Source organism: Duganella sp. 3397, from assembly GCF_031456625.1.
In the GTDB taxonomy this organism is placed as follows: domain Bacteria; phylum Pseudomonadota; class Gammaproteobacteria; order Burkholderiales; family Burkholderiaceae_D; genus Rugamonas; species Rugamonas phyllosphaerae.
On record NZ_JAVDVB010000011.1, the window covers coordinates 56,149 to 113,292 of the forward strand.

General features: G+C 64.4%; 49 protein-coding genes (2 of these 49 cut by a window edge). 15 read left to right on the forward strand and 34 right to left on the reverse strand.

Going from position 1 to position 57,144, the window contains the following annotated elements; translation table 11 throughout:
* The 3 genes in view from J2X54_RS24710 to J2X54_RS24720 are tightly spaced (at most 22 nt apart) and all read left to right on the forward strand, a layout consistent with a single transcriptional unit that may run on beyond the window.
* Positions 1-1,231, forward strand: partial view of a TonB-dependent siderophore receptor gene (locus J2X54_RS24710; RefSeq protein WP_310184423.1) — the 3' portion only. Its footprint begins 1,205 nt before the window's first position; only the last 1,231 of its 2,436 coding nucleotides appear in the window; its start codon lies off the left edge, out of view; it ends in the stop codon at positions 1,229-1,231.
* Between the two features lie 22 nt (positions 1,232-1,253).
* Complete coding sequence (locus J2X54_RS24715; protein WP_310184424.1) at positions 1,254-2,822, forward strand: PepSY-associated TM helix domain-containing protein; 1,569 nt, start codon at positions 1,254-1,256, stop codon at positions 2,820-2,822.
* Complete coding sequence (locus tag J2X54_RS24720; RefSeq protein WP_070249239.1) at positions 2,819-3,121, forward strand: DUF3649 domain-containing protein; 303 nt, start codon at positions 2,819-2,821, stop codon at positions 3,119-3,121. Before J2X54_RS24715 ends, J2X54_RS24720 begins: the two co-directional genes overlap by 4 nt.
* Positions 3,122-3,130: 9 nt before the next feature.
* Here J2X54_RS24720 and J2X54_RS24725 read toward each other — a convergent pair whose 3' ends face one another.
* From J2X54_RS24725 to J2X54_RS24760, 8 genes are all read right to left on the reverse strand, one after another.
* Positions 3,131-4,144, reverse strand: coding sequence for a succinylglutamate desuccinylase (locus J2X54_RS24725; protein WP_310184425.1), 1,014 nt, complete (start codon positions 4,142-4,144; stop codon positions 3,131-3,133).
* A 4-nt stretch (positions 4,145-4,148) separates the two neighbouring features.
* On the reverse strand, positions 4,149-8,882 hold the full coding sequence (locus J2X54_RS24730; RefSeq protein WP_310184426.1) for an NAD-glutamate dehydrogenase domain-containing protein: 4,734 nt from the start codon (positions 8,880-8,882) through the stop codon (positions 4,149-4,151).
* A 161-nt stretch (positions 8,883-9,043) separates the two neighbouring features.
* The gene (gene astB, locus J2X54_RS24735) at positions 9,044-10,384 is read right to left on the reverse strand and encodes an N-succinylarginine dihydrolase (protein ID WP_310184427.1); all 1,341 of its coding nucleotides are present in this window, start codon (positions 10,382-10,384) and stop codon (positions 9,044-9,046) included.
* A 12-nt stretch (positions 10,385-10,396) separates the two neighbouring features.
* Positions 10,397-11,893 (reverse strand): succinylglutamate-semialdehyde dehydrogenase, encoded by a 1,497-nt coding sequence (astD, locus tag J2X54_RS24740; RefSeq protein ID WP_310184428.1) that lies wholly within the window; start codon positions 11,891-11,893, stop codon positions 10,397-10,399.
* Positions 11,886-12,941, reverse strand: coding sequence for an arginine N-succinyltransferase (astA, locus tag J2X54_RS24745; RefSeq protein WP_310184429.1), 1,056 nt, complete (start codon positions 12,939-12,941; stop codon positions 11,886-11,888). The genes astD and astA overlap by 8 nt, the downstream gene beginning before the upstream one ends.
* Positions 12,942-12,954: 13 nt before the next feature.
* Positions 12,955-13,992 carry an arginine N-succinyltransferase gene (locus J2X54_RS24750; protein WP_070249245.1) on the reverse strand — a complete coding sequence of 346 codons (1,038 nt, stop codon included), beginning with the start codon at positions 13,990-13,992 and terminating at the stop codon, positions 12,955-12,957.
* A 182-nt stretch (positions 13,993-14,174) separates the two neighbouring features.
* Positions 14,175-15,407 carry an acetylornithine/succinylornithine family transaminase gene (gene astC, locus J2X54_RS24755; RefSeq protein ID WP_310184430.1) on the reverse strand — a complete coding sequence of 411 codons (1,233 nt, stop codon included), beginning with the start codon at positions 15,405-15,407 and terminating at the stop codon, positions 14,175-14,177.
* Between the two features lie 148 nt (positions 15,408-15,555).
* A complete protein-coding gene (locus J2X54_RS24760; protein WP_310184431.1) occupies positions 15,556-16,494 on the reverse strand; it encodes a helix-turn-helix domain-containing protein in 939 nt (312 codons plus the stop codon).
* An 80-nt stretch (positions 16,495-16,574) separates the two neighbouring features.
* Here J2X54_RS24760 and J2X54_RS24765 point away from each other — a divergent pair, with 80 nt between their 5' ends.
* The 3 genes from J2X54_RS24765 to J2X54_RS24775 are packed head-to-tail and all read left to right on the forward strand — an operon-like array spanning position 16,575 to position 18,211.
* The gene (locus tag J2X54_RS24765) at positions 16,575-17,048 is read left to right on the forward strand and encodes a MarR family transcriptional regulator (protein ID WP_310184432.1); all 474 of its coding nucleotides are present in this window, start codon (positions 16,575-16,577) and stop codon (positions 17,046-17,048) included.
* Complete coding sequence (locus J2X54_RS24770) at positions 17,045-17,323, forward strand: hypothetical protein (RefSeq protein ID WP_070249249.1); 279 nt, start codon at positions 17,045-17,047, stop codon at positions 17,321-17,323. Before J2X54_RS24765 ends, J2X54_RS24770 begins: the two co-directional genes overlap by 4 nt.
* Before the next feature lie 51 nt (positions 17,324-17,374).
* Positions 17,375-18,211 carry an HDOD domain-containing protein gene (locus J2X54_RS24775; RefSeq protein ID WP_310184433.1) on the forward strand — a complete coding sequence of 279 codons (837 nt, stop codon included), beginning with the start codon at positions 17,375-17,377 and terminating at the stop codon, positions 18,209-18,211.
* Positions 18,212-18,318: 107 nt separating this feature from the next.
* On the opposite strand, the gene J2X54_RS24780 is transcribed toward J2X54_RS24775, so the two are convergent.
* The 6 genes from J2X54_RS24780 to eat form a co-directional block, all read right to left on the reverse strand.
* Positions 18,319-18,966 (reverse strand): glutathione S-transferase family protein, encoded by a 648-nt coding sequence (locus tag J2X54_RS24780; RefSeq protein ID WP_310184434.1) that lies wholly within the window; start codon positions 18,964-18,966, stop codon positions 18,319-18,321.
* A 61-nt stretch (positions 18,967-19,027) separates the two neighbouring features.
* Positions 19,028-19,723, reverse strand: a complete 696-nt coding sequence (locus J2X54_RS24785) for a YafY family protein (RefSeq protein ID WP_310184435.1) — start codon at positions 19,721-19,723, stop codon at positions 19,028-19,030.
* Positions 19,724-19,732: 9 nt separating this feature from the next.
* Positions 19,733-20,572, reverse strand: coding sequence for an ethanolamine ammonia-lyase subunit EutC (eutC, locus tag J2X54_RS24790; protein WP_310184436.1), 840 nt, complete (start codon positions 20,570-20,572; stop codon positions 19,733-19,735).
* A gap of 7 nt (positions 20,573-20,579) precedes the next feature.
* Positions 20,580-21,971: an ethanolamine ammonia-lyase subunit EutB gene (locus tag J2X54_RS24795; protein ID WP_310184437.1), complete on the reverse strand. Its 1,392-nt coding sequence runs from the start codon at positions 21,969-21,971 to the stop codon at positions 20,580-20,582.
* Positions 21,972-22,004: 33 nt separating this feature from the next.
* Positions 22,005-22,826 (reverse strand): TorF family putative porin, encoded by an 822-nt coding sequence (locus J2X54_RS24800; RefSeq protein ID WP_310184438.1) that lies wholly within the window; start codon positions 22,824-22,826, stop codon positions 22,005-22,007.
* Entirely contained in the window at positions 22,827-24,221 is a 1,395-nt protein-coding gene (gene eat, locus J2X54_RS24805; RefSeq protein ID WP_310184439.1) for an ethanolamine permease, read from the reverse strand. It lies immediately after the preceding gene.
* 193 nt (positions 24,222-24,414) lie between these two features.
* Here eat and J2X54_RS24810 point away from each other — a divergent pair, with 193 nt between their 5' ends.
* Positions 24,415-25,392 (forward strand): helix-turn-helix domain-containing protein, encoded by a 978-nt coding sequence (locus J2X54_RS24810; RefSeq protein WP_310184440.1) that lies wholly within the window; start codon positions 24,415-24,417, stop codon positions 25,390-25,392.
* 2 nt (positions 25,393-25,394) lie between these two features.
* Here J2X54_RS24810 and J2X54_RS24815 read toward each other — a convergent pair whose 3' ends face one another.
* From J2X54_RS24815 to queA, 8 genes are all read right to left on the reverse strand, one after another.
* Positions 25,395-26,780, reverse strand: coding sequence for a cytochrome c (locus J2X54_RS24815; protein WP_310184441.1), 1,386 nt, complete (start codon positions 26,778-26,780; stop codon positions 25,395-25,397).
* An 8-nt stretch (positions 26,781-26,788) separates the two neighbouring features.
* Positions 26,789-28,567, reverse strand: a complete 1,779-nt coding sequence (locus tag J2X54_RS24820) for a GMC family oxidoreductase (protein ID WP_310184442.1) — start codon at positions 28,565-28,567, stop codon at positions 26,789-26,791.
* 9 nt (positions 28,568-28,576) lie between these two features.
* Positions 28,577-29,281: a gluconate 2-dehydrogenase subunit 3 family protein gene (locus J2X54_RS24825; protein ID WP_310184443.1), complete on the reverse strand. Its 705-nt coding sequence runs from the start codon at positions 29,279-29,281 to the stop codon at positions 28,577-28,579.
* A gap of 195 nt (positions 29,282-29,476) precedes the next feature.
* Complete coding sequence (gene secF / locus J2X54_RS24830) at positions 29,477-30,499, reverse strand: protein translocase subunit SecF (RefSeq protein WP_310184444.1); 1,023 nt, start codon at positions 30,497-30,499, stop codon at positions 29,477-29,479.
* 15 nt (positions 30,500-30,514) lie between these two features.
* Positions 30,515-32,377: a protein translocase subunit SecD gene (secD, locus tag J2X54_RS24835; protein WP_070249261.1), complete on the reverse strand. Its 1,863-nt coding sequence runs from the start codon at positions 32,375-32,377 to the stop codon at positions 30,515-30,517.
* Between the two features lie 82 nt (positions 32,378-32,459).
* The gene (gene yajC / locus J2X54_RS24840) at positions 32,460-32,795 is read right to left on the reverse strand and encodes a preprotein translocase subunit YajC (protein ID WP_070249262.1); all 336 of its coding nucleotides are present in this window, start codon (positions 32,793-32,795) and stop codon (positions 32,460-32,462) included.
* 109 nt (positions 32,796-32,904) lie between these two features.
* Complete coding sequence (tgt, locus tag J2X54_RS24845) at positions 32,905-34,044, reverse strand: tRNA guanosine(34) transglycosylase Tgt (RefSeq protein WP_310184445.1); 1,140 nt, start codon at positions 34,042-34,044, stop codon at positions 32,905-32,907.
* A 14-nt stretch (positions 34,045-34,058) separates the two neighbouring features.
* Positions 34,059-35,084 carry a tRNA preQ1(34) S-adenosylmethionine ribosyltransferase-isomerase QueA gene (gene queA / locus J2X54_RS24850; RefSeq protein WP_310184446.1) on the reverse strand — a complete coding sequence of 342 codons (1,026 nt, stop codon included), beginning with the start codon at positions 35,082-35,084 and terminating at the stop codon, positions 34,059-34,061.
* A gap of 134 nt (positions 35,085-35,218) precedes the next feature.
* On the opposite strand from queA, the gene recG reads away from it, so the two are divergent.
* A complete protein-coding gene (recG, locus tag J2X54_RS24855; RefSeq protein WP_070246205.1) occupies positions 35,219-37,285 on the forward strand; it encodes an ATP-dependent DNA helicase RecG in 2,067 nt (688 codons plus the stop codon).
* Between the two features lie 274 nt (positions 37,286-37,559).
* Here recG and J2X54_RS24860 read toward each other — a convergent pair whose 3' ends face one another.
* Entirely contained in the window at positions 37,560-38,777 is a 1,218-nt protein-coding gene (locus J2X54_RS24860) for an MFS transporter (protein ID WP_310184447.1), read from the reverse strand.
* Between the two features lie 69 nt (positions 38,778-38,846).
* Complete coding sequence (locus J2X54_RS24865) at positions 38,847-39,842, reverse strand: Gfo/Idh/MocA family oxidoreductase (protein ID WP_310184448.1); 996 nt, start codon at positions 39,840-39,842, stop codon at positions 38,847-38,849.
* Positions 39,843-39,998: 156 nt separating this feature from the next.
* Here J2X54_RS24865 and J2X54_RS24870 point away from each other — a divergent pair, with 156 nt between their 5' ends.
* On the forward strand, positions 39,999-40,877 hold the full coding sequence (locus tag J2X54_RS24870; protein ID WP_310184449.1) for a hypothetical protein: 879 nt from the start codon (positions 39,999-40,001) through the stop codon (positions 40,875-40,877).
* Between the two features lie 79 nt (positions 40,878-40,956).
* Here J2X54_RS24870 and J2X54_RS24875 read toward each other — a convergent pair whose 3' ends face one another.
* The gene (locus tag J2X54_RS24875; protein ID WP_310184475.1) at positions 40,957-41,748 is read right to left on the reverse strand and encodes a DUF3025 domain-containing protein; all 792 of its coding nucleotides are present in this window, start codon (positions 41,746-41,748) and stop codon (positions 40,957-40,959) included.
* A gap of 12 nt (positions 41,749-41,760) precedes the next feature.
* Positions 41,761-42,813, reverse strand: a complete 1,053-nt coding sequence (gene pyrC, locus J2X54_RS24880; RefSeq protein WP_310184450.1) for a dihydroorotase — start codon at positions 42,811-42,813, stop codon at positions 41,761-41,763.
* 157 nt (positions 42,814-42,970) lie between these two features.
* Between pyrC and J2X54_RS24885 the strand changes: the two genes are divergently transcribed.
* Genes J2X54_RS24885 through J2X54_RS25780 form a run of 3 tightly spaced genes read left to right on the forward strand, consistent with a single transcriptional unit; the run spans position 42,971 to position 43,678 of the window.
* Positions 42,971-43,234, forward strand: coding sequence for an AbrB/MazE/SpoVT family DNA-binding domain-containing protein (locus tag J2X54_RS24885; RefSeq protein WP_310184451.1), 264 nt, complete (start codon positions 42,971-42,973; stop codon positions 43,232-43,234).
* The gene (locus tag J2X54_RS24890; protein WP_310184452.1) at positions 43,222-43,476 is read left to right on the forward strand and encodes a type II toxin-antitoxin system VapC family toxin; all 255 of its coding nucleotides are present in this window, start codon (positions 43,222-43,224) and stop codon (positions 43,474-43,476) included. The genes J2X54_RS24885 and J2X54_RS24890 overlap by 13 nt, the downstream gene beginning before the upstream one ends.
* Positions 43,477-43,528: 52 nt before the next feature.
* Positions 43,529-43,678, forward strand: a complete 150-nt coding sequence (locus J2X54_RS25780) for a hypothetical protein (protein ID WP_404990958.1) — start codon at positions 43,529-43,531, stop codon at positions 43,676-43,678.
* Between the two features lie 9 nt (positions 43,679-43,687).
* Here J2X54_RS25780 and J2X54_RS24895 read toward each other — a convergent pair whose 3' ends face one another.
* The 5 genes from J2X54_RS24895 to J2X54_RS24915 all read right to left on the reverse strand — a co-directional run bounded on the left by J2X54_RS24895 (position 43,688) and on the right by J2X54_RS24915 (position 48,136).
* On the reverse strand, positions 43,688-45,133 hold the full coding sequence (locus J2X54_RS24895) for an amidohydrolase family protein (protein ID WP_310184453.1): 1,446 nt from the start codon (positions 45,131-45,133) through the stop codon (positions 43,688-43,690).
* Between the two features lie 95 nt (positions 45,134-45,228).
* A complete protein-coding gene (locus J2X54_RS24900; RefSeq protein ID WP_070251553.1) occupies positions 45,229-45,930 on the reverse strand; it encodes an amino acid ABC transporter permease in 702 nt (233 codons plus the stop codon).
* Complete coding sequence (locus J2X54_RS24905) at positions 45,930-46,661, reverse strand: amino acid ABC transporter permease (protein WP_310184454.1); 732 nt, start codon at positions 46,659-46,661, stop codon at positions 45,930-45,932. The genes J2X54_RS24900 and J2X54_RS24905 overlap by 1 nt, the downstream gene beginning before the upstream one ends.
* Positions 46,662-46,686: 25 nt before the next feature.
* Entirely contained in the window at positions 46,687-47,394 is a 708-nt protein-coding gene (locus J2X54_RS24910) for a transporter substrate-binding domain-containing protein (RefSeq protein ID WP_310184455.1), read from the reverse strand.
* Between the two features lie 16 nt (positions 47,395-47,410).
* Positions 47,411-48,136, reverse strand: coding sequence for an amino acid ABC transporter ATP-binding protein (locus J2X54_RS24915; RefSeq protein ID WP_310184456.1), 726 nt, complete (start codon positions 48,134-48,136; stop codon positions 47,411-47,413).
* 260 nt (positions 48,137-48,396) lie between these two features.
* On the opposite strand from J2X54_RS24915, the gene J2X54_RS24920 reads away from it, so the two are divergent.
* On the forward strand, positions 48,397-49,653 hold the full coding sequence (locus J2X54_RS24920) for a dicarboxylate/amino acid:cation symporter (RefSeq protein ID WP_310184457.1): 1,257 nt from the start codon (positions 48,397-48,399) through the stop codon (positions 49,651-49,653).
* Positions 49,654-49,709: 56 nt separating this feature from the next.
* Here the strand turns inward: J2X54_RS24920 and J2X54_RS24925 are convergent, their stop codons facing one another.
* Positions 49,710-51,539 (reverse strand): ABC transporter ATP-binding protein/permease, encoded by a 1,830-nt coding sequence (locus J2X54_RS24925; RefSeq protein WP_310184459.1) that lies wholly within the window; start codon positions 51,537-51,539, stop codon positions 49,710-49,712.
* A gap of 83 nt (positions 51,540-51,622) precedes the next feature.
* Here J2X54_RS24925 and J2X54_RS24930 point away from each other — a divergent pair, with 83 nt between their 5' ends.
* Entirely contained in the window at positions 51,623-52,087 is a 465-nt protein-coding gene (locus tag J2X54_RS24930; protein ID WP_070251558.1) for an acyl-CoA thioesterase, read from the forward strand.
* 70 nt (positions 52,088-52,157) lie between these two features.
* The gene (locus J2X54_RS24935; protein WP_310184461.1) at positions 52,158-53,780 is read left to right on the forward strand and encodes an alkaline phosphatase D family protein; all 1,623 of its coding nucleotides are present in this window, start codon (positions 52,158-52,160) and stop codon (positions 53,778-53,780) included.
* 110 nt (positions 53,781-53,890) lie between these two features.
* Here J2X54_RS24935 and J2X54_RS24940 read toward each other — a convergent pair whose 3' ends face one another.
* Both J2X54_RS24940 and J2X54_RS24945 read right to left on the reverse strand, forming a co-directional pair.
* On the reverse strand, positions 53,891-55,561 hold the full coding sequence (locus J2X54_RS24940) for a long-chain-fatty-acid--CoA ligase (RefSeq protein ID WP_310184463.1): 1,671 nt from the start codon (positions 55,559-55,561) through the stop codon (positions 53,891-53,893).
* A 2-nt stretch (positions 55,562-55,563) separates the two neighbouring features.
* A protein-coding gene (locus tag J2X54_RS24945; RefSeq protein ID WP_310184465.1) for a long-chain-fatty-acid--CoA ligase crosses the window boundary here: on the reverse strand, positions 55,564-57,144 show its 3' portion. 123 nt of this gene lie beyond the right edge of the window; only the last 1,581 of its 1,704 coding nucleotides appear in the window; its start codon lies beyond the right edge, outside the window; it ends in the stop codon at positions 55,564-55,566.

Here is a 57,144-nt window from a genome sequence, read left to right on the forward strand (position 1 = left end):
CACCGCCTACATCGAGGAAAAGAACGACATGAAGTACGCCGGCTCCGGCGTGGCGATCAACCCGACCACCAATCGCGGCGCGCTGCGCGCCTCCAACACCATCGCCAAGAACAAGCTCTCGGGCGTGGACGCCAACATCACCGGCAAGTTCGACGCGCTGGGCCGCCGCCACGAAGTGGTGGCCGGCGTGACCTACTCCTACGCCGAGGCGAGCACCATCTACGGCGTGAGCAGCAACTACTACACCTACGACATCAACAGCTTCAACCCCGACTTTGCCGAACCTTCCGACGATTTCATCTACCAGACCACGCGCGAAGCGCGGCTGGGCAAGTCGCGTGAAATCGGCGCCTACACCGCCGTGCGGCTGCAACTGGCCGATCCGCTCAAGCTGGTCATCGGCGGCCGCGTGGGCTGGTCGCGCACCGTGTGGGACACCACCACCACCGGCCGCGCGCCGTCGGTATCGACCACCAACCAGGGCGAGCACGCCAAGCTGGCGCCTTACGCTGGCTTGATTTACGCGATCAGCCCGACCTGGAACGCCTACGCCAGCTATGCCGACATCTTCTCGCCGCAGTACGAGCAAAAGGAATCGGGCGAAGCCCTGAAACCGCTGGTGGGCGCCAACTACGAGGCCGGCGTGAAGGGTGAGCTGCTGGACGGGCGCCTGAATACGTCGCTGGCGCTGTTCCGCGTGGTGCAGAAAAACCGCGCGCAGGAAGACTTCAGCACCAGTCCCACCTGCCGCAGCGACTACTACTGCTACATCGACACCGGCAAGGTCCGCAGCCAGGGCGTGGATGCGGAAGTGAGCGGTGAACTGGCCAAGCGCTGGAACATCTTCGCCGGCTATACCTTCAACCGCACCAAGTACCTGGAAGACGTCAACAGCGGCGGCCTGGCCTTCAACAGCTTCACGCCCAAGCACATGCTGCGCCTGTGGACCACGTACCAGCCTGACGGCGCACTGCGCGACTTCACCGTGGGCGGTGGCGTCAACACCCAAAGCATGAGCTACCGCACCATCGGCGCGCAGTCGGCGGTGGTCAGTGGCCGCGCGGTGTGGAATTCGATGATCAAGTACCAGATCAATTCGCGCTGGTCGGCCACGCTCAACTTCAACAATATGTTCGACAAGCGCTATTACAGCACCCTGTCGAGCTTTGTGAACGCCAATTACTACGGCGACCCGGCCAACGTGATGCTGACCATGCGCGGCAGCTTCTGATCGTCCGGGAGTCCGGTTCGTGATGAAAAACGGTTTTCGTCAGCAGATGTCATGGCTGCACACCTGGTGCGGCCTGACAGCCGGCTGGGTGCTGTGCGCGATTTTCCTCACCGGGACGCTGGCGGTCTTCCGCCAGCCGATCACGCAGTGGATGGAAGCGCGGCCGGTGGTGCAGCAGGCCGCATCGGGCGACCGCGCAGCCGTGCTGCGCGCAGCCACCGCCCACCTGGCAGCCAACGCCGGCAAGGCGCGCTTCTGGCGCATCGAACTGCCGGGCGAGAACGGCGGCCCGGTGCTGCTGGTCTGGCAAGGCGGCGGCCCGGTCGCACTCGACCCGGCCAACGGCGCGCTGCTCACCGGTGAGCAGGCATCGAGCCGCAAGACCGAGGGCGGGCGCCACTTCATGTCGTTCCACTACATGCTGCAGGCCGACACGCCAGGTTACTGGCTGGTGGGCTGGGCGTCGATGTGCATGCTGGTGGCGCTGGTGACCGGCGTGGTGGTCCACAAGCGCATCTTCAAGGACTTCTTCACTTTCCGGCCCGGCAAGGGCCAGAGATCATGGCTCGACGCCCACAACGCCACGGCGGTGCTGGCGCTGCCGTTCCTGTTCATGATCGTCTATACCGGGCTGGCGTTCTTCTACACCAGCTACATGCCCTGGCCGCTGCAAGCGGTGTACGGGGACGACGGTTACCAGCGCTACCAGTCCGAGCTCGATGGCAAGGAACCTGCACGACGACCACGCGGCGGCGCACCGGCGACCATGCACGACCTGGCGCTGCTGGTGCCGCAGGCGGAAAACCTGATGGCCCGCCCCGCACGCCGCGTTCTGATCGAGCAGCCGGGTCGCACCGGCATGGTCGTGCGCGTGTTCGGCGCCGCCGACGACCACCGAGCAGAGACCATCGCCAGCACCCTGTCGAGCGTGGCGTTCGACGGCGTGACCGGCGCCGTCATCGACGTCAAGACACCACGCGTGGACCAGCCGACCACCAGCGCCGACGTCCACGAGGTATTAAAAGCGCTGCACCTGGTGCGCTTTGGCGGCTGGAGCATGAAGTGGTTGTACTTTGTCAGTGGCCTGCTCGGCACGGCCATGATGGCGACCGGCACCATCCTGTTTTGCGTCAAGCGCCGCAAGAAAAGTGAGCAGGAATTCGGCCGCGCCACAGCCGGCGTCTATCGCTTGATCGAAGCGCTCAACGTGGCGGCGATTGCCGGTATCGCGGTCGCGTGTATCGGCTACTTCTATGCCAACCGGCTGCTGCCCGCGCAGTGGCCAGCAGAGTGGCCGGACCGCGCGGTGTGGGAGATCCGCGCCTTCCTGTGGCTGTGGCTTGCCACCCTGCTGCATGCGCTGGCACGTCCCTTCATGCGCGCCTGGATCGAGCAACTGGCCGCCGGCGCGGTGCTGTGCTTCGCGCTGCCGCTGTTGAACTACGTGACGACTGGCCAGCACCTGTTGGGGTATGCAGCGGCCGGCGACTGGCAGCGGGCCGGCGTCGAACTGGTGGCGCTGGCGTTTGGCGTCATGCTGGCGGTGATGGCGCGGCATGTGCAACAGGCGCGGCGGAAGGAAAAGCGATGAGTACGAAAACGACGAGCGTGAGCGCCCGCTATCGCTGGGAAGTGGCGGGCAGGTTCGTGCTGGCGGGATTCGGTGGCTACGTGCTGACGGCGCTGCTGTCGACCGTGCTGGCTTTGGCGTTGCCGTGGCTTCCGGGCGTCTCGCGCGCGGAGGGCGTGCTGGCCGGCAGCCTGCTGAGCTTTACGTTCTACACGCTGTACGTGATGTGGGTGTTTGCCACCCGCAGCGCGTGGCGGGTGTGGCTGACGACAGTGCTTGCCTGCGCACTGCTGTATGGCGCGCAGGCACTGCTCGATTAAACCTCGGGATCAGGCTACTCGCACCACCATCAACCCAGCGCGCAAACCCACCCGCACATCGGGATTGGGAAACACCACCAGTTCTTCCGGGTGCTGCACCGTGTACACGGTGTCGCCGTCGCGGGCGATTTCCTGGCCCTGCTGCATGGCCGTGAAATTGTGGGTCTCCTTGCCGAACGCCATGCGGAACTGGTCACTCAGCTTGATGATCTGGCGCGCCGTGTTGAAGATGTGCGGCTGGCGGCCGGCGCCCGAGGTGGTCGCGCCGCGCAGCAGGTCGTCGAGCGCTTGCGACGCGTCGACGAATTGCGCCAGGTCGTTCTGTCCCAGGGTGCCGATGCGGCCCAGCTCCACCGTGGTGCCGGCCGCGCCGTGGTGCTCGGCCGAGTAGTAACTGTAAGTGCCCACCGACGCCGGATTCATGATCACGGCGCCGATGCCGGCCGCACCGAGCCAGTCGATCAGGGTGCGGCGCGGCTGCTCGGCGATGAGCTCCGGGACGATGGCAAAAGTCGGATAGACCGATGGCCGGATCGCCGTGTGCAGGTCCAGGTGCCAGCGCTCCGGCCCCGCGTCACCGAAGAAATCGGTGGTGGCGGCGATCAGCTGGTCGGCGCGAGTGGCTTCCGCCGTACCTGCCAGCGAGCCGCGCTCGGCGCGGAACATGCGATTCAGGTCAGCGTCGATGAAGCGCTTGCCGGCGCGGATGGCGCCGATATTACCGACGCATAGCATCAGGTTCACCGCCAGCTTGCCCGCCTCGCGCGACAGGGCGTCGAGCAGGTACGCGACCATTTCGATCGGTCCGGTCTCGTCGCCGTGCACGCCCACCGAAATCAGGAGCGCGGGCCGCTCGCCTGATCCCTTGATGGTCAGGACACCGTCGGCCGGCTGCGCGACTGCGAAGCCGGCCGCACTGAAGCGCTGCGCGACCGCGCCGAAGTCCGCTTGCGCCAGCGCGCGCACAGGCTCTGGCAACAGGGCAGGCAGCGCAGCCGACGCTGGAGTGCGGTCGCCAGCCATGCGCTTACGCCGCCAGCAGGGTGGCGCCTGCCGTATTGGCGGCGTTGACCGCCTCCGACAACGCCCACACGTCGAGCATCGCCTGTTCCAGGTCGGCCGGCTGCGCGTAGCCCGACAGGCCCAGCGTGTTGGCCACCAGTTCCACCGCTTCGGTGGCCGAATGGCCGCCGGTGGCGTGTTGCAGCACCTTGGACAGCAGGCGTTGCTGGGTGCGGCGCAGGGCGTTTTGCGCGTAGTTGCGCAGCTGCTCCTGCGAGCGGTTCGCCGCCGGCAGTTTCAGGCCGCGTTCCAGCACGTCGATGCCCACTTGCGTGCGCAGCGCCAGGCCGATTTGCAGGAAGGCCGGCAAGTCCATGCCCGCCGGACGCTGCACCGACAGCGCGGCAAACACGAACGCCGCCACCGCTTCGATGGCATCGACCGCGTTCCACGCCTGGACGAATTCAGGGTGCAGGCCGGTGGTCAGTTCGGCGTCGGACTGGCCGTCAGCCGGCGTCAGTTGCGTCAGCTGGGTCAGCGACTCGGGCTGGTCGAACAGGCGCGTGAGTTCTTCCACGCCGCCGCGCAGCTGATCGGCTGGCACGGTCAATGCACCTTCGATCACGGCGCGTTGCAGCACGCGGGTGCGGCCATCGACCTTGATCGAGACGGCGCGCGGGATCTTGAGCGCGTCGGCGTCGAGCACAGCAAACACCGGCGCCAGGTTCAGCGCCGACCAGGCCTGGCCCCAGGCTTGAATCACGTCGGTTTCGTCAACCCCATGTTCGCCAGCCAGCTCGCGCAGCATCAGCGGACCGCAGCGGTTGACCGACTCGTTGGCCAGCACGGTGGCCAGGATGGCGTTGGCCAGCGGGTGCGCCAGCGCAGGACGGGTGGCGACCATCAGCTCGGGGAAGTACGGCTTGAGCATGGACTCGGCCCAGCTGTGTTCCGTCAGCGGCAGCGCCGACAGGATGCGCTTGTAGCGGTTTTTCACGTTGGCGATCACCACTGCCAGTTCCGGCGTGGTCAAGCCACGGCCATCGGCTTTGCGGCGCGCCAGTTCGGCCACCGTCGGCAGCTGCTCGAGGTCGCGCGACAGCGCGCCCTCTTCTTCCAGGAACGCGATCAGGTGGGCGTAGCCGTCCTGCACTGCCGGTTCGGTTTGCGCCTGCGCTTCGCGCACCAGCAAATGGGTTTGCAGCGTGTTGTCGCGCAGGACCAGGCGTTCGATATCGGCAGTCATCAGGTTGAGCGTGTGGTTGCGGTCCGCTTCGCTCAGCTGGCCGGCGTTCATTTCCACGTCCAGCCACATCTTGACGTTCACTTCATGGTCGGAGCAATCCACGCCGGCCGAGTTGTCGATCGCATCGGTGAAGATGCGGCCGCCGGCCAGCGCAAACTCGATCCGGCCCGCCTGCGTGGCGCCCAGGTTGCCGCCCTCGGTGACGACCTTGCAGCGCAGCTGGTTGCCATCGACGCGGATGTTGTCGTTGGCGCGGTCCTTGACTTGCGCGTGGGTTTCGGTCGATGCCTTGATGTAGGTGCCGATACCGCCGTTGTAGAACAGGTCCACCGGCGCTTTCAGGATGCGGTGCATCAGCTCTTCCGGTGGCAGCGAGGTCTCTTCGATGTCGAGCACTTCACGGATTTGCGGCGACAGTGCGATGGTGCGCGCGGTGCGTGGATACACGCCGCCGCCGGCCGAGATCAGTTCCTTGTTGTAGTCGTCCCACGAGGAACGCGGCAGCGCGAACATGCGCTCACGCTCGACGAACGACTGCTCCAGGTCCGGGTTAGGATCGAGGAAGATATGGCGATGGTCGAACGCTGCGACGATTTTCAGCTTGCGCGACAGCAGCGCGCCGTTGCCGAATACGTCGCCCGACATGTCGCCCACGCCGACCATGGAGGTTGGCGTGGTGTGGATGTCGTGGTCCATTTCGTAGAAGTGGCGCTGCACGGCTTCGAACGCGCCCTTGGCGGTGATGCCCATTTTCTTGTGGTCGTAACCGTTGGAGCCGCCCGAGGCAAAGGCGTCGCCGAGCCAGAAGCCGCGCTGCACGGCGATGCTGTTGGCGATGTCGGAGAAGGTTGCGGTGCCCTTGTCGGCAGCGACCACCAGGTACGGGTCGGCGCTGTCGTAGCAGACCGTGTCCGCTGGCGGCACGATGTTGCCCAGCACGCGGTTGTCGGTCACTTCCAGCAGGCTGGAAATGAACAGGCGGTAGACTGCTTCGCCTTCGGCAGCGATGGTTTCACGCACGGCGTCTTTCGGCATCTGCTTGCACACGAATCCGCCCTTGGCGCCGGCCGGCACGATCACGGCGTTCTTCACCATCTGGGCCTTGACCAGGCCGAGCACTTCGGTGCGGTAGTCTTCCATGCGGTCGGACCAGCGCAAGCCGCCGCGCGCGACCGGACCGCCGCGCAGGTGCAGGCCCTCGAAACGGCGCGAGAACACGTAGATCTCGCGGTATGGACGCGGTTCCGGCACCAGCGTGAGGTTGCTGGTGTCGAACTTGAAGATGATCTTGTCGCCCTTCTGGTCGTTCTGGAAGTAGTTGGTGCGCAGGGTGGCGGCGATCAGGTTGGCCAGCGCGCCCAGTACCTCTTCGCTGTCGGCGTGGTTAATCGATGGCAGGCGCGTTTTGATGTCGGCCAGCTTGTCCATCGCTTCGGTACGGGTGGCAACGGCCAGCGACGGATCGAACCGGCGCAGGAACACGTCCACCAGTTCTTTCACGAACGCCGGCTGCTTGCGCAGGGTTTCGGCGATGTAGCGCACCGAGAACTGGGTGCCGGTCTGGCGCCAGTAGCTCATGTAGGCGCGCACCAGCTGCACTTCGCGCACGCTCAAGCCGCCTTCGATGACCAGGCCATTCAGGCGGCCATCTTCGGCTTCGTTGTTGAACAGGGCCGAGAACAGGTCTTCGGCCACCACCACCACGCCCGGCTTGGACAGGCTGGCTGCGCTGGCCGAATCGACCGACAGGCTGGTGACGTAGCGGCGCTGGCCGTCGATGCGCAGCGAGTGCGATTGTTCGCGGTCGATGGTCACGCCGGCGTTATGCAGCGCCGGCAGGATGATCGACAGCGACGGGACCTGGTCCACCGAGTACAGTCGGATCGAGGTGCCGCCGTTGGAATTCTCCACGCGCACATCGACGCGCGACGGATCGGTGTTGTGCAGGATGGTTTGCAGATCCTGGAAGGCGGCCACCGGCGTGGTGGCCGCCACGTAATCGACCGGCAGCGTGGCGCACATCTTGCGCAAGTGGGCGCGTACCGGCTCGTTCGGCACGGTGTCGGCCAATTGCGAGAAGCTGTCGTGCCAGCCGTCGAGCACACCTGCCAGCGGCTGCTGGATGTCGGTTTCCAGGTCGAGCGGGTAGCGGGCGCCGTGGGCGATCAGGTACACGCGCGCCAGCGGGCCGTCGGCCACCAGCGTTTGCAGGCTGACGTGGTTGGCGCCGGACGTGGATTGCAGGGTACGGGCCAGCGACGAGGCGACGCTGTTGCTGTAACGCTCGCGCGGCAGGTACACCAGCACGTTCAGGTGGCGCGCATACACGTCGCGGCGCGCAAACACCTTGGTGCGCGGCTGCTTGTACAGCGAGACCACGGCGCCGCATACCTCGGCCAGCCATTGCGGATCGGCTTCCAGCGCTTCGGTGCGCGGCAGCGATTCGAGGATCTCGATGAATTTCTCGGCGCGGAAACCTTCCTGGCGCACGCCGGCAATCGACAGCACCTTGGCCACGCGGCCACGCGCGAACGGCAGACGGTTCAGCGGCGTGGACGTGGCGGCGCGGGTGAACAAACCGACGAAGCAGTATTCGCCGAGGATCGCGCCCTGCGCGTCGGTGTGGCGGATGCCGATGAAGTCGAGCTGGGCGTCGCGGTGCAGCGTGCCTTCCACGTCGGCCTTGACGATGGACAGCGTATGGGCGCGCTTGGACAGCGTGTCGAAGTCGCCGGGGATGTTGGCCAGGCAGGTGCCGTAGACCGGGTGCGCGGTATCTTGCAGCACGCCGATGCGGCTCGGGATGTCGCGTTCGAGTTCGCGCACGCCCGGCTTGACCTGGTAGTAGGCGTAGCCGAACGGCTCGAAGCCTTCGGTGCGCGCCCAGTCGAGGAAGGCGGCAACTTCCTTGCCTTCTTCGCCGATGGCGGCAGCTTCGGCGCCAATGCGGGCCAGGTGCGCCAGCATGGCGGCCTTGTCGCGGCGGACCACGGCGGCGTCGCGCGAGACCATCTGGATGCGGCCGACCAGCGCGCCCAGTTCGGCGGCAGGCAGGTCTTCGGCCAGCAGGCAAAGCACGTACGATTCGAGCTTGTCGCCGGCCTGGCCGACGCTGGTGACCACGCCGTCGGCGTTGCGCGCCACCGGCAGCACGGCGTTCATCACGCCGTTGGCGACGATGTGCAGCTTGCGCATGGCCATGACGATGGAGTCCACCAGGTACGGCATGTCGTCGTTGAGGACCAGCAGCGCGGTGGCTTTGCCGCCACGGCCGTCATCGTAAGGGAGCGTGACCACTTGCGCGCCGGCGCCGGTGCGGGTGGCCGCTTTGCTGAAACCTTCCATCAAGACCGGCGCCAGGCTGGCGGGCAGCGTGCCGGCCAGGTCTTCGTCGTCGAGGGCTGCAAGCCAGGCGCCGATCAGGGCCGGAACCTGGGCATTGGTGCTCGCAGATTGGCTGGCGTTGATCGATGCGAGCGTCTCGGCGCGCAGGTCTTGTGGTGTTTGTTTCATTGTTTGTTCTCCAATACGTAACGGGTATTTTAGGTATTTTGGGTAGTTCTCGCAGGCCCACGCCGAACCGCTTATGGCGGCGCGGCAGGTGCTCATGCCGGTGGTGATGCGGTATTAGACCAGCTTTTAAAACTTCGCGCCTGTACCAGAAGGATCGGGCGCTAACTGAGGTCGTACAGGTCCGGCAAATTCAGGATACGGCTCAAATCCTCCAGCGCCGTGCGCACCTCGATCGCCAGCTGCGGGTCGGCCAGGTCGTCGGGTGACAGGCTGTCGCGGTAGTGTTTTTCCACCCACGCCACCAGCGTGTGATACAGCGATTCGGTCATCACCACGCCCTGGTGCATGGCTTGGCTTTCGGCCTCGGTGAGCGCCACGCGCAGGCGTAGGCACGCGGGGCCGCCGCCGTTACGCATCGACTGGCGCAGGTCGAACGTGATCAATTCGTCGATGGCGCCATTCTGCGCCAGCAGGCCTTCCAGGTAGCGCGCAACCGCGGCGTTTTCCTGGCATTCCTGCGGCACCACCAGCGCCATCTTGCCACTGGCCTTGGTCAGCAACTGGCTGTTGAACAGGTAGCTGGCCACGGTATCGGCCACCGCCACCTGCGACGTCGCCACGCGGATCGGATTGAATTCTGCTCCTACCTCGCCCAGCGCGCGGCGCAGCCGTTCGATGGCGTCCGCTTCGTCGGCAAACGCCTGCTCGTGGTAGAACAGCACATTGCCGTTGCCGACCGCGATCACGTCGTTGTGGAACACGCCCTGGTCGATCACGTCGGGATTCTGCTGCACATACACGGTGCGCTCATGCGACAAGCCATGCAGGCGCGCGACCGCCTGTGAAGCCTCCAGGGTTTGCCGCGCAGGAAAGCGCTTGGGCGCCGGCGCCGAGGCATCGAACTCGGTGCGGCCATACACGAACACCTCCACGCCAGCGCTGCCATGATCTTTGGCAAAGCGCGTGTGGTTGGCCGCGCCCTCGTCGCCGAACGCCGGGGTGCCGGGCAGCGCGTCGTGTACGGCAAAGTGTTTCGGATCGGCGAAGATGGCGCGCAGGCTGCGTGCCGACTGCATGTGCTCGAACGCACGGTGCAATTTGTTGTTCAGGTTGGCGGCGGTGAAATGCGCGCGGCCGTCCGCGCTGTCGGCCGACGGGCTCACCGTCGCGGCATTCGCGGTCCACATCGGCGAAGCCGAATAAGCGCTGGCCAGGATGACTGGCGCTTCCTTCGCGGCCTTGGTCAGCACTTCGGCGTCGGTCCCGGTAAAGCCCACGCTGCGCAGCAGGCGGAAGTTGGGACGCACCTGCGGCGGCATCACGGCCTGGCCGAAGCCGCGCGCAGCCAGTGCGCGCATCTTGGCCAGGCCCTGCAAGGCGGCCAGCTTGGGATTGGACGCGCTCTTGACGTTGTTGAACGAGGCGACGTTACCGAACGACAGGCCGGCGTAGTTGTGCGACGGCCCGACCAGGCCATCGAAGTTGAATTCGCGTGCGGGCATGATGGCGCTTCCTTAGAAGTGCATGCCGGGCGAGAGCTTGGCCGGCAGTTCCAGTGCGGGGTTTTCGATCGAGGCGACCGGGTACGCGCAGTAATCGGCCGCGTAGTAGGCGCTCGGGCGATGGTTGCCCGACTTGCCCACGCCGCCGAACGGCGCGGTGCTGGCCGCACCGGTGGTTGGGCGGTTCCAGTTGACGATGCCGGCACGCGCGCGCACCTGGAAAATCTTCCACAGGTTTTCGTCATTCGAGATCAGCGCCGAGGCCAGGCCGAATTCGGTGGCGTTGGCGGTGCGGATCGCGGTGTCGAAATCGGCCACGCGGATCACCTGCAACAGGGGACCGAACCACTCTTCGTCGGGGATATTCTCGGCATCGGTCACATCGACGATACCTGCCGTGACAAAGCCGGTGTTCTCGTCGAGGTGGCGCATGTTGAGCAGGCTGACGCCGCCCTTGGCCACCATGTCCTCCTGCGCCTGTACCAGCCGCCTGGCGATCGCCGCCGAGACTACGGGCCCCATGAACGGCGCCGGTTCCGCGTTCGAGGCGCCCACCGTCAGGCGGCTGGCCACATCGACCAGGCGCGCAAGCAGCGCATCGCCCGCCGGGCCTTGCTGGACAATCAGGCGGCGCGCGCAGGTGCAGCGCTGGCCGGCCGAAATGAACGCCGACGACACGGCCATGAACACGGCCGCATCGATATCTTTCGCATCCCAGATCACCAGCGGGTTGTTGCCGCCCATTTCCAGCGCCAGCATCTTGCCCGGCTGGCCGCCGAACTGCTTGTGCAGTGCGGTGCCGGTGGGGCAGCTGCCGGTAAACAGCACGCCGTCGAGCCTCGGATTCTGGCCCAGCGCGATGCCGGTTTCGCGGCCGCCGTTGACCAGGTTGATCACGCCGGCCGGCAAGCCGGCCTGCTCCCACAACTGCACGGTCTTGATGGCCGTGCGCGGCGCGTATTCGCTCGGTTTGAACACCACCGTGTTACCGGCGATGAGCGCGGGCACGATATGGCCGTTGGGCAGGTGGCCCGGGAAGTTATATGGTCCGAACACGCCGAACACGCCGTGCGGACGGTGGCGCAGCACCGCTTCGCCATCGGCGACTTTGTTCTGCGTGTGGCCGGTGCGCGAGTTATAGGCCTGCACCGAGATGTCGATCTTGTTGGCCATGGTGGTCACTTCGGTGCGCGCTTCCCACAATGGTTTACCCACTTCTTCGGCGATCAGCGCCGCCAGTTCTTCCGCATCCTGCTTCAACAGGTCGCGGAAGCGCAGGCAGACGGCAATGCGCTCTTCCAGCGGCGTCAACGCCCAGGCTTCGAACGCGGCCTGGGCGGCGCTGCAGGCGGCATCGACATCCTGCGGCGTCGATTCGCGGCTGGCCCAGGTTTGCTGGCCATTCGACGGATCGACGGTCACCAGTTCGGCGCCAGCGCCGACCGACCATCGTCCGCCAACGAAATTGCTCAGTACATTGCTCAGGGGGTTGTTCAGCGTATTAAACATGGGGATATTTCCTCGAGTTGAGCGACAGGGTGCGCACGGCGTCGCCGTCGGCGCAGCGCAGCGCATCCTGCTCCGCTGCCGACAGCGCCACGGCGCCATTCACTGGCGCGGTCTGCGACAGGATCATGCGGAAATCGTGGAGCGCGGTATTCGACACCAGCACTGGCTCCGGTTCAGGCACCGTGGCGCACGCGGCGTCCGGCACGGCAGCGGCGCCAACCTGCGCCAGCACGCTGTCGCGCATGGCGCGCAGCTCGGACACCCGCGCCTGCAGCACCGGGCCAGCATCGAAGATGTCGACGTAGCCCTCGAAATACAAGCCCTCCTGTTCAAGCAGGCGGCGCGCCGGCGCGGTGGACGTGTGGACCTTGCCGATCACCTCTTGTGCGTCGTCGGGCAGATAGGCCACGTACAACGGCTGGCGCGGCATCAGCTCGGCGATGAACGATTTTTTGCCGACCGCGGTCAGCGCATCGACGTGATCGAAATCCATCTTGAAGAAGTGGCGGCCCAAGCCTTCGTAGAACGGCGAGCGGCCATTTTCTTCCTGGTAGCCGCGCATCTCGGCGATCAGTTTTTCGGTAAACAGGTGCGGGAACTGGGCGATGAACAGGAAGCGGCTTTTCGACAGCAGCTTGCCGTTGTTGCCGGTGCGGTAGTCGGGATGCAGGAACAGCGAACACAGTTCGGTGCTGCCGGTCAGATCGTTCGACAGGTACAGCGTTTCCATGCGGGTAAATACGTCGATCTCGCGGCTCGAGTGCACCAGGGTGCCGATGCGGTAGTTATAAAACGGTTCGTTCAGGCCCACCGCGCCCTTGATCGCGCACACGCCGGCCAGGCGGCCGGTGTCGGTGTCTTCCATCACGAACATGTAGTCGCGCTTTTCGGGAGCGATGGTTTCGGCAAACGAAGCGACCGCGATATCGAGCCGGTCGCCCATCATCTTCATGTCGGGCTTTAAGGTGGTCATGCCGCTGCCGACCTGCGTGGCCATCACGTACAGGGCGTCGAGGTCGTCGGCTTGGATGGCGCGTACTACTAGCATAGATGGTCCAGTCTCAGAGTCGGACGCAGATGACGGTGTCGCCGTCCGCGATGTTCAGCGTGCCCAGCACCTCTGCCGGCAGGGCCACGGTCACTTGCGCTTCGAGCGCGGCGCAGTCGGCGATCACGGCGCGGAAATTGTGTTCGGTGCCGGACGAGATGGCGTAACGCACCGGCGGTTCGCGGCCGCGGTCGCGCGCGTCAAGCGCCACGGTGGCGCGGCGTTGCAACGCGCCGGTAAAGGTGCGCAGCGAATTTTTATGGGCCTGCAAAATCGGGCCGCCATCGAAGATGTCGATGTAGTCGTCGGCTTCGAAGCCTTCGGCGGTGAGCAAATTAAACGCCAGTTCGCCCGACGGATGGATCTGGCCCATGGCCGCCTGGGCGTCGCCCGGCAGCAGCGGCACGTACACCGGGTAGTGCGGCATCAGCTCCACGATCAGGGTGCGGTTGCGGGCGCCGCCGATCACGCGTTCGGCATCGAGAAAATCCATCTGGAAGAACTTGCGGCCCAGCGCATCCCAGAACGGCGAGCCGCTGTTGGTGTCGGTAACGCCGGCCAGCGGCACGAAGAAACGGTCGGAAAAGCGGTGCGGCGCCAGCACGGCAAACATCAGCCGCGCGCGCGAGAGCAGCGCCGCTTCGGCCGAACCCTGTTCGCGCTCGCCCACGTAAAAGCTCGACAGCTGCGAGTAGCCGGTCAGCTCCGAACACAGCGTGAGCGCGTGCACGCTGTGGCTGATATTAAGATCGCGCGAGACCTGCTGGATGACGTCGTTACGGAACGAAAAATAAGTGCCGTTGGAGCCGGCTGCAGCGAAGATGGCGGCGGTGCCGGCGATGCTGTGGTCGGTGAGGTTTTCAAGCACCAGCAAATACGATTCCTCGCTGGCGATATCGACCTGGGCGGCAAAGGAAGCGATCGAACCCTCGATCATGGCGAGGATTTTCTCGCGCGTCTTGGGCAGGGTATGCACTCCCGGCATGGGCACTGCGGCCAGCGCCTCGAGGGCGTCGATATCCGCTAGTTCGACCGGACGGACTACATACATATTTACTCCTTGGGTGATGCACATGATGCACAGCACAGGCCAGGGTAGAAACCCGGGACCGAAAAGCCGTCATCCCCGCGAAAGCGGGGATCCATGGAACGTTTGCACAACTCACGCGCTCTATGGATCCCCGCGTGCGCGAGGATGACGGATCTGAGGGTGACGATTATTCCCGCTTACGCCTACAGCAAACCATCAATCGACACGCGCAGAATGCGGTCCGCTTCGGCGATCTGTTCGTCGCTGACGATCAGGGCCGGCGCCAGGCGCAGCACGTCCATGCCGGCGATCAGCACCATCAGGCCATTGGCTTCGGCCGCTTTCTGGATGTCTTTCGAGCGGCCTTTCCAGGCATCGGTGACCACCATGCCCAGCAGCAGGCCGGCGCCGCGTACCAGCGTAAACACTTGCGGGTAGTCGGCGATCAGTTGTTCCATGGTGCCGCGCAGCTTGTCGCCCGCCTGCTTGACGCGCGCCAGGAACTCGGGCTGGTTGATGGTTTCCAGCACGGTCAGGGCCACGGTTGCGGCCAGCGGGTTGCCGCCGTAGGTGGTGCCGTGGCTGCCCACGCCCAGGGTGGCGGCCAGTTCGTTGGTGGTCAGCATGGCAGCGACGGGATAGCCGTTGCCCAGCGCCTTGGCGGAAGTGAGCACGTCAGGCGTGATGCCGTAAGTCATGTAGTGGAACAGGTCGCCGGTACGGCCCATGCCGCACTGCACCTCGTCGAAGATCAGCACCGCGCCGGTCTGGTCGCACAGCTCGCGCAGCGCTTGCAGGTAGGCCTTGTCGCCCGGTACCACGCCGCCCTCGCCTTGCAGCGGCTCGACGATCACGGCGCACACGTCATCGGTAATCGATGCACGCGCCGCTTCGATGTCGTTGTAGGCGATGTGATCGATCGACGGTGGCAGCGGCTCGAAGCCTTCGGTGTACTTCGACTGGCCGCCGACGGAGACGGTAAACAGCGTGCGGCCGTGGAACGACTGCAGGCACGAGACGATGCGCGACTTGTGCGGGCCGAACTTGGCGTGCGCGTATTTACGGGCCAGTTTGAGGGCCGCTTCGTTGGCTTCGGCGCCGGAGTTGCAGAAGAAGGCGCGGTCGGCGAAAGTGGCTTCGGTCAGGGCCAGGCCCAGGCGCAGCACCGGCTCGTTGGTGTAGCCGTTACCGAGGTGCCACAGGGTGTTGGCCTGGCGCGTCAGTGCCTCGACCACGATCGGGTTGCAGTGGCCGAGCGAGTTGACGGCGATGCCGGACGTGAAGTCCAGGTAGTGCTTGCCATTCTGGTCCCACAGGTCCAGGCCAGATCCTCGGACCGGAACCATCGCTGCCGGTGCATAGGTCGGCACCAGGACTTCATCAAAAGTCTGACGAGTCACAGGACGGGTCGTTACGGTCGTATCTTTGGCGTTCATGGCATTCCCTATTAAAAGTGTTCCGTGTGGGTGCGCGCGGCAACGTGCCGCAGGCCCCATTATAAAAAACGGCATGCTAAAACTCTTTTCTAATGGCGACAAGGTTTTTCACTTTTGGCCATAGGGAAAGCTTAGCAAGAAATTATGGTCAATTAGCCAGCTTGCGCTGGCGTTCCTCGCGCGGCGTATTACCGAAGAGCGCCCCGAACGCCGTGGAAAAATGCGACCCCGACGAGAAGCCGCACATCAGCCCCACCTGCACGATCGAGTGGTTGGTCTCGAGCAGCAGCTGGCGCGCGCGTTGCAGGCGCAGTTCCAGGTAGTAGCGCGACGGCAGGCTGTCGAGGTATTGCTTGAACAGGCGCTCCAGCTGGCGCCGCGACAGGCCCACCAGGTTGGCGATGTCGTCAGTCGACAGCGGTTCCTCGATATTGGTCTCCATCAGCGTCACCGCCTCGGACAAGCGCGGCTGCAACGCGCCGAAACGCGCTTGCAGGGCGATGCGCTGGCGCTCGTCGTGGCTGCGCACGCGCTCGATGCACAGGTTTTCCTTGATCGACGCCTGCACGGTGGCGCCGCACAGGTGCTCGACCAGCGTCAGCGCAAAATCGATGCTGGCGGCGCCGCCGCAACAGCTCAGGTGGCGGCCGTCGAGCTCGAACAAGTGCTGGGTCAGGATGGCGCGGTCGGTGATGCTCTCGGTGTCGCCGTACAGCGCCCACGGCAGCGCCACCCGCACCCCGGCCATTACGCCGGCCAGCGCCAGCCACAGCACGCCGGCGCCCACGCCGCCCCAGTATTCGGCGCTGCGGATGCGCTCGATCACGGCGCGGGCCAGCTCCGGCGCCATGGTGCGGTCGGCATCGTCGGCGACCAATAAGGCGATGTGCCAGCCGGGCTGGGCCAGCACCACTTGCGCCGGGGTCATGGTTTCAAGCTGGAAGGCATCACGGCCCAGCATGGCGGCGGCCATGCGCAGCGGCTGCACCAGGCCGGCCCAGGTGAGCGCATCGGCCTCGCCCGCGTTGACCAGCAGCACGCGCAGCGGCCGTTGGCGGGCCAGGCCGGACAGGTTAGCAAAGGACATCGGCGCGCAGGGGCATGAATGGAAGTCCCGTATAGTACCCGCCCCGGCTGCAAATTGCGAACCAGCTATAATCACGGCCCATGGGCGAACGATATTTGAAAAGTGTCCGGCTGCTGGCCGAGTGCATGCAGAGCTTCGAGCGCAGGTCGGCGGAACACGCGCGCGCCTGCGGCCTCACCCATGCGCAGTTCGACATCATCGCCACGCTGGGCAATACGCCGGGCATGTCGTACAAGGAGCTGGGCGATAAAACCCTGATCACCAAGGGCACCATGACCGGCGTGATCGAGCGGCTGGAACAAAAAGGCCTGGTCGAGCGTACCCGCAGCGACTGCGACAAGCGCTCGTTTTTCGTGCGGCTGACCGACGCCGGCGAGGCTGCGTTTCACACCGCGTTTCCGGCGATGGTGTCGATGGGGCGGCAAATGTTTGCCGATTACAGCGACGACGATTACGCGGCCCTTGAAAAAAATCTCGCCAGGCTTAAGAATGCCGTCATGGCCGGCGCCGACACTTGCGCGCCCAACACCGACCCAACCAAGGAAATCATTTGAAAACTGCTCTGATCGACGGCGTCACGCCGGCAAAATTCGACAAACACATCATCGGCAACCTGTTGCTCAATGTCGCCCACGAGGACGAAGTGCGCCTGGAAAAGCTGCTGATCGGCGTGCGCAATGAAGAAGGCGAAATCTTCCGCCTGATCGGCGCGACCAAGCCCAACAGCTACATGAACGCGGTGGAAGAGCTGGAAGACCTGGGGCTGGTGGACGAGCTCAAAGGCATGGACAATACCGATGGCTACGACGCGATTTTCAGCGAAGAATAAAATTCTTACACAAAAGTTCTACGTAGCAATATTGCGCGTATAATTTTTGCGATGGACAGACTCGACGCATTCAAGGCCATCGCTGAACAAGCTGGCCGCGGGGAATTGACTTTCCCCGCCAATGTCAACGCCACACTGCGGTTGCAGCAGGCGTTGAACGATCCCGACTGCCACGCCGACGCGGCAGCCAGGCTCATCCAGGCAAACCCGTTGCTGGCAGCCCGCAGCGTGGCGATTGCCAACTCGGCTGCCTACAACCGCTCCGGTACCGAGATCACCAGCGTTAAAAACGCCGTGCAGCGCCTCGGCGTGCGCACGCTGCAATCGCTGGTGGCAGCCCTGATCGTGCGCCAGATCGGCAGCGAAGTCACCAATCCTGCCCTCAAGCGGCAAATCAACCAGTTGTGGGAACACACGGCGCACGTGGCCGCGCTCTCGCAGGTGATTGCGCGCCGCGTCACCCGCCTCGATCCTGAAACCGCGCTGTTCGCCGGCATCATGCACGAGGTGGCAGGCTTCTACATGCTGTCGTGCGCCGGCGACTACCCGGAGATCATGGACGGCGAGCCGGAAGAGTGGGTAGACCATGGCGAGATCGAGATCGGCCGTGGCGTGCTGACGCGCCTGGGCGTGCCCGACGGCGTGTTCCAGGCCATCGAGGCGATGTGGACGGGATTGCGCGCGATTCCGCCGGAAACTCTGGGGGACACGCTGCTGCTGGCCAACGACCTGGCGCCGGTGCCGTCGCCGCTGTACCAGCCGCGCGCCAACATCAGCGAACAGGGCGCGCGCACCATCGATTTCCTGATCGGCGACGGTTCGCTGCACACCATCATGCTCGAATCGGCCGAGGAGGTACGCTCGCTGTACTCGGTGCTGATGATGTAGGCAAAAAAAAGCCCGCTGGGTAGCGGGCGAAGTCCAAAACTAGGGATCTCCTCCAGAGGAGATGACTGAACTATAGCAGCGCTGCGTGGCACGTTCCGTGCGCCACTTCACACAAGCGCACCATTCGTTTCCATTTCCCAATCTTTTTCGGTCTGGCGCCATGCCGGCAATTGGCGAATGCGCGCGTGCCAGGCCGCGAGATAGATGTAGCCGTCCAGCGGCAGGCGGGCCGGCCCGGTGTACATGAGCGGCGCGGCCAGCGCGAGATCGGCCAGGCTCAGCGCATCGCCGGCAACCCAGGCATGGGCGCGCAGGTGCCGGTCCAGCACGGCCGCATGACGGGTCAGGTCGACGGTGCCGCGCGCCACTTCGAGCGGATCGCGGGCGCCGCCACCGGTCATGCCCTTCCAGATATTTTCCCAGGCCAGCACGCTGACGGCCGGCGCGAAGTGCTGGCACGCCCACAACATCCAGCGGTTGACGTCGGCGCGCTGCGCCGGGTCGCGCGGGTACAAGGCCTCGCCGCCCGCCGTGGTGTCGGCCAGGTATTGCATGATCGCGCACGATTCCCACAGGATGAATTCGCCGTCCTGCAGCACCGGCAGCATGCCGTTCGGATTGAGCGCGGCCAGGCGGTGGCGGTCGCCCGCGTCCATCAGGTTTATTTCGGTCAGATCGAGCTGCACGTCCAGGTGGATGGCGGCCATCATCACGCGGCGGGCATTGGACGAGATCGGGTGGTGGTACAAGCGCATGCGGGCTCCGGTGGGTGTGAAGAAGAGCCACGATGGTAGCGGCGCACTGCGCCAGTTTCTGTCAGGAGTCGGGGGCTATATTGTGCTCGCGGCGCCAGGTGGTCAGCAGCTCGTGGCGCCGGGTCGGATAGCGCTCGCGCGTGGTCTCGACCGTGGCAATGCGGTCGATGCGGAAATGGCGGAAACCGGCGCGCAGCTCGCACCACGCAGCCAGCAGGCGCTTGCCCTCGAAAAACGCCAGCGCGAACGGCCAGACCATGCGCTCCGACGGCTGGCCGTGCTCGTCGCAATACCCGATGCGCAGCCGGTGCTGGTAGCGGATCGCCTCGCGCACCGGCCCGACGTGGCGGTCGTCGACCTGCGGCCGCTCCATGCCCAGTGGTACCCATAAACTGGTTTCTGCCATGTCATCGCGCAAGTCCCTGGGCGTGGCGGCGGCGATCCTGGCCAGCGCGGTGTGAGCGGCGGCTGCCAGCGCGGCGTCGCCCTGGCCGCGCACCCAGCGTGCGCCCAGCACCAGTGCTTCGAGCTCGTCGATGCTGAACATCAGTGGCGGCAAAAAGAAGCCGGGCTTGAGGCAATAGCCCACCCCGGCCGCGCCTTCGAGCGGCGCGCCCAGGCTGCACAAGGTCTGGATGTCGCGGTAGATGGTGCGCTCGGATACGCCCAGCTGTTCGGCCAGGCGGGCGGCGGTGACGGCACGGCGATAGCCGCGCAGCGCGTCCATCAGCTGGAAAAGTCGGGTAGTGCGACTCATTGAAGTTGGCTATTCGAGCAGGAAGTTACGGGGCGATGCGGACAGCGCTGAGTCGCTGCCTGCGGTTTCATCCTTGAGCGCCACCCCGGACAACTGGCGCCGGCGCGCTTCGGACAGCAGGTAGTGTAACTTGAACGCGGCCGCCTCGTAACCGAGGCCCGCCGGGCGCACGTTCGAGATGCAGTTGCGGCTGGCGTCGGTCAGGCCCACGCGCGGCGCCCAGGTCAGGTACAAGCCCATGCTGTCGGGCGAACTGAGGCCCGGGCGTTCGCCCACCAGCACCAGCACCGCCCGCGCGCCGAGCAACTGCCCCACCTCGTCGCCCACCGCCACCCGGCCCTGCAAGACCACCGCCGGCGGCGCCAGGGTCCACGACTCGGGCGCCAGGCGCGCCGCCAGGCAGGCCAGGAACGGCAGCACGTTCTGTTCGATCGCCAGCGCCGACAGGCCGTCGGCGACCACCACCGCCAGGTCGAAACCGTCGTCCGCCCTGGCTTGCTGCTGTAATGTCTCGCGCGAGGCATCGTCGAGCCGCCGCCCCAGGTCGGGCCGCTGCAAGTAGATGTCGCGGCTCGCTGCCGCGCTGTGCAGCGACAGCGCCGGTTGGCCACACAGCTTGGCGAGGCCGGCCAGCAGCGGCGCCACGTCCAGCGCCTGGTGCACGGCGTCGCGCGCCTGCGCATGGGCCAGCTGGAACTCCAGCTGCGGCGCGGTAGGCTGGCTCACGCCGGTGCGCCCGAGCGCAATGCGCGCAGCCGTGAAGCGGCGCAGCGCGGCCCAGGAATTGTCCACCACCAGGCCCTGCTCCTGGACCTGGTCGGCGCCATCGTGGGGTTCGAGCTCGCTCATGTCGCCCTCAGGTCAGTTGCGCCAGCGCGCGCTGGAACGATGGCGGCATGGCCCGGCCCAGCGTGGTGCGCTCGTCATCGGTGAAAATTTGCATGTGCTTCAGCCAGGCGTCGAACTCCGGCGCTGGTTTGAGACCCAGCGCTCGGCGCGCATACAGCGCATCGTGGAACGAGGTGGTCTGATAGTTGAGCATGATGTCGTCGGAACCGGGAATGCCCATCACGAAGGTGCAGCCGGCCGCGCCCAGCATGGTGAGCAGGATGTCCATGTCGTCCTGGTCGGCCTCGGCGTGGTTGGTGTAGCAGACGTCGCAGCCCATGGGCAGGCCGAGCAGCTTGGCGCAGAAATGGTCTTCCAGCCCGGCGCGCACGATCTGCTTGCCGTCGTACAGGTACTCGGGACCGATAAAGCCGACCACCGAGTTGACCAGCAGCGGCTTGAACTTGCGCGCCACCGCGTAGGCACGCGCCTCGCAGGTCTGCTGGTCGACGCCGTGGTGGGCATTGGCCGACAATGCGCTGCCCTGCCCCGTCTCGAAGTACATGACGTTGTCGCCGACAGTGCCGCGCCCCAGCGACAACGCTGCCTGGCGCGCTTCGTCGAGCAAGGCCAGGTTGAGGCCGAAGCTGGTGTTGGCCGCCTCGGTGCCGGCAATCGACTGGAACACCAGGTCCACCGGCGCGCCGCGCTCAATGGCGGCAATGGTGTTGGTGACGTGGGTAAGCACGCACGACTGGGTGGGAATGGCATAGCGGTCGATGATTTCGTCGAGCATGGTGACGATCTTGATCACCTGCGGCACGTTGTCGGTGGCCGGGTTGATGCCGATGACGGCGTCGCCGCTGCCGTACAGCAGGCCGTCGAGCAGGCTGGCGGCGATGCCGGTGGCGTCGTCGGTGGGGTGGTTCGGCTGCAGCCGGGTGGCCATGCGGCCTTCGAGCCCGATAGTGTTGCGAAAGCGCGTGACCACGCGGCATTTGCGCGCCACCAGCACCAGGTCCTGGATGCGCATGATTTTTGAAACGGCCGCCGCCATCTCGGGCGTGATGCCGGCGGCGACGGCGGTCAGCGCGGCGGTATCGGCAGCGTCGCCGAGCAGCCAGTTGCGAAAGTCGCCCACTGTCAGGTGGGCAATGCGCGCAAAGGCGGCGGCGTCGTGGTCGTCGATGATCAGGCGCGTGACTTCGTCGTCCTCGTACGGCACCACCAGGTCGTTGAGGAACAGCCGCAGCGGCAGGTCGGCCAGCGCCATTTGCGCAGCCACCCGCTCTTCGGCGCTGGCGGCGGCCAGGCCGGCCAGCGCGTCGCCGGAGCGCAGGGGCGTGGCCTTCGCCATCAATTCCTTCAGGTCGCGGAACTGGTAGGTTCTGCTGCCTGCCGTGTGCGAAAAACTGCCCATTGCCCCTCCGGATGACGTTACTGTAATGCCTGTTTAAAAACTGCGCGTGGCAGTCACCAGCAAGCGCTTTTGCACCACGTTCTTGCTGCTGCCGTCGGCGTTGAAGAAGGTCCACAACGGCGCGCCGTTCTTGCTGGCGTCGCCACTGTTATACACCCCTGCCGCCGCGAACGCCCAGTTGCCGACGATCTTGGTCACACCGACCTTGGCGTCGTAGAAGTTGAAGTCGTCCATGTGCCGCACCTGCTGACGGCCTGCGTGCAAATTCAATACCAGCCCCGGCGCCAGTTCCGGATTCCAGTTCAGTTCGCCGTACACGGTGCCGCGCGTATCGACCAGGTCACCACTGCCCGGTTGCACCGTGAAGCCGAACCAGTAACGGCTCAGCGACACCCAGGCGTAAGCGTTGAAGCTGCCGATGTTGACGCCGAGCTTGGCCTCCTGCGTATGGTACTTGATGTCCTTGCCGCCTGTCGCATAGTGCGCGCCGGGGAACCAGTAGGTGACCAGGCCGGCATCGATGGTGGTGTCGGCATTGACGGCGTGGCGGTAACCGCCATAGACGTCGAGCTCGGAACCGGCGCCGTTGTTATAGGCCGCGTGCGAGACGCCCGAGCCGAACAGGCCCAGGTACACGCCGCTGCTGTGGGTAAAGTCGAGCGTGGCCTGGGCAGTGGGCTTGGCCTGGGTTTGCGAAATGCCGCGGAACAGGTAGTCCGATACCGCCGTGACGTTGCCGGTCTCGGTCCAGGCCGAAGGTACGGGGGCCGGCTCTGCGGCAAAGGCGGTCGTGGCCAGTGTGAGCAGGCCGCCGGCCACCGCCAGGCGCTGCATCATGCGGGAAAAGATCAACATTCAAACTCCTTCGATGGGGGTGGTGGTCGGGGCGGCGTGCAGTGCGCGGCTGCCCTTGGTCGCCAGGAAGTACACATAACCGGCAGCAAGGAAGGCGGCGAACAGGCAGAACACCAGCGGGTTGTAGTAAATCATCGTCACCAGGCAGACCACGGCGCCGGCCAGGGCAATCGCCGGGAACACCGGGTAGAACGGCGCGCGGAACGGCCGCACCATGTCGGGCTCGGCGCGGCGCAGCTTGAACAGGCTCAGCATGCTGAGGATGTACATGGTGATGGCGCCGAACACCGACATGGTGACGATGTTGGCGGTCAGGGTCTGGCCGCCGATCTTGATCAGCTCGTCGCTGAAGATGGCGGCGATACCGACCGCGCCGCCGGCCAGGATGGCCCGGTGCGGGGTCTTGAAGCGCGGGTGGATCTTGGCCAGCGCTGGCGGCAGATAGGCTTCGCGGGCCAGCGCATAGATCTGGCGCGAGTAGCCGAGGATGATGCCGTGGAACGAGGCGATCAGTCCGAACAGTCCGAGCCACACCAACATGTGCAGCCAGCCGCTGTTTTCGCCGACGATCATTTTCATCGCCTGCGGCAACGGGTCGTTGATGTTGGCAAGCTTGGTCCAGTCACCGGCGCCGCCGGCAAACGCCATCACGCCGATCGCCAGCAATACCAAGGTGATGATGCCGGTAATGTAGGCAATCGGGATCGAACGCCTGGGGTCCTTGGCTTCTTCGGCCGCCATGGCCACGCCTTCGATGGCCAGGAAGAACCAGATGGCAAACGGAATCGCGGCAAACATGCCCGGTATCGCAGCGGTAGTAAACACGTCCTGGCCCGACCAGCCGCCCTTGGTAAAGTTGGTGATGGAAAAGCCCGGCGCCACCACGCCCATGAATACCAGCAGCTCGAAGATTGCCAGCAAGGCCATCAACAGCTCGAAGGTGGCCGCCACCTGCACGCCGACGATGTTGAGCGTCATGAACACCGCGTAAGCGCCTACCGCCGCCAGCTTGGGGTTGATCTCGGGAAACTGCACGTTGAGGTAGGCGCCGATTGCCAGCGCAATGGCCGGCGGCGCGAACACGAACTCGATCAGGGTGGCAGCGCCGGCCAGGTAGCCGCCGGTGGGACCGAACGCGCGCTTGCTGTAGGCAAACGGACCGCCCGCGTGCGGGATCGACGTGGTCAGCTCGGTAAAGCTGAAAATAAAGGTGGTGTACATGGCCGCGATGAACAACGCGGTAATGGTGAAGCCCAAGGTGCCTGCCGAGGCCCAGCCGTAACTCCAGCCGAAATACTCCCCGGATATCACCAGGCCGACAGCGATGCCCCAGAGCTGGAACGTGCTCAGCGTCTGTTGCAGGGCCGGCTGACCGGCCGCCTGTTTTGCGTTCATGTGGTTCTCCTTAGGTAATACGTTACCGGCGCCCCTGCCCGTGTGGGGCGGGTATGAAAGTTGCTCGATGTGTTGAGGCGGATTTCAGTATAGGAGCGCTGTTGGCACTGGCGTTATCGCAAATTGGCAAACCTGCGGCGGGCCCGCCGCGTGACTGCAACACCACGACAGAGACAACCTCAGCGGAGCAAATATGCACCAGACTGCGACACCATCATTGCCCCATGCACCGTTATTACGCACGGTGATGGCGCACGACGCCGACGAACTGGCCAGCAAGCTGACCAACTGGCAGCAGCGCTACGACCAGGTCAGCGCCGGCCGTTTTACGGGTGCGCTGACCGAGCGCCAATTGCCGCAGCTTCAAGTATTCCGGGAAAGCCTGAGCCAGGCGGTGCGGCAATCGTGCCGGGTGTGGCCGGACGCGATCTGGTTCGGCCTGCCCGACCACGATGCAACCACGCGCATCAACGGCCGCCAGGCGGGCGACCACACGCTGATGGTGCGTCCGGGCGACGTCGAGTTCGAACTGGTGACGCCGAGCGCCTACAGCATCTACGGCATCGTTGCCAGCCGGCAGTTGCTGGAAGATGCCGCCGAGCGCCAAGGCTGCCAGATCGACTGGCAGCGGGTGCAGGCGGCCGAGGTGTTGCAGGTCGATGGCGCGGCGCGCGCGGCGTGCTTGGGTATCCTGTCGGCGGCGCTGCCCCGCGCGGCGGTGGGCACTGGCACCGAAGCCTGGCAGGACACGGTGCTGGCGTCGCTGCTGGAGCTGCTCGACCATCGCTGCGGCGAACCGGTCGCCAGCCCCAGCCTGCAACGCCGGCGCCGCGTGGTCGAACACGTGCGCGCCTACATCGACGCGCACCTGGCCGACCAGGCCGCGCTGACGGTGCCGCAGCTGTGCGAGCAGGTGCACGTCAGCCGCCGCACCTTGCAGTATTGTTTCGAGGATGTCTTGGGGATGAGTCCGCTGCTGTACATGCGGATGATGCGCCTGAACGGCGCACGCCGCGAGTTGCTCGACCAGGGCGCTGGTGCGGTACGCGCCGCCATCGGCGACGTCGCCGACGCCTGGGGCATGAGCAACTTCAGCCAGTTTTCCAGCGATTACCGCAAGCTGTTCGGCGAGTGTCCGTCGGCCGCGATGCGGGCGCGACGGACACAATAGACTTACTTGGCGTCGAGCTTATCGACGCTGCTCGGCCGGCTCACCGGCTGCGGTACCGTCCCTTCACGCCCGGCGGCAAACGCAGCAGCCGTCAACGGCTTGACCGGCACCGAGACCTTGCGCACCTTGGCCACGTCCCTGGCAACAACGGTACCGCCCTGGTTGCCCCAGCTGGTCTGGATGAAGTTGACCACGTCGGCCACCTGCTGGTCGTTGAGCTCTTTCGCATACGGCGCCATGGTCAGCGCCGACGGCGCCGTATGAGTCGAAGGCACCGCGCCGCCGGACAGGATGATGTTGATCGCCGAGGTCGCATCCTTGCCCTGCAGCACGGCGTTGCCAGCCAGCGCCGGGAACGCGGTACCGTAACCCTTGCCATCCGAGCGGTGGCAGCCGGCGCACTTGTTCAGGTAGGTCAGCGCACCGGCCGTGGCGGGCTGGCCGTTGAACAGTTGCGTGGCCACCTTGGCGTCGGCCACGAATGGCGTGGCCTTGTTATTGGCCGGCAGGGACTTGAGGTACACGGCCATGCTGGTCAGGTCGTCGTTGCTCAGGTACTGGGTCGAATGCGCCACCACGTCGTTCATGGCGCCGAACGAGGCGGTGTGGCCGTTGCGGCCGGTCTTGAGGAAGTCGACGATGTCGGCCGTGCTCCAGCGCGCCAGTCCGCCGCCATGCTCGTTGCGCAGCGACGGCACGGTCCAGCCGTCGATGACCTGGCCGCCGGCCAGGAAGTCGGTGTTGCCGTTGCTGGTGTACGCCTTTTCCTGCATGGTCACGCTGCGCGCCGTGTGGCAGGCGCCGCAGTGGCCCAGGCCTTCGACCAGGTAGGCGCCGCGCAAAATTTGCGCATTGGCGGTGTTGGTCATATTGGTCGCTGGCGGCTGGTATGGCTCGGGCTTGGGTGCGAACACCCAGCGCCAGATCGCCAGCGGGAAGCGCATCGACAGCGGCCAGACGATGTCGGAATCGCGGCTCGGGGTCGGGTCGGGTTTGACGCCGTGCATGAAGTACGCGTACAACGCCTGCATGTCGGCCTGGCTCAGGCGCGAGTACGACGGGTACGGCATGGCCGGATACACGGTGTAGCCGGCCTTGGTCACGCCGGTGCGCATCAGCTTGTCGAAGTCCTCGAAACTCCAGGTGCCGATGCCGGCCTTTTTATCAGGCGTGATGTTGGACGAATAGATCTTGCCGATCGGCGTTTCCATGCCGAGACCGCCAGCGAACGGCTTGCCGCCGGTTACGCTGTGGCAGGCAAAGCAGTCGCCGGCACGGGCCAGGTATTCGCCCTGCTTGATCAGCCTGGCGTCGGGTGCGGCCCAGCTGGCCGACATCGCCAGCGACAGGCCCAGCAGGGCCAGTGATTTGGTGAGGTAATGGGTCATGGGCAGTCTCATACGGCAACAAGGGGACGGGGATCTTTGAGGTACTGCTCGCGGATCGCCTTGGCCGACCAGTACGTCAGTGCGGCAGCCAGGCCGGTCGGGTTGTAGCCGATCCCGATCGGGAACACGCTCGAACCCACCGCGAACACGTTGTACACGTCCCAGCTTTGCAGGTAGCGGTTCAGTACGCTGATCCTGGGATCGGTGCCCATCGCAGTGCCGCCGGCCCAGTGCGTGGTCTGGTAATTGCGCAGGTCCAGGTGGTCGCCGAAGTTTTTTACCGACACGTGGATCGACTTCGGATTCATCGCCTTGGCGACATCGAGCATCTTGTCGGTCACGTAGCGACTCATCTTGATGTCGTTGTCGTGCCAGTCGAAGGTGAAGCGCAGCAGCTTCTGGCCGAACTGGTCGGTGTAGGTCGGATCGAGATCGACATAGCAGTCGCGGTACACCATGTTGGCGCCATGCACGTCGAACGACACGGTGTTGGTGTAGTTGTCCTTGACCGCCCGTTTCCAGTCCGCGCCCCAGGCCGGCGTGCCGTCCGGCACCGGGATGCCGGCGATCGGCTTGACGCCGGCCGGATTGCACCAGGCCGGCGAGCCGCCGACGAAGCCGAGCGGGCCGTGGTCGAAATGGTCGCCGTTGTAATCGTCGACCGCCACGCCGTTGCCGCCGGAGCCGATGAACGGGTTGGTGTTCTTGTTCGGATCGAAAAACATCTGCACGGTGGACATGGTTTGATAGGCGATATTGCGCCCGACCACGCCTTCATTTTTCACCGGGTCGTACGGCTGGCCCACGCCCGACACCAGGAACAGGTGGGCATTGTTGTAGGCAAAGGTGCTGGCGATCACCAGGTCGGCCGGTTGTTCGACGGTCTTGCCGTCCTTGTTCACGTAGGTGACGCCGGTGGCCTTTTTCTTGCTGCTGTCGAGGTTGATGCGCAGCACATTGCAGTGCGGGCGCAGCTCGAAATTGGCGGCCTTGCGCAGCGCCGGCATGATGTTGACCTGCGGCGACGCCTTCGAGTAGTTGTAGCAGGCAAAGCCCGAGCAGAAGCCGCAGAAGTTACATGGTCCCATCTGGCATCCGTAAGGATTCACATACTGCTGCGACGCATTCGACGACGGTGCGACAAACGGGTGCAGGCCCACTTCGGCCGCAGCCTTGTGGAACAGGTGCGCCGTGTACGGCACTTTTTGCGGCGGCAGCGCGTAGTGGTTGGACCGGCTCGGTTCGAAGAAGTTACCCTCGCCCACCACCTTGCCATCGACGCGGTAGGCCACGCCCGAGGTGCCGAATACTTTTTCAACGAAATCGAAATGTGGCTCCAGCTCCTCGAAGGTGATGCCGAAGTCCTGGGTGGTCATGCCTTCCGGGATGAATTTCTTGCCGTAGCGCTCGTTGTAGTGCGAGCGCAGTCTGAGCTCCTCCGGCAATACGCGCCAGTGCTGGCCCGACCAGTGCAAACCGGCGCCACCGACTCCGGTACCCGGCTTGAACGCGCCGATCTGGCGGTACGGCACGGCGGTGCCAGCGACGTCGTGGCGGAACGTAAACGAGCCTTTCGACAAATCCTGGAACAGCTTGGAGCGCTGGATGTAGGTGAGCTCGTCGAGGGTTTTCGGGTACGCGCCGTCCGGGTACGTGTCCTGGAACGCGCCGCGCTCGAGCGCCAGCACTTCCATGCCCGCTTCGGTCAGTTCCTTGGCCATGATGGCGCCGGTCCAGCCGAAGCCGACGATGACGACCTCGACTTTTTTGAGTGTGATATCTGCCATCTTGATTCCTTAAGCGATCGAGGCGGGCGGCAGCGGATAGTGCTTGCCGTACTGCTCGACCCAGTCCATGTAGTCGCCACGGGCGCCGGGGAAGTTGATCATCTTCCAGGCCGCCATGTCCTTGTTGCCGCCGTGGACAGGGTCGCTGAAATAACCCTCGCGCGTGTTTTGCAGCAGTTGGCCGAAGAAGGTTTTCGGCGGCACCGCGCCGATGGCCAGCGTGCCCTTTTCCAGTTCGCCGATCACGGCGTCTTTCTGGGCCGCGTCCAGCGCGGTAAAGGCTTTGCCCAGCTTGGCCTGGACCGCATGTTCGAGACCGGCCAGGGCGCTGCGGTACAGGTCGCGCGGCGCCATGTGGAACTGGTAGCCGAACTCGGGCGGTGACTCGGGCACGAACGGCGCCTGCATGAACCACAGTTTGCCGTACGCATACGGCGTATTCATCTGCAGGTCGATGAATTCATGCACGCCGGCTTCCAGCGCACCGGGGCCGTCGCTGTTGGCGGGGATCAGGCGATCGACCAGCGCCTGCAACGTGGCCCACTCGGCCGGGTTGAAATAGACGGGACGATGGGTGCCTTGCGCAGCGGTGCCAGCAGTGGTGGTGGCTACTGCGCCCACGCCGGCAGCGGCCACCAGCGCCACGGCCGGCGCAGCGGTAACCGCCTTGCGCAGGAAGCTGCGGCGGTGCGGAGAGATACCAATGGTTTTCATGAGAACCCTTTTATTCGACTTGTAGTGGCAAAATTTCACAAATAAACTAAATAGCGAATTGGCATCCTACGCCTACATCAGTCCGTCTTGCGCACGATACGGTTTTTTCTACGCGTTGTTACTTACACCGGCTATGGGTGAAAAAAAAGCCGCCTCCCGAGGGAAGCGGCTTTTCGCCAACAGGACAGCGGGGATTTACACCACCGCGCCGTCGGTCTCGTCTTTTTCCTTGACCGGCTTGATCAGGTCCTCACGCTTGACGCCGAGCCACATGGCAATCGCCGCCGCCACGAACACCGACGAATAGATACCGAAGCAGATGCCGATGGTCAGCGCCATGGCAAAGTAATGCAGGGTCGGACCGCCGAAGAACAGCATCGCCAGCACCATCATCTGGGTGCTGCCGTGGGTGATGATGGTGCGCGAGATGGTGGACGTGATGGCGTTGTCGATCACTTCGTGCACGGTGGCCTTGCGGTACTTGCGGAAGTTTTCGCGGATCCGGTCGAAAATCACGACCGATTCGTTGACCGAGTAACCGAGCACGGCGAGAATACCGGCCAGCACCGTCAGCGAGAATTCCCACTGGAAGAAAGCGAAGAAGCCGAGGATGATCACCACGTCGTGCAGGTTGGCGATAATTGCCGACACCGCGTATTTCCATTCGAAGCGGATAGCCAGGTACAGCATCACGCCCACAACCACCATCACCAGTGCGTTCAGGCCGTTCTGGGTCAGTTCTTCACCCACCTGCGGACCGACGAACTCCACCTTGCGCAGTTCGACCGCTTCGGCGCCGGCAGCGGTCATGCAAGCCTGCTTGACCACGTGCTCGCCCTTGGCGTTGACGTTGTCGATCTGGGTCAGCGCACCTTTTTCAGCCTTGCACAGGGTATCGAAGACCAGTTGCGAGGCATCCTTGCCGCTGATGCTTTTGATCACCGGCAGGCGCAGCATCACGTCGTGCGCGGTGCCGAAGCCGGCCGCTTCCGGGTAGTCGTAGCCGATGCCGCGCAGCGACGCCCGGATGCCCTCGAGATTGGCTGGTTGCTGGTACTTCAGCTCCATCACGGTGCCGCCGGTGAATTCCACCGACAGGTGCAGGCCACGGTGGAACAGGAAGAACACGGCTGCCACGAAGGTCAACGCCGAGATGACGTTGAACACCAGTGCATGCCGCATGAACGGTATGTCTTTCTTGATGCGGAAAAATTCCATGTGCTATGCCTCGAATTATTTGGTGTCCGGACGCCAGATGGTGCCGATGGCGATCGATTGCAGCTTCTTCTTGCGGCCGTACCAGAGGTTGACCACGCCGCGCATGATGAACACTGCGGAGAACATCGACGTCAGGATGCCCAGCGTGTGCACCACGGCAAAGCCGCGGATCGGACCGGAACCGAAGACCAGCAGCGCCAGGCCGACGATCAGGGTGGTGACGTTGGAGTCGATAATCGTGGCCCAGGCGCGATCGAAGCCGGCCGTGATGGCCGCCTGCGGCGACGCCCCACCGCGCAGTTCCTCGCGCACCCGTTCGTTGATCAGCACGTTGGAGTCGATCGCCATACCGAGCGCCAGCGCAATGGCGGCCATGCCCGGCAGGGTCAGGGTAATGCCCAGCAGCGACAGCAAGGCCACCAGCAACAGCAGGTTGCACGCCAGCGCAAACACGCTGAACAGGCCGAACATCATGTAATAGGCAACCATGAAGATGGCCACGGCAGCGAAGCCGTACATGGTCGAGTGCATACCCTTGGCGACGTTTTCGGCGCCCAGCTGCGGGCCGATGGTGCGTTCTTCGATCACTTCCATTGGGGCAGCCAGTGCGCCAGAGCGCAGCAGCAGCGCCAGTTCGGCCGAGTTCTCGGCGTTGCCCATGCCGGTGATCTGGAATTTGCTGCCCAGTTCACTCTGGATGGTGGCCACCGACAAGACTTCCGGCTTGCCCTTTTCGAACAGCACGATGGCCATTTTCTTGCCCACGCGGGTACTGGTGGCGTCGCGCATGCGGCGGCCGCCATCGCCGTTCAAGTCGATGCCGACAGCCGGTTGCTGGTTCTGGTCGAAGCTGGCGGTGGCGCTGGAGATGTAGTCGCCGGTCAGCACCACGTCCTTGGTCAACACGACCGGTACGCCTTTACCGACGGTAAACAGTTCCGAGTTCAGCGGAACGGCGGAAGTGAGTTCGGTGCCAGGTGTGATCGATTCGTCGACCATGCGGATTTCCAGGGTGGCGGTGCGGCCGATCACGGAACGGGCACGGGCCACGTCCTGCACGCCTGGCAGTTGCACGATGATGCGGTCCGGACCTTGCTGCTGGATGATCGGTTCGGCCACGCCCAGTTCGTTGACGCGCTTGGACAGCGTGGAGATGTTCTGCTTGACCGCCTCGTCCGTGGTTTGCTTGACTGCGGCAGGCTTCAGGCTGATCACGGTTTTCAGGTCGGTATCGCTGCCGGAATCGGCAAACGTCACGTCCGGCATCTGGTCAGCCAGCACGGCCTTGGCTTTCTGGCGCGTGTCGTTGTCGCGGAAGTTGATGACGATGGTGTCGCCCGAGCGCTCGATGCCGGCGTGGCGCACGTTCTTGTCGCGCAGCTGGCTGCGGGCGGCGGCCTGCATGCCTTGCAGGCGCTTGGCCAGTACGGCCTTGGTATCGACTTGCATCAGGAAGTGGACGCCGCCGCGCAGGTCGAGACCGAGGTACATCGGCGCCGCGTGCAGCTTTTGCATCCATTTCGGGGTGTCCGGTTGCAGATTGAGCGCCACCAGGTACGATGGATCTTCCGGATCGGCGTTCAGACCTTTTTCCAGCACGGCCTTGGCGCGGAACTGGGTATCGGGATCGGGGAAGCGCACGCGTACCGAAGCGTAAGTGCCGGTGCCATCGAAGGTCAGTTCGCTGTGCGGGACTTTCTCGCGCGTGAGCACTTCATCGACCTTGGCGACCATGTCGGACGTCAGCTTCAGGGTTGATTTGCCGCTCGTGACCTGCACTGCCGGCGATTCGCCGAAGTAGTTGGGTGCCGAGTACAGCGCGCCCAGCAGGATGGCGACAGCAATCAGTATGTATTTCCAGACGGGATAGCGATTCATAGTGTTCAGCGTTCAGGGTTAGGCGTCGGATGCAAGACGGCCCGCCCGTCGTGCGACTGGGCGGGCCGGGGGCCTGGGCCGGTTACAGCGCCTTGAGCGTGCCTTTCGGCAGGACCATGGTCACCGCGCTTTTTTGCACGGTCATTTCCACGCCGTTCGATACCTCGATGGTCAGGTACAGGTCCGATATTTTCGAGATACGGCCCAGAACGCCACCAGCGGTCACGACTTCATCGCCCTTGGCCAGCGCTTCCATCATGTTCTTTTGTTCCTTGGCGCGCTTCATCTGGGGACGAATCATCAGGAAGTACATTGCCACGAACATCAGGATCAGGAAGCCATACTGGCCCAGGAAGCCGCCGGCGCCGCCGAGCGACTCGAGGGGGTTGGATTGGGCGTAAGCGTTGGATATAAACACAGTGACTCCGATAATAGTTTGAAAAAACAGCGCTGTATTCTAGCACTGGCCGGAACGTGCAACGACTTCCCGGCAAATGGGGGGTGTTATTTCTTTTTAAAGCCGATTTTTAAACGCCACGGGCGCGGTCGGCGTGGAATTGCAGGGTCCATGCGTGGAAGCGGTCCTCGTCCAGCGCCTCGCGCATCTGGCGCATGATGTCGAGGTAGTAGTGCAGATTGTGGATGGTATTGAGGCGCGCGCCGAGGATTTCCTGGGTGCGGTTCAGGTGGTGCAGGTAGGCGCGCGAGAAATTGCGGCAAGCGTAGCACGAGCAGGTCGAGTCGAGCGGCTCCTTGTCTTCCTTGTAGCGCGCATTCTTGATCTTGATGTCGCCGAAACGGGTAAACAGCCAGCCGTTGCGGGCATTACGAGTAGGCATCACGCAGTCGAACATGTCGACGCCGTGCGACACGCCGGCCACCAGGTCTTCCGGCGTGCCGACGCCCATCAGGTAGTGCGGCTTGTTGGCCGGCAGCTTGGGGCCGACGTGCTTGAGGATGCGCATCATGTCCTCTTTCGGCTCGCCCACCGACAGGCCGCCAATGGCCAGGCCCGGAAAGTCGATCTCTTCCAGGCCGGCCAGCGACTCGTCGCGCAAATGTTCGAACATGCCGCCCTGGACGATGCCAAACAGCGCATTCGGGTTTTCGCCACGGTGGAATTCGTCGTTGGAGCGCTGGGCCCAGCGCAGCGACATGCGCATCGACTTGGCCGCTTCCTCGATGGTGGCCGGGCGGTTGTCGATCTCGTACGGCGTGCATTCGTCGAACTGCATGACGATGTCGGAGTTCAGCACGCGCTGGATCTGCATCGACACTTCCGGCGAGAGGAACAGCTTGTCGCCGTTGATCGGCGAATTGAAGTGCACGCCCTCTTCCGTGATCTTGCGCATGGCGCCCAGCGAAAACACCTGGAAGCCGCCCGAGTCGGTCAGGATCGGCTTGTCCCAGCCCATGAAGTCGTGCAGGCCGCCAAACTTGGCCATCACGTCGTTACCGGGACGCAGCCACAGGTGGAAGGTGTTGCCGAGGATGATCTGGGCGTCGATTTCCTTCAGTTCCAGCGGCGACATGGCCTTGACCGAACCGTAGGTACCGACCGGCATGAAGATCGGGGTCTGCACCACACCGTGGTTGAGTTTGACTTCGCCACGGCGGGCGTGGGTGAGACCGCTGGTATCGGTCTTGTGTAGCTTGAATTCCAACATTGTGTAGTCCTTGATTAAGCGCGTGCTTGCGTCGTCAGCAGCATGGCGTCGCCATAGCTGAAGAAGCGGTATTCATTGGCGATCGCGTGCGCGTACGCAGCGCGGATCTCGTCATAGCCGGCAAAGGCCGACACCAGCATCAGCAGGGTCGACTTGGGCAGGTGGAAGTTGGTGATCAGGCGCGTGACGGTCTTGAAGCGGTAGCCGGGCGTGATGAACAGCGCGGTGTCAGCGCTGCCCGCTTCCAGCTGGCCGCTTTGCGAGGCCGATTCCAGCGCGCGCAGGCTGGTCGTGCCCACCGCCACCACGTCGCGGCCGGCCGCGCGGGTGGCGCGCACCGCGTCCACCGTCTCCTGCGGCATGGTGTACCACTCGGTGTGCATCTGGTGGTCAGACAGCTTTTCGTTACGTACCGGCTGGAAGGTGCCGGCGCCCACGTGCAGCGTGACGAAGGCGAAGTTCACGCCTTTCGCCTTCAAGGTGTCGAGCAGCGCCTGGTCGAAGTGCAGGCCGGCCGTGGGCGCGGCCACCGCGCCGGGTACCTTGTTGAACACCGTCTGGTAGCGGGTTTCGTCGAACGAATCGGCATCGTGCTCGATGTACGGCGGCAGCGGTAGGCGGCCGTGCGCTTCGATCAGGTCGAACACGTCGGCATCGAAGTGCAAGGTAAAGAATTCGCCGGCGCGCTCGCCCACGGTGACATCGAAAGCGTCGGCCAGGCGCATCTTCGTGCCGGCCAGGGGGGAGCGCGAAGCGCGAACCTGCGCCAGCACGGTGCGGTTATCGAGCACGCGCTCGACCAGCGCTTCGACCTTGCCGCCGCTTTCCTTGGTGCCGAAAAAGCGCGCCTTGAGCACGCGCGTGTCGTTCATCACCAAGAGGTCGCCGGCCTGCAGCAGGCCCACGATGTCGGCGAACTGGCGGTCGACGATCTGCGCGCCGTCCAGGTGCAGCAGGCGCGAGGCGCTGCGATCGGGGAGCGGAAACTGCGCGATGCGCTCCTGCGGCAAGTTAAAATCGAAATCGGAAAGCGAATACATGGCGAACTTGTGAAAACGGTTGAAGAATCGGGTGTGCTTCTATAGAGCGCTAGCCTTACAATACCGGCGTTGCTGCTTCGGGTTTGTTACGGCCAACCCTCTATTTTACGCTAGTGTTCGAAAAATGCTCCAATATGCCCGTCACGCCATCTAAACCCGCCAAGAAGACCGTCAGCCCGCAGGTGAAGCTGGCCAAGCTCGGCCTGCATACCGACATGGACCTGGTGCTGCACCTGCCCATGCGCTACGAGGACGAGACGCAGGTCATCACCATCGAGGAGGCGCGCCTGCATGGCGGCGACACGTCGCAGGTCGAGGGCGTGGTGGTCAAGAACGAGATCACCTTCAAGCCGCGCCGCCAGCTGCTGGTGCACATCTCGGACGGCACCGGCGAGCTGCAACTGCGGTTCATGAATTTTTACGGCAGCCAGGTCAAGCAGCTGGCCGAAGGCACGCGGGTGCGCGCGCGTGGAGAGCTCAAGCACGGCTTCTTCGGCGCCGAGATGGTGCACCCGGCCTACAAAATCGTCAACGAGGGCGCGCCGCTGCCTACATCGCTGACGCCGGTGTATCCGTCCGGCGAAGGCCTGTCGCAACCGATTTTGCGCCGCGCCATCGGCGACGCCATGAAACGCGTCGATTGGACCGACACCCTGCCCGCCGACTTACGCGCGGCGATGCAGCTTTCCGACTTCGAACCGGCGGTGAAACTGCTGCACTATCCGCCGCAGCAGGTCGATGAACACGCGCTGGCCGACCGCTCGCACCCGGCGTGGACGCGGGTAAAGTTCGACGAACTGCTGGCGCAGCAGCTGTCGTTGAAGCGCGCGCAGCATGCGCGGCGCTCGAAAGGCGCGGCGGTGTTGAAGGTGGAAGGACAGTTGTCAGCGCAGTTCCAGGCCGCGCTGCCGTTCCAGCTGACCGGCGCGCAGCAGCGCGTGCTGGCCGAAATCCGCGCCGACCTGCGCCAGCCCTACCCGATGCAACGCCTGCTGCAAGGAGACGTGGGCAGCGGCAAGACCGTGGTGTCGGCACTGGCGGCGGCCCAGGCCATCGACAGCGGCTTCCAGGCCGCGCTGATGGCGCCCACCGAGATCCTGGCCGAGCAGCACTTCCGCAAGATCGCCGCGTGGATGGAGCCGCTGGGCGTGAAGGTGGCCTGGCTGACCGGCAGTTTGAAGAAGAAGGACAAGCAGGCAGCGTACGACATGATCGAATCGGGCGAAGCGCGACTCGTCGTCGGTACCCATGCGCTGATCCAGGAGGCAGTGGTGTTTGCCAACCTGGGGCTGGTGATCGTCGATGAACAGCACCGCTTCGGCGTGGGCCAGCGCCTGACCTTGCGCAACAAGGGCAACGAGGGCGCGATTCCGCACCAGCTGATGATGTCGGCCACGCCGATCCCGCGCACGCTGGCCATGACCTATTACGCCGACCTCGAAGTGTCGGTCATCGACGAACTGCCGCCGGGCCGCACGCCGATCGTCACCCGCACCATCGACCAGAACCGCCGCGACGAAGTGATCGAGCGCGTGCATGCGGCCGCGCAGGAGGGCCGGCAGGTGTACTGGGTCTGCCCGCTGATCGAGGAGTCCGAAGCGCTGCAGCTGCAAACCGCCACCGACACCCACGCGCTGCTGGCCGAAGCCCTGCCCGACCTGAACGTCGGCCTGGTGCACGGACGCCTGAAGCCAGCGGAGAAGCAGGCCATCATGGATGCCTTTACGGCAAACGAGATGCAGGTGCTGGTGGCCACCACCGTGATCGAGGTGGGCGTGGACGTACCGAATGCGTCGCTGATGGTGATCGAGCACGCGGAGCGTTTCGGCCTGTCGCAGTTGCACCAGTTGCGCGGCCGCGTAGGCCGGGGTTCGGCAGCCAGCGTGTGCCTGCTGCTATACCAGAGCCCGCTTGGTGGGATCGCCAAGCAGCGTTTGATGACGATGCGCGAAACCACCGACGGCTTCGAGATCGCCCGGCGCGACCTGGAGATACGCGGACCGGGCGAATTCCTCGGCGCGCGCCAGTCGGGCCAGGCGATGCTGCGCTTTGCCGACCTGGAGACCGACGGCTGGCTGGTGGACCAGGCCCGCGACGTGGCGCACGACCTGCTGCACGCCGGTACGCCGGAAAAGGCCGCGACGGTGGAGGCGCATCTGTCACGCTGGCTCGGTGGACGCGAGGAGTTCCTCAAGGTTTAACTGGTACCGCTCGCCGCTCCGTCATTCCCGCGCAGGCGGGAATCCATAACCCCGACGAGCCGGGTTGGCTTTAACCGCGCTGGCGCGAAGCACACGTTCCATGGATCCCAGCGTGCGCGAGGATGCCGAATCGAGGGCCAACGCTGCTAGAAACACAGGTAGACCCGATTCGCCAGATCCACCACGAACCCCGGCTGCAAGTACGCCAAGAACACCAGCGCCAGCACCGCAGCAATCAAGCCGCGCCACAGCCCGCTCCTCAGCCGGCCTCTCATCACGCCGCCTGCAAGCCGCCGCGCACCAGCGGCCGCTCGTTGATCGGCAAGTTGACCAGCCCGGCCAGCACGCCGAGCGCGATCGAAATTCCCCACATCACGTCGTAGCTGCCCAGCAGCGTGTACAGGTAGCCGCCGAGCCACACGCCGAGGAAGCTGCCTACCTGGTGCGAGAAAAACACCATCCCCGCCAGCATCGACAGGTGCTTGACGCCGAAAATGCCGGCGACGATGCCGTTGGTAAGTGGCACAGTGGACAGCCACAGCACGCCCATGGCGGCCGCGAACAGGTACACCGTCATCGGTGACAACGGCAACAGCACGAAGGCGCCGATCACCAGCGCCCGCGCAAAATAAATCCCGGAGAGCAGGTAGCGCTTGGGCAGGCGGCCACCGAGTTTGCCGGCATGGTAGGAGCCGATGATGTTGAACAGGCCGATCAGCGCCAGCGCCATCACCGCCACGCTCGGATCGATTACGCCCTGGTCCTTCAGGTACGCGGGCAAGTGCACGCCGATAAACACCAGCTGGAAGCCGCACACGAAATAGCCGGCCACCAGCAGCAGGAACGAGCGGTTGCGCGCGGCCTCGCCGAATGCTTCGGCGATGCTCTGGCGCGGGCCGTCATCGTGCACTGCGGCCGGTTCGCGCAGGAAGAACGCCATCGGCACCATCAGCGCCACCACCACTGTCGCCAGCACGAAGAACGCGTGCTGCCAGCCGACGGCGGAAATAAGCTGCTGTTCGATCGGCATCAGCACGAACTGGCCGAACGAACTGGCCGCGCCCGAGATGCCGAACGCCCACGAGCGTTTATCGACCGGCGCGGTGCGGCCGATGATGCCGCTCACGGCCCCAAAGGCGGTACACGCCAGCCCCAGGCCGATGAACACGCCGGAGCCCACCACGAACAGGGTGGGATCGGTGACCAGCGCCATCCACACCAGGCCGGCCATGTACGACAACGCGCCCACCAGCACCACGCGCATGGTGCCGAAGCGGTCGGCGGCCATGCCGGCGAACGGGCCGAACACGCCCCACAGCAGGTTTTGCAGCGCCATCGCCAGCGAATAGGTTTCGCGGGTCCAGCCGTTGGCTTGCGAGATCGGCTGCATCCAGAAGCCGAAGCCGTGGCGCACGCCCATGGCCAGCGTCAGTACGACGCCGGTGGCAAGCAGCACGGTTTTGAGGGAGGGCGCGCGGGTAGCTAAGAACATGGATGCATCCTGATTATCGAAACGACATCGGGCGATTGTAACGGCTACCGGCCGCCCGCGCTCGGGAGCTTATTGGTCGGCCGGATAGCGCAGGCCGATCTGTTCACGGATCGCGTCGAGCGTGCCCATGAGGTTGAGCGTTTCGGCGTGCGGCATGACCGGGCTTTCGATCAGACCGGCGCGCAGGCAGCGCCCCACTTCCTGCGCCTCGTGGGTGTAGCCGTTGCCGCTGCGCGGCACGTTGACCGTGCGCTCGGCGCGGCTGGCGCCATCGACCACCGTCACGCTGAACGCCTCGGTATTGTGGAAGCGGTCGGACAGGCGCACGAAGCCCTTGGTGCCGGAAATCGTCAGCTCGGTCGGGGTGCGCGAGCGCAGGCTGCACACGCACGACGACAGGCCGCCGCCTTCGTGCGTCAGGGTAAACGCGGTCTGCATGTCCACGCCGGTGTCGGTCATCTGCGCCTGCGCCTTGACGCCGGTGACGCCGCCGAGGAAGAAAGAGGCGATCGACAGCGGGTAGATGCCCAGGTCGAGCAGCGCGCCGCCGCCCAGCGCGGGATTGAACAGGCGGTGCTCGGGGCCGGCGTCGGAGGTAAAGCCGAAATCGGCGGTGATATTGGCCGGGGTGCCGATCTCGCCGCTGTCGACGATGCGCTTGGCCTCCACCACGGCCGGCATGAAGCGGGTCCACATGGCCTCCATCACGAACAGCTGTTTGGCCTGCGCCAGCTGGATGATGTCTTCGGCCTCGCGGCGGTTCATGGTGAACGATTTTTCCACCAGCACGGCCTTGCCAGCGTTCAGGCACATCAGCGCGTTTTCGTGGTGCATCGGGTGCGGGGTGGCGATATAGACCACGTCCACTGCGGGATCGTCGGCCAGAGCCTGGTAGCTGCCGTGAAAGCGCTGTGCGCCATACTCGGCGCCGAATTTGGTAGCGCTATCTACACTGCGCGAAGCAACGGCGGCGAGGTGGGCGCCAGGGGTGTCCTGCAAAGCGGTGGCGAAGGCCTTGGCGATTTTTCCGGTGCCCAGTATGCCCCAGCGTATGTCCTGCGTCATGGCGTGCTCTTTCTGCCGCATCGGCGGCGATGGTAATCGATATCGGAATGACATTGTACTGCGCAGCGCGGCTGCACGGTCGCGCCGGTAAAAACCGGTTGCTGTCGTTATTGATTGATTAACATGCGGTCCTGCCCTAGAATCGCCGGCCCGACCTTGATCGTTCTCCTCATGCTGAAAACCTTGCTGCTCCTGCTGGCCAGCGCCAGCGCCCCTGTCGTCCAAGCCGTCGAGCCAGAGTGGCTGCCGTTCCACTGGGGGATGGGCAGCGTTGCCGGCGGCCCGCCCGAACGGCTGGGGCTGCTGCTGCCGGTCACCGTCAACGGCGTGGCCTGCACCGTGCAGCTCGACACCGGCGCCAACGGCGAGTGGAACTGGCGCCGTGGCGGCCCGGCAGCGACCGATGTGCGCGCCGAGATCGCGGTGGCAGGCCGGCGCCGCGCGATTCCCGCCAGCGCGGCCAATCTTGTCCAACTCCAGCAGCCCGACTGCGGCGGCGCGCCGATCGCCATCGTCGGCAACGCCCTGTTCGACATGGGGTCGCTGACGCTGGACCTGGGCAAGAGCCGCTACGCCTGGACACCCGCCGCCCTGCTGGCCGGCGCGCGCAACGCCGAACCGCTGCTGTATCTGAGCTGGGCCGAAGGCGGTGGCCATGTCGTGGTGGAGGTCACGCGCGCCGGCGCCGCAGGGCTCAGTTACGCGATGCTCGACACGGGTGCGGCGCGCTTTGGCGTGGTCGCCACCACCGCAGCAGAATGGCGCGCGCTGACCGGCAGCGCTGCGCTGCCGGTGCCCGACCAGACCAGCATGCGCTTTCCCGGCCCCAACGGCGAAGACGTGGTCTGCACCGAGATAGCGCTGGCGAGCGGCCTGGAAGTGGGCGGCAAGCGCCTGGCGCCGCGCGCGGCCTATTGTTCGGGCCACAGTTTCAAGGCGCCGGTGCAGCTGGCAGGCACCGTGGGCATGGCCGCGCTGGGCAACCGCACCGTGGTGCTCGATTACCTGTCGCGGCGCTGGATGCTCAGCGACTGAGGGTGGCCGAGAGTGACCGGGCGAACCGCGCTGGACCTTGCGGTGGCGTCAAGGTCAGCCCTGACCGGCTGCCAGGCTGCTAGGCCGGTTGGCGCTTGGGGCGGAAAACAGCCTGGTCGTTGTAGAACGCCTCATCCTGGTCGGGCCACCAGCCCGGCACCCCGAGCGCCTGCATCGGCGTGAAACCTGCGGTGGTAATCGCTTCAGCCGCCAGGTGCTCCGCCACGGTGGCGTCGATCCAGGCACGGCGTTCGGCGTGGTTCCAGGTAAAAAATTCGTCGCCAGCGACCACCACGCGCGTGTGGGCGGTGATCGCCTTGCGCGGGGCCACCAGCTTTTCCATCAGCGCGTGGCCGAACAGCCAGACCTGGGCATCGGGACCGAAGCTGGCGCGCCGCTCGAGAAAGGCTTCGCGCCAGCGGTGCGCGCGCAGCGCGGCCGTCAACCCATGGCCGGCAGCGCAGTCGCGCACCACCAGCAGCGCCGCGTTCTCGTCGAAGATGGTGGCGCCGTCGCGCGCGGGGCCGCGCGATTTGCCGACGCCGTCGCGGGCGATCTGTGCTGCCTGCAGCGCGTTCAGCTGCACCTTGATGCGCGGGAAGCTCAGCCACACCAGGCCATTGAAAAAATCGTGCAGGTTGTCGCGCGTGGGCACGCCGCCGGTGGCGCCAATAAATTGCTCGTACGCTGTGCCCTCGGGCAGCGCTTCCTGCGGCACGAATGTGAGCGGCAGGCCGGCGTGGTTGCGCAGGCACAGTGCTGCTGCCTGCGCGGTAAAGCTGTCGCGAAAGTGCTGATCGCTGTCCAGCCGGCCGGCTGCATCACGAATCGCGTCATACCACGGCCGCGACCAGTCGATCACCGACAACAACGAATGCACTGCTTACACCATTTTCCAGTTGATGGTTTCGCCGGCGTTGAGCGGCACGACCTGCTGGTCGGCCATCGGCAGCAGCTCGGGCAGCGTCCACTGCTCGCGCTGCAGGGTGATGGTGCCGGTATTGCGCGGCAGGTCGTAGAAGTCCGGGCCGTTGAAGCTGGCGAAGGCCTCCAACTTGTCGAGCGCGCCGGCGCGCGCAAACGCTTCGGTGTAGAGCTCCATCGCGTGCAGCGCGGTGTAGCAGCCGGCGCAGCCGCAGGCGGCTTCCTTGGCGCCCTGCGCGTGCGGCGCCGAGTCGGTACCGAGGAAGAAGCGCTCGTCGCCGCTGGTGGCGGCCGTGACCAGCGCCAGGCGGTGTTCTTCGCGCTTGAGCACCGGCAGGCAGTAATAGTGGGGACGGATGCCGCCCTTGAAAATCTCGTTGCGGTTGTAGAGCAGGTGGTGGGCGGTGATGGTGGCCGCGATCGGACCCTCCGCCTCGGCCACGTACTGCGCCGCTTCCCTGGTGGTGATGTGCTCGAAGACGATTTTCAGGGCCGGGAAATCGCGGCGCAGCGGGCGCATCACGCGTTCAATGAATACGGCCTCGCGGTCGAACAGGTCGATGTCCTGGTCGGTCACTTCGCCATGCACCAGGAACGGCATGCCCACTTCCTGCATTTTTTCCAGGGTCTTGTAGCAGTTGGCGATGTCGGTCACACCGGCGTCGGAATTGGTGGTGGCGCCGGCCGGGTACAGTTTGACGGCGTGGACCACGCCGCTGTCGATGGCGCGCACGATTTCTTCCGGTGGCGTGTTGTTGGTCAGGTAAAGCGTCATCAACGGATCGAACGCCATCCCCGCCGGCAGCGCGGCCAGGATGCGGTCGCGGTAGGCGACGGCGGCGGCAGCGGTGGTGACCGGCGGCTTCAGGTTCGGCATCACGATGGCACGCGCAAACTGGCGCGCGCTATGCGGCAGCACGCTGGCCAGCGTGGCGCCATCGCGCAGGTGCAGGTGCCAGTCGTCGGGACGGGTAATGGTGATGCTGTCGGGGAGGGTTTCGAAGTCGGACATGGCGGGGCTTTCAGGCTGTTTTCGGGCTACCAGGATGGGTAAAACGGCGGAATGCGATATTTTACCTGTTGCGGCGCGACCTGGAGCGCCAGCCGTCCCGGTCGCTTGAACTCTGTGCGGGAGAGCGTAAGATGAAAACTCTCGCCAGGAGGGAGTCATGTCCAAGGTTCGTCTAGAGAAACTAAGGAAGCTCACACTACCGCCAGAACTTATTGCGCAGGCAGGCTTGCGTCAGGACGACGTGCTGGACGCTACCTATGCGAACGGCGAGATTACCTTGCGCCCAGCGCCAGGGAAGGCTCGCGCAACCAGCGGACTGTCGATGATGGACTACGCCGGCGCCTGTAAAGGCGCCTGGGGCAATACACCTGCAGAAGTCGAACTCAACGTAGCGCAAGATCGCGCATCATGGGACAGGTAATTCCGGTCCTTCAAGCGATGTGCGGACAGCGCGTGTATCTGGATACCAACGTCTTCATCTATTTTCTTGACGGAAACCTGCAATTTTTTCCGGCTGCCGAGCCGGTTTTGCGAGCAATAAGCAACAGGGAAATCATCGGCGTCACAGGGGAAATCGCCGTGGCGGAAACCATGGTGGGACCGTATCACAAGATGGAATACGAGGATGATCACCACAACACGCGATTTTTTCCGGTCAAGTAACTTCCTGACCATTCTTCCACATGGCAGCGAGATTTTCGACCATGCCGCGCGCATGCGTGCGGAGAGTCGCTTGCGGTTTGTCGATGCCATTCACGTCGCCACCGCGACCTCGGCTGCTTGCAAGTATTTCATTACGAATGACAAGGCAATCCGCACACGGAGTGGTCTCGCAGTGGTCCAGTTGGACACACTGCTTCCCTAGCCCAGCCACTTAGTGTTTTTGTGCCGAGCCGGCCCTGGCCTTCGCTTGCGCCAGCAACTGGTCGAGCATGATGCGGTCGTAGACTTTGCCGCGGCTGACCACGGTGCGGATCTGGCGCGTGGCGCTGATGTCTTGCAGCGGATTGGCGTCGAGTACCAGCAGGTCGGCCGTCTTGCCGGCTGCCAGGCTGCCGTAGCGGTCCAGCTTGCCCAGGAAGCGCGGGCCGGCGATGACGGCCGACTGCAGCGCCTGCGCCGGCGTCAGGCCGTATTTGACGTACAGCCCGATCTCGTCATGTAGCGCCTGGCCAGGGTAATCATAGGAGTTCAAGAAGCCGGCGTCGGTGCCGGCGATGATGCTCACGCCTTCCTGCGCCAGGATCGGCAGCAGCGCGGCCGATTTCTCGAACGTGGCCTTGCGCAGCGCGATCTGCTCGGGATTGTCTTGCGCGGCGCGCTGCACGCGCCAGTCGTAGGTGGCGCGCAGGCCGGGGCCGATGTATTGCAGCGCTTCGTCGTGGCTGTGGTCTTCCATGTCGAGATAGGCCACCACGCGCGATACCGACAGCGTGGGTACCACGGCTGTGCCTTTCGACGCCATGTGGCGGAACGACGCGCGCGCGGTCGGCTCGTCGTAGCTCGCCAGGCTCAGTGCCATCGCCTGCTTGCCGGTCAAGGCGCCGGCTGCCACCTGCGCGGTCAGCTCGGCTTCGCGCGGGGTGGCTGCGCGCAGCAGGTACGACTGGTGCTCGACCGTGCCCAGGCCGGCGTCGAACATTTGCGCCAGCGTCTTTTGTACCGGGATGTGGCCGGACGTGCGCATGCCGCGCTCCCTGGCCTGGCGCAGCGCTTCGAGGTACAGCTCGAGCTTGAGCGTGTTTTCGGTGATCTTGACGAAATCTACTTTCTGCGCCTGCAGGCGGTCGAGCGCCTTGCCCACTTCTTCCGGCGTACCCACTTCGATGGTGCCTTTCCACAGCGGCTTGTAGCCTTCGAGCTTGGCGCCGGACGTAAATATGGTGGGGCCTTCGAGCTGGCCGCGGTTGATCTGGTCGCGCCACGACAGCACCGTATCGGGCAGGTCGCCCGAGCAATCGCGCACGGTGGTAATCCCGTAGGCCAGGTACACCGGCAGCAGGTTCCTGTTCTCGTCGATCAGCGCCGGTCCGCCACCGAAGTGCACATGGGTGTCCCACAGGCCCGGCATCAGGTACTTGCCCGGCAGGCGCATGGTACGCCGTGCGGCGTAATTGCGCAGGTCGCGGTCGTCGACCACGGCGATGATGCGATCGTCCCTGAGCACCACCGATTTGCCGCGCACGGCCTGGCCGCCGGCCACGTCGATCAGGGTCGCTTGCGTAAGCACCAGGTCGGCGGCGATCCTGTCGGCAGCATGGGCGCTGGCAAGCATGCCGAGGACCAGCATGGCGCCGGCAAGTTTGGTCAAGGTAGGCATAGATATTTCCGTAGCGTCAACAAACCGCGCATACTAGCAGACCCGCACTTCAGGGTCAGTGCCGACATTCGGACACGGGCTCAAGCAGATAGTGCTCAGTTCGTGTCCGAATGTCGGCACTGACCCCGAAGTAGGTGGCGCGAAAGCCACGACAGTGCGCAGCACAGCACGAAATACACGGCTGCCACGAACGTGTACATTTCCACCAGGCGGCCGTCGCGTTGGGCGATCTTGCTGGCGGCGCCGACAAAGTCGGGGACCGAGAGGACGTACACCAGCGAGACGTCCTGGAACAGTACGATGGTCTGCGTGAGCAGTACCGGCAGCATGTTGCGCAGCGCCTGCGGCAGTACCACGCGGCCCATCACCTGCCAGTAACGCAGGCCCAGCGCTTGCGCCGCCAGCACCTGGCCGCGCGGAATCGCCTGGATGCCGCCGCGCATGATCTCGCAGTAGTACGCGGCCTGGAACAGCGTGAACGTGATCAAGGCCGACCAGAACGTGCCCACCTTGACCGGCTCGGGCGCGCCGATCAGCCATGCCGCCAAATACGGCACCAGGAAATAGAACCAGAAGATCACCAGCACCAGCGGCACCGCCCGCACCAGGTTGACGTACGCGCTGGCAGCCAGCGCCAGCGGCGCAAAGCCCGACAGGCGCGCTAGCGCCAGCAAGGTGCCCAGCATCACGCCGCCCAGCATCGACAGCACTGTCAGTTGCAAGGTAAACGCCATGCCGACCTGGAACAGGTACACCCACGAGCGGGCGATGACGTCGACGTCGAAATCGGCAAACATCAGCGGCCTCCCAACGTGCCCGGTAGCGCCAGCCGGCGTTCGAGCCGGTGCATGGCGGCCGTTACCAGCAGGTTGAGCAGCACGTAGATCATGGTGGCGGCGGCAAACGCCTCGAACACCTGGAACGAAAACTCCTGCAACGCGCGTGCACTGGCGGTCAGTTCCATCAGGCCGATGGTGAGCGCGACCGAGCTGTTCTTGATGATGTTGAGGAACTCGCTGGTGAGCGGCGGCATGATGATGCGCAGCGCCAGCGGCAGCAGCACGTGGCGGTAGGTTTGCCGCAGCTTCAGCCCCAGCGCCAGTGCCGCCAGCCGCTGGCCGCCGGCCAGCGCCTCGATGCCGGCCGTCACCTGCACCGCCACCCGCGCCGACGTAAAAAAGCCGAGGCACACGACAGCGGTAACGAACGGCGCATTGGGCAACGCCTTGACCTGCTCGCCCAGCGCCGCCGGCAGCAACTCGGGAGCGACGAAATACCATAAAAACATTTGCACCAGCAACGGGATATTACGAAACAGCTCCACGTACGCGGTACCAAGCCGGCGCCACCACGGTGACGGCAGCGTACGCAGCGCACCGATGGCAAAGCCCAATACCAGCGCCATCACCCAGCCGGCCAGCGCCGTGGCCAGGGTCCAGCCCAGGCCGCCCGCCAGGGTTTGCCAGTAGGGACGCACACCGTCCGGCGATAGCTCGCCGAAGATGGCCCAGTTCCAGTGGTAGTCCATGGCGGCAGCCCGGCGCGTGCGAGGGTTACTTCACCGTATAGGCGGCCGGGTCCGGTGAGTCGGTCGGCTTGGCGATGGCAGCCTTCAGTTGGGGCGACATCGGGAACTTGAGGTTGATGCCGCGCGGCGGGATAGAACTGGTGAACCACTTGGCATAGATTTTGGCAAATTGGTCGGACCGGTACAGGTCGGTGAGCGCGGCATCGATCACGGCCTTGAATTGCGGGTCGCCACGCCTGAGCATGATGCCGTACGGTTCGACCGACAGCGCCTCGCTGCCGATCACGTATTGGTCCGGGTTGCGCGCGGTGGCGACCTGGCCGGCCAGCAGGATGTCGTCGTTGGCCTCGGCCACGGCGCGGCCGGTTTCCAGCATCAGGAACGATTCGGGATGGTCCTTGCCGACCAGGATTTTCATGCCCAGCTTGCGCTCGGCGTTAAGCATGGTCATCTGCTTGTGGGTGGTGGTGCCGGCCGTGGCCACCAGGGTTTTGCCTTTCAAGTCAGCCAGCGAACCGATGTTGGAAGACTTCTTGGTCAGCAGCCGGTTGGCAATCACGAACATGGTGGGCGCGAACGCCACCTGCTTTTGCCGCTCGGCGTTGTTGGTGGTGGAGCCGCACTCGAGGTCGATGGTGCCGTTGGCCATGAGCGGGATGCGGTTGGCGGCGGTGACCGGGTTGGTGACCACCTTCAGGCCGCTCTTGTTCAGGTGTTTTTGCACCGCTGCCACCGGGCCGCCTCACTACCTAATGAATAATACGCGCTAAAAACTCCCGTGCGCGCTCGGAACGCGGCGCACCGAAAAACTCTTCCTTGGCGCAATCCTCGAGAATCCTGCCCTGGTCCATGAACACCACGCGGTTGGCCACCTTGCGCGCAAAGCCCATCTCGTGGGTGACCACCATCATGGTCATGCCTTCCTGCGCCAGCCCCACCATCACGTCGAGCACTTCGTTGATCATTTCCGGATCGAGCGCCGACGTCGGTTCATCGAACAGCATGGCGATCGGGTCCATCGACAGCGCGCGGGCAATCGCCACCCGCTGCTGCTGGCCGCCGGAGAGCTGGTTGGGAAACTTGTCCTGCTGCGACAGCAAGCCCACCCGGTCCAGGTACAGCAAGCCGCGCGCAGTAGCCTCCTCCTCGCTGCGACCCAGTACCTGGACCTGGCCCAGGTTCAGGTTCTGCCGTACCGATAAGTGGGGAAACAGTTCGAAGTTCTGGAATACCATGCCGATCCGTGCCCGCAGCTTGGGCAGGTCGGTGCGCGGGTCGCCCACGGAAATACCGTCCACCGTGATATTGCCCTGCTGAAATGGCTCGAGGCCGTTGACGGTCTTGATCAACGTCGATTTGCCCGAACCGGACGGGCCGCAGATCACCATGACGTCGCCCTTGGCAACGTTGGTGGTGCAGTCGGCGAGGACCTGGAACTGGCCATACCATTTGCTGAGATTGCTGATCGCTATCATATTTTTGTCGCCACGGGAGCGCGGGAAAGAATCGGTGTGGAATGGCGTCCACGCAAGCTTGACAGTGACCTTGGCCCCAAGGATACTGCGTCACTTGCTCAACGTTGCTCAATGTTTCATCAACCCACAAGGCTGACATTGACCGGATCATACCTCCGCACCTGGAGGCAATGACTTTATTTTGAACCAGATTGCGCTGGCGCAGAACCTCTCTGCGGCAAGCAACGTCCAAAGAGACACTATCACAGGGAAGCTAGAACATGCAGAAAAAAAGCCGATTGACCACCTACATCCTGGCTGCCCTGGTGCTAGGCATTATTACCGGCTATTTCGTCAACGCCAACGTGGCCACGCCCACCGGTTTCGTTGATTCGATGTCCCTGTTGACCACCGTGTTCCTGCGCCTGATCAAGATGATCATCGCGCCGCTGGTATTTGCCACCCTGGTGGTCGGCATTGCCCGCATGGGTGATGCCAGCGAAGTGGGCCGTATCGGCCTGAAAACCATGGGCTGGTTCTTCCTCGCTTCGGTCATGTCGCTGAGCCTGGGCCTGGTGCTGGTCAACCTGTTCCGTCCTGGTGACGCGCTGCTCGGCCATATGTCCACCGCCGCGTCCAACACCGGCATCGTGGCGTCGTCGCTGTCGCTCAAAGACTTCGTCACCCACCTGGTACCGGCGTCCATCGTCGATGGCATGGCCAAGAACGAAATCCTGCAGATCGTCGTGTTCTCGCTGTTCTTCGGTATCGCCGCAGCTGCCATCGGCGAAAAAGCCAAGGCCCTGATCGACGCGCTCGACGGCCTGGCCCACATCATGCTCAAGGTCACCGGTTACGTGATGGCGTTCGCGCCGGTCGCGGTGTTCGCAGCCGTTGCCGGCACCATCGCCAAGAGCGGCCTCGGTGTGCTGTCCACCTACGGCGTGTTCATGGCCGAGTTCTACCTGGGCATCATGATCCTGTGGGGCTTGCTGATGTTTGCCGGCTTCCTGTTCCTGAAAAAGCGCGTGTTCGCCTTGATGGCCGAGCTGCGCGGCCCGGCCCTGCTGGCCTTCTCCACCGCCTCGAGCGAAGCGGCGTATCCGAAAACGCTGGAAGGCCTCGAGCGTTTCGGCGTGCGTAACCGTATCGCCTCGTTCGTGCTGCCGATCGGCTACTCGTTCAACCTCGACGGCTCGATGATGTACTGCACCTTCGCCACCGTGTTCATCGCCCAGGCCTACGGCATCGAGATGACGCTGGCCGAGCAGATCACCATGATGGCCGTACTGATGGTCACCTCCAAGGGTATCGCGGGCGTGCCGCGCGCTTCGCTGGTGGTGATTGCCGCCACCCTGAGCCAGTTCAATATCCCGGAGGCGGGCCTGCTGCTGCTGCTCGGTATCGACCACTTCCTGGACATGGCGCGTTCGGCCACCAACGTCGTCGGTAACGGCGTCGCTGCTGCGGTGGTTGCCAAGTGGGAGGGTGAACTGGCCCATCCCGGCGACGAAGAAATGATCAAGGACGCTGCCTGATAGAAGTCGGCGCCGTGAAGTGACAAAGCCCGTTCAGGCGACTGAACGGGCTTTTTTCATTGTGGCGCGACTTCCTCGTCCTGCCTCGCCTGCTGGCGCTGCCACATCTGGGCGTACAGGCCATCGGCCGCCAGCAGCGCCTGGTGGGTGCCACGCTCGACGATGCGGCCGTGGTCGAGCACCAGGATCTGCTGGGCGTCGGCCACCGTGGACAGGCGGTGCGCGATGACCAGCGTGGTGCGGCTCCTGGCGATCTCTTTCAACTGCGCCTGGATCGCCTGCTCGGCCTTGGAGTCGAGCGCCGACGTGGCTTCGTCGAAGATCAGGATCGCCGGGTTCTTGAGCAGGGTGCGGGCAATCGCCACGCGCTGCTTTTCACCGCCCGACAGTTTCAGGCCACGCTCACCGACCATGGTGGCGTAGCCGTCCGGTAGGCTTGCCACGAACTCGTGGATCGACGCCGCGCGGGCAGCGGCCACGATGTCGTCATGCGTGGCGCCCGGCTTGCCGTAGGCGATGTTGTATTCGATGGTGTCGTTGAACAGCACCGTATCCTGCGGCACGATGCCGATCGCGTGGCGCACCGAATCCTGCGTCAGTGACCGCAAATCCTGGCCGTCGATCGAGATGCTGCCGGTGTTGACTTCATAGAAGCGGAACAGCAGGCGCGATAACGTCGACTTGCCCGAACCGCTGTGGCCCACTACCGCGGTGGTGGTGCCGGGGGCAATCGTGAAATCGACGTCGAACAGGATTTGCCGCTTGGCCTCGTAGCTGAAATCGACGTGGTTGAAGCGCACTTCCGCGCCGGTGGTCGCCAGCGGCTGCGCGTCCTTGGCATCGGCAATTTCGCGGTTCTGGTCCAGCAGCGAGAACAGCTTTTCCATGTCGGCCAGGCTTTGCTTGATCTCGCGGTAGATCACGCCGAGGAAGTTCAGCGGTATGTACAGCTGGATCATGAACGAGTTCACCAGCACCAGGTCGCCCAGGGTCATGGTGCCGGCAATCACGCCCACGGTGGCGCGCCACAGGATCAGCGTGACCGCCACCGCGATGATCAAGGACTGCCCGGTGTTCAATACCGACAGCGAGGTTTGCGACTTGACCGCCGCCGACTCGTAGTTCTGCAGACCTTCGTCGTAGCGTTTCGCCTCGTAGTCCTCGTTGCCGAAGTACTTGACGGTCTCGTAGTTGATCAGCGAGTCGATCGCCTTGGTATTGGCCCTGGAATCGAGGTCGTTCATGGTGCGGCGGAAGTGCGTGCGCCAGTTGGTCACCGTGACCGTGAAGGTGATGTACGACACCAGCGCCACCAGCGTGATCACGCTGAACCAGATATCGTAATGCAGCACCAGGTAGCCCAGCACCAGCGTGATCTCGACCAGCGTGGGCAGGATGTTGAACAGTGTGTAGGAGATCAGCGAGCCGACCGCGCGGGTGCCACGCTCGATATCGCGCGTCATGCCGCCGGTCTGGCGATTCAAATGGAAGCGCAGCGACAGCGCGTGCAAATGGCGGAACACTTGCAGCGCGATGGTGCGCACCGCGCGCTGGGTTACCCGCGCGAACAGGAACTCGCGCAGTTCGGTAAACACGGTGGTGGACAGGCGCAGCAAGCCATACACCACCAGCGCCGCCACCGGCAGCACCAAGAGCGCCTGCGGGTGCTGCGGGGTGATGGTGAGCGAGTCGATCAGGCGCTTCATGACGATCGGCACGCCCACGTTGGCCAGCTTGGCGCCGACCAGGCAGCCCAGCGCCAGCAGCACGCGCCACTTGTACACCCACAGGTAGGGCAGCAGGGTTTTCAGGGTGGCGAGGTCGGTACGGGTACGGGGAGCTGGCTGGACACTGGGGTCGGCTGGCGAATTCGGGTAACGGCGCATAGGGGCAAGGTCGGGAGGGGTGGGCAGCGCTGGGCTTTTTATGGTTCAATCTTGGACATTGTAGCCCTTGCCGAGATTTCACGATGACCACCCCAGAAAAAACCCCGCTTGCCATCACCACCATCAACCGGGGCCTGCCCGCTGGGAAAATGCCGGAACTGCGCATGATGCCCTCCCCGTCCGACGCCAATGTCTATGGCGACGTGTTCGGCGGCTGGATCATGGCGCAGGTCGATATCGCCGGTTCGCTGCCGGCCACCCGCCGCGCCAACGGCCGCGTGGCGACCATCGCGGTCAACTCGTTCGTGTTCAAGAATCCCGTGTTCGTCGGCGACCTGCTGTCGTTTTATGCCGATATCGTCAAGGTTGGCAATACGTCCATTACCGTCAACGTCGAGGTGTACGCGGAGCGCAACCGCCTGCAGGCCGATACCGTCAAGGTGACCGAGGCCGTGCTCACCTACGTGGCCACCGACTCCGACCGCAAGCCGCGCAAGGTGCCGCCGATCGAGACGCTGATCCACGCGTTGCCGGGGCAAGCGGGATGACGCGCCTGACGCGCCGCCGTGGATAGCCGCCGGATGACCTGCCCGGGCATCACCGTGGATCAGCCGCGCCATGGATAGCCAGCGCCGTATCTTCCTGGCCACCGCCGGCCACCTGGCCGGGCTGGCCACGCTGGCAGCATGCCACGACACCCGCAGCGGCACTGGCAGCAGCGAGGCAGCAACACGCACCGCCATCCCCGCCAGCGCCAGCCAGGGCGCCTACCCGTTCAGCCTGGGCGTGGCCTCCGGCTCGCCCCTGCCCGATGCGGTCGTGATCTGGACCCGCATCCTCCATGATCCATTGAATGCAGCCGCCATGCCCGCCGTGGCGCTGCCGGTGCGCTGGGAGGTGGCCGACGATGAACACTTCAGCCGCCTCGTGGCCAAGGGCACGGCCAGCGCCACGCCGGCGCTGGCCCACAGCGTGCACGTCGATGTGACCAACCTGGCGCCCGGGCGCTGGTACTTCTACCGTTTCATCCTCGGCGATGCGGTCAGCCCCGTCGGCCGCACCCGCACCGCGCCGGCAGCGGCCAGCATGCCCGAGCGCCTGAAGCTGGCCGTGGCTTCGTGCCAGCACTGGGAGTTCGGCACCTACGCCGCCCACCGCCACATTGCCGCCGCCGCACCCGACCTGGTGGCCTTCCTCGGCGACTACATCTACGAATGGGGCCCGTACCAGCTCCGGCATCCCACGCGCGCCGTGCGCGTCTCGGAATCGTTCACGCTGGCCGACTACCGCAACCGCTACGCCCAGTACAAGAGCGACGCCCACCTGCAGGCTGCCCACCACGCGGCGCCGTGGATCGTCACCTGGGACGACCACGAGGTGGCCAACGACTACGCGGCCGACCGCGACGAACGACTCAACCCCGAATTCGTGCTGCGCCGCGCAGCGGCCTACCAGGCCTTCTACGAACACATGCCGCTGCGCCTGTCGGTGCCCAAGCCCGGCGACTTTGCCAATATGCGCATCTACCAGCGCTACGACTGGGGGCGGCTGGCGCGCTTCCACGTGCTCGACGACCGCCAGTACCGCGCCTGGCACGCCTGCCCACCCAGGGGGCGCGGTGGCTCCACCTCGGTGATCCGGCGCGACTGCGCGGCGCTGGGTGATGCCAGGCGCACCATGCTCGGCGACGTCCAGCAGCGCTGGCTCGACGATGGGCTGGCGTCGTCGCCCGCGCGCTGGAACATCCTGGCGCAGCAAACCCTGATGGCGCAGAACAGCCAGCTGCCGTTCAAGCAGGAAGCGGACGTGCGGATCTGGACCGATGGCTGGGATGGCTATCCAAGGGCACGTGAACGGCTGCTCGAGTCGCTGCGCACCAGCGGCGCCAGCAACCCGCTCGTGCTGTCGGGCGACGTCCACAGCTTTTTTGCGGCCGAGATCAGCCGCTATCCCACCCGCGCCGCATCGAAGAGCAACCAGGTGCTGGCCAGCGAGTTTTGCGGCACGTCGATCACGTCGCCGTCACGGCCGCAAAAGCGTACCGAGGAGTTCGTGGCGATCAATCCGGGGATCAAGTATGGCAAGAGCGATCAGCGCGGGTTCATGCTGCTGGACGTGACGCCGCAGACAACCACCGCGCACTTCCAGGCGCTGGCCGATGTGCACGATGCGGGGAGTGGCATCGCGACTGCGGCCAGCTTCGTGGTGCGCAATGGCCGGGCCGGGGTGGTGAAGGCTTGAATTGGATCCCCGCCTGCGCGGGGATGACGCATCCACATCCAGCGGCTGTAAAGCCGTCATCCTCGCGTACGCGGGGATCCATAGCGCGTATAAGAGACTGAACTGTTTCCTTAAGCCGCAGTCTTCTCATCCCGCAACTGCCGCCGCAAAATCTTGCCCACGTTGGTCTTCGGCAGCTCATCGCGGAACTCGATGAACTTCGGCTTTTTGTACGCGGTCAGCTCGTGCTTGCAGAAGTCCAGCAACTGCTCGGCCGTCAGGTTCGGATCCTTGCGCACCACGAACAGTTTGACGGCCTCGCCCGAATTCTTGTCCGGCACGCCGATGCACGCCACTTCCAGCACGCCCGGGTGGCCGGCCACCACGCCTTCCACTTCGTTCGGGTACACATTGAAGCCCGAGACGATGATCATGTCCTTCTTGCGATCGACGATACGGGTGTAGCCGCGCTCGTCCATGATGCCGATGTCGCCGGTCTTGAAGTAGCCGTCGGCGGTCATGGTCTTGGCGGTTTCGTCGGCGCGATTCCAGTAGCCGGCCATCACCTGCGGGCCACGGATGGCGATTTCTCCGGTCTGCCCCAGCGGTACTTCGCGGCCGTCGTCGTCGATGATGATCACTTCGGTCGATGGAATCGGCAGGCCGATGGTGCCGGTGAATTCCTTGATGTCCACCCGGTTGGCGGTGGCCACCGGCGAGGTTTCGGACAGGCCGTAGCCTTCGATGATCGGCGTGCCGGTCACCTTGAGCCACTTGTCGGCCACGGCCTTTTGCACCGCCATGCCGCCGCCGTTGCACACCGAGTAGCTGGAGAAATCGAGCTTGGCAAAATCGGCATTGTTGAGCAGCGCGTTGTACAGGGTATTGACTGCTGGCAGCACCGCCACGCGGTACTTGGCCAGTTCCTTGACGAAGCCGGGAATGTCGCGCGGGTTCGGAATCAAGAGGGTGAGGCCGCCCATGCGCATGCCCATGAAGGCGCTGACGGTGAGCGAATAGATGTGGTACAGCGGCAGCGCCGCCACGAACACCAGCTGTTCCTCCGAATGCTTGAACTGCAGCCACGCCTCGTTTTGCAGCACGTTGGCGATGATATTCCGGTGCAGCAGCACGGCGCCCTTCGAGACACCCGTGGTGCCGCCCGTGTATTGCAGGAAGGCAATGTCGTCATGGCCCTGCTTGACCGGCTTCAAGGTCATGCCGGCGGCGCCCGCCATCATTTTCTTGTACGAGATCGCACCGGGCAGCGAGTACGCGGGCACCATTTTCTTGACCTTGCGCACCACCAGGTTGACGATCGCGCCTTTCAAGAAGCCCAGCATGTCGCCCATGGTGGCCACCACCACGTGCTTGACGCTGGTGTTGGCAATCACCTGTTGCAAGGTGACAGCAAAGTTTTCCAGCACGATGATGGCTTCGGAACCGGAGTCGATCAGCTGGTGCTGCAGCTCGCGCGGCGTGTACAGCGGGTTGACGTTGACCACGGTGTAGCCGGCGCGCAGAATGGCTGCCATCGCCACCGGGTACTGCAACACGTTCGGCATCATGATCGCCACCCGCGCGCCGGGCGACAGGCCCAGGCTTTGCAGCCAGGCGCCCATCTGTTGCGACAGCTGGTCGAGCTCGCGGTAGGTGAGGAACTTGTCCATGCACACGTAGGCGTTGCGGTCGGCGTACTTGCGGAAGGCTTCTTCCAGCAAGTGCGTGATCGAGCGGAATTGGGTGCTGTCGATTTCCGCCGAGACGCCCTCCGGGTAGGACTTGAGCCAGATTTTTTCCATCGTTATACAGCCTTCTCGTTCGTTTTTTTCTGTGGTGGGGTGTCTTCGTCGCGCAACATGCGCCGCAAGATCTTGCCGACATTGGTTTTCGGCAGCTCATCCCGGAATTCGATGTATTTCGGCTTCTTGTAGCCGGTCAGGTTTTGCTTGCAATACGCCATCAGGGTCTCGGCCGTGAGGTTCGGGTCCTTGCGCACCACGAACACTTTGACGGCCTCGCCCGAGTGCTCGTCCGGCACGCCCACGCAAGCGCACTCGAGTACGCCTGGATGGGCGGCGATCACTTCTTCCAGTTCGTTCGGATAGACGTTGAAACCGGAGACCAGGATCATGTCCTTCTTGCGGTCGACGATTTTCACGTAGCCGCCTTCGTTCATGATGCCGATGTCGCCCGACTTGAAGTAGCCGTCGGCGGTCATCACCTTCGCCGTTTCGTCCGGGCGGTTCCAGTAGCCGGCCATCACTTGCGGGCCACGGATGGCGATTTCACCTGGCTGGCCCAACGGCACTTGGTTGCCGTCGTCGTCGAGGATGGCGATGTCGGTGGACGGAACCGGCAGGCCGATGGTGCCGCTGAAAGCGGTCGCATCGCCGCGGTTGCAGGTGGCGACCGGCGCGGTTTCGGACAGGCCGTAGCCCTCGATGATCGGCGAGCCGGTGGCCTTGAACCAGCGCTCGGCCACCACCTGCTGCACCGCCATGCCGCCGCCAAAGCTGAGCTTCAAGCCGGAGAAATCGAGCTTGCCGAAGTCGGGATGGTTGAGCAGGCCGTTGTACAGGGTGTTTACCGCCGGCAGCATATTGAAGCGGTACTTGCCCAGCTCCTTGATGAAGCCGCCGATGTCGCGCGGGTTCGGAATCAAGAGGTTGAGCATGCCGCTGCGCATGCCCCACATGGCGCACACGGTCAGCGCGAAGATGTGATACAGCGGCAGCGCCGCCACCATCACCGGCTGGCCTTCGACCACCCCCACGGCCGGCTCCGACCACATTTCGATCTGCAGCATGTTGGCGATCACGTTCTGGTGCGTCAGCACGGCGCCCTTGGCCACGCCAGTGGTGCCGCCCGTGTATTGCAGGAAGGCGGGGTCGGCGGGCTTGATGTCGACTGGCGTCAGTTTCATGCCGGCGCCGTGCGACAGCGCCGACTTGAAGCGCACCGCGTTGGGCAGCGAGTACGCCGGCACCAGGTGCTTGACGTTGCGCACCACAAAGTTGACCAGCAGGCCCTTGGCAAAGCCCAGCAACTCGCCCATGGTGGCGACGACCACGTGCTTGACCTGGGTGCGCGGCAGCACCTGCTCGAGCGTGTGCGCGAAGTTTTCGAGGATGACGATGGCGCTGCAGCCGGAGTCGTTGAGCTGGTGCTCGAGCTCGCGCGGCGTGTACAGCGGGTTGATGTTGACGACGGTGTAGCCGGCGCGCAGGATGGCGGCGATCGCGACCGGGTACTGCAGCACGTTCGGCATCATGATGCCGACCCGTGCGCCCTGCTTCATGCCCCGGCTTTGCAGCCAGGCGCCCAGGCGCCTGGAATAATTGTCGAGTTCGGCGTAGGTGAGGTACTTGTCCATGCAGACGTA

What these genes read in the sequence shown, in the direction of transcription:
- J2X54_RS24715 (WP_310184424.1), top strand. Translation starts at nt 1,254, where the DNA reads ATGAAAAACGGTTTTCGTCAGCAGATGTCATGGCTGCACACCTGGTGC.
- J2X54_RS24720 (WP_070249239.1), top strand. Translation starts at nt 2,819, where the DNA reads ATGAGTACGAAAACGACGAGCGTGAGCGCCCGCTATCGCTGGGAAGTG.
- J2X54_RS24725 (WP_310184425.1), bottom strand. Translation starts at nt 4,144, where the DNA reads ATGGCTGGCGACCGCACTCCAGCGTCGGCTGCGCTGCCTGCCCTGTTG.
- J2X54_RS24730 (WP_310184426.1), bottom strand. Translation starts at nt 8,882, where the DNA reads ATGAAACAAACACCACAAGACCTGCGCGCCGAGACGCTCGCATCGATC.
- astB (WP_310184427.1), bottom strand. Translation starts at nt 10,384, where the DNA reads ATGCCCGCACGCGAATTCAACTTCGATGGCCTGGTCGGGCCGTCGCAC.
- astD (WP_310184428.1), bottom strand. Translation starts at nt 11,893, where the DNA reads ATGTTTAATACGCTGAACAACCCCCTGAGCAATGTACTGAGCAATTTC.
- astA (WP_310184429.1), bottom strand. Translation starts at nt 12,941, where the DNA reads ATGCTAGTAGTACGCGCCATCCAAGCCGACGACCTCGACGCCCTGTAC.
- J2X54_RS24750 (WP_070249245.1), bottom strand. Translation starts at nt 13,992, where the DNA reads ATGTATGTAGTCCGTCCGGTCGAACTAGCGGATATCGACGCCCTCGAG.
- astC (WP_310184430.1), bottom strand. Translation starts at nt 15,407, where the DNA reads ATGAACGCCAAAGATACGACCGTAACGACCCGTCCTGTGACTCGTCAG.
- J2X54_RS24760 (WP_310184431.1), bottom strand. Translation starts at nt 16,494, where the DNA reads ATGTCCTTTGCTAACCTGTCCGGCCTGGCCCGCCAACGGCCGCTGCGC.
- J2X54_RS24765 (WP_310184432.1), top strand. Translation starts at nt 16,575, where the DNA reads ATGGGCGAACGATATTTGAAAAGTGTCCGGCTGCTGGCCGAGTGCATG.
- J2X54_RS24775 (WP_310184433.1), top strand. Translation starts at nt 17,375, where the DNA reads ATGGACAGACTCGACGCATTCAAGGCCATCGCTGAACAAGCTGGCCGC.
- J2X54_RS24780 (WP_310184434.1), bottom strand. Translation starts at nt 18,966, where the DNA reads ATGCGCTTGTACCACCACCCGATCTCGTCCAATGCCCGCCGCGTGATG.
- J2X54_RS24785 (WP_310184435.1), bottom strand. Translation starts at nt 19,723, where the DNA reads ATGAGTCGCACTACCCGACTTTTCCAGCTGATGGACGCGCTGCGCGGC.
- eutC (WP_310184436.1), bottom strand. Translation starts at nt 20,572, where the DNA reads ATGAGCGAGCTCGAACCCCACGATGGCGCCGACCAGGTCCAGGAGCAG.
- J2X54_RS24795 (WP_310184437.1), bottom strand. Translation starts at nt 21,971, where the DNA reads ATGGGCAGTTTTTCGCACACGGCAGGCAGCAGAACCTACCAGTTCCGC.
- J2X54_RS24800 (WP_310184438.1), bottom strand. Translation starts at nt 22,826, where the DNA reads ATGTTGATCTTTTCCCGCATGATGCAGCGCCTGGCGGTGGCCGGCGGC.
- eat (WP_310184439.1), bottom strand. Translation starts at nt 24,221, where the DNA reads ATGAACGCAAAACAGGCGGCCGGTCAGCCGGCCCTGCAACAGACGCTG.
- J2X54_RS24810 (WP_310184440.1), top strand. Translation starts at nt 24,415, where the DNA reads ATGCACCAGACTGCGACACCATCATTGCCCCATGCACCGTTATTACGC.
- J2X54_RS24815 (WP_310184441.1), bottom strand. Translation starts at nt 26,780, where the DNA reads ATGACCCATTACCTCACCAAATCACTGGCCCTGCTGGGCCTGTCGCTG.
- J2X54_RS24820 (WP_310184442.1), bottom strand. Translation starts at nt 28,567, where the DNA reads ATGGCAGATATCACACTCAAAAAAGTCGAGGTCGTCATCGTCGGCTTC.
- J2X54_RS24825 (WP_310184443.1), bottom strand. Translation starts at nt 29,281, where the DNA reads ATGAAAACCATTGGTATCTCTCCGCACCGCCGCAGCTTCCTGCGCAAG.
- secF (WP_310184444.1), bottom strand. Translation starts at nt 30,499, where the DNA reads ATGGAATTTTTCCGCATCAAGAAAGACATACCGTTCATGCGGCATGCA.
- secD (WP_070249261.1), bottom strand. Translation starts at nt 32,377, where the DNA reads ATGAATCGCTATCCCGTCTGGAAATACATACTGATTGCTGTCGCCATC.
- tgt (WP_310184445.1), bottom strand. Translation starts at nt 34,044, where the DNA reads ATGTTGGAATTCAAGCTACACAAGACCGATACCAGCGGTCTCACCCAC.
- queA (WP_310184446.1), bottom strand. Translation starts at nt 35,084, where the DNA reads ATGTATTCGCTTTCCGATTTCGATTTTAACTTGCCGCAGGAGCGCATC.
- recG (WP_070246205.1), top strand. Translation starts at nt 35,219, where the DNA reads ATGCCCGTCACGCCATCTAAACCCGCCAAGAAGACCGTCAGCCCGCAG.
- J2X54_RS24860 (WP_310184447.1), bottom strand. Translation starts at nt 38,777, where the DNA reads ATGTTCTTAGCTACCCGCGCGCCCTCCCTCAAAACCGTGCTGCTTGCC.
- J2X54_RS24865 (WP_310184448.1), bottom strand. Translation starts at nt 39,842, where the DNA reads ATGACGCAGGACATACGCTGGGGCATACTGGGCACCGGAAAAATCGCC.
- pyrC (WP_310184450.1), bottom strand. Translation starts at nt 42,813, where the DNA reads ATGTCCGACTTCGAAACCCTCCCCGACAGCATCACCATTACCCGTCCC.
- J2X54_RS24885 (WP_310184451.1), top strand. Translation starts at nt 42,971, where the DNA reads ATGTCCAAGGTTCGTCTAGAGAAACTAAGGAAGCTCACACTACCGCCA.
- J2X54_RS24890 (WP_310184452.1), top strand. Translation starts at nt 43,222, where the DNA reads ATGGGACAGGTAATTCCGGTCCTTCAAGCGATGTGCGGACAGCGCGTG.
- J2X54_RS25780 (WP_404990958.1), top strand. Translation starts at nt 43,529, where the DNA reads ATGCGTGCGGAGAGTCGCTTGCGGTTTGTCGATGCCATTCACGTCGCC.
- J2X54_RS24895 (WP_310184453.1), bottom strand. Translation starts at nt 45,133, where the DNA reads ATGCCTACCTTGACCAAACTTGCCGGCGCCATGCTGGTCCTCGGCATG.
- J2X54_RS24900 (WP_070251553.1), bottom strand. Translation starts at nt 45,930, where the DNA reads ATGTTTGCCGATTTCGACGTCGACGTCATCGCCCGCTCGTGGGTGTAC.
- J2X54_RS24905 (WP_310184454.1), bottom strand. Translation starts at nt 46,661, where the DNA reads ATGGACTACCACTGGAACTGGGCCATCTTCGGCGAGCTATCGCCGGAC.
- J2X54_RS24915 (WP_310184456.1), bottom strand. Translation starts at nt 48,136, where the DNA reads ATGATAGCGATCAGCAATCTCAGCAAATGGTATGGCCAGTTCCAGGTC.
- J2X54_RS24920 (WP_310184457.1), top strand. Translation starts at nt 48,397, where the DNA reads ATGCAGAAAAAAAGCCGATTGACCACCTACATCCTGGCTGCCCTGGTG.
- J2X54_RS24925 (WP_310184459.1), bottom strand. Translation starts at nt 51,539, where the DNA reads ATGCGCCGTTACCCGAATTCGCCAGCCGACCCCAGTGTCCAGCCAGCT.
- J2X54_RS24930 (WP_070251558.1), top strand. Translation starts at nt 51,623, where the DNA reads ATGACCACCCCAGAAAAAACCCCGCTTGCCATCACCACCATCAACCGG.
- J2X54_RS24935 (WP_310184461.1), top strand. Translation starts at nt 52,158, where the DNA reads ATGGATAGCCAGCGCCGTATCTTCCTGGCCACCGCCGGCCACCTGGCC.
- J2X54_RS24940 (WP_310184463.1), bottom strand. Translation starts at nt 55,561, where the DNA reads ATGGAAAAAATCTGGCTCAAGTCCTACCCGGAGGGCGTCTCGGCGGAA.